At 73.8% G+C, this 57,671-nt stretch carries 46 protein-coding genes (1 of these 46 running past the window's edge); 23 read left to right on the top strand and 23 right to left on the bottom strand.

Translation table 11 applies throughout. The features are described 5' to 3' along the window. A protein-coding gene (locus LP52_RS22485; RefSeq protein WP_193790030.1) for a glutamine synthetase family protein crosses the window boundary here: on the top strand, positions 1-850 show its 3' portion. 512 nt of this gene lie to the left of the window's left edge; the window shows 850 of its 1,362 coding nt (coding positions 513-1,362); its start codon lies beyond the left edge, outside the window; the stop codon is at positions 848-850. Between the two features lie 91 nt (positions 851-941). Here the strand turns inward: LP52_RS22485 and LP52_RS22480 are convergent, their stop codons facing one another. Further along, the gene (locus LP52_RS22480) at positions 942-1,664 is read right to left on the bottom strand and encodes a response regulator (protein WP_238581052.1); all 723 of its coding nucleotides are present in this window, start codon (positions 1,662-1,664) and stop codon (positions 942-944) included. Positions 1,665-2,373: 709 nt separating this feature from the next. Here LP52_RS22480 and panB point away from each other — a divergent pair. Then, the gene (gene panB / locus LP52_RS22475) at positions 2,374-3,216 is read left to right on the top strand and encodes a 3-methyl-2-oxobutanoate hydroxymethyltransferase (RefSeq protein ID WP_040276364.1); all 843 of its coding nucleotides are present in this window, start codon (positions 2,374-2,376) and stop codon (positions 3,214-3,216) included. A 156-nt stretch (positions 3,217-3,372) separates the two neighbouring features. Beyond that, positions 3,373-4,410: an LLM class F420-dependent oxidoreductase gene (locus LP52_RS22470; protein ID WP_040276363.1), complete on the top strand. Its 1,038-nt coding sequence runs from the start codon at positions 3,373-3,375 to the stop codon at positions 4,408-4,410. A gap of 47 nt (positions 4,411-4,457) precedes the next feature. Here the strand turns inward: LP52_RS22470 and npdG are convergent, their stop codons facing one another. The 6 genes from npdG to map form a co-directional block, all read right to left on the bottom strand. Next, on the bottom strand, positions 4,458-5,144 hold the full coding sequence (gene npdG / locus LP52_RS22465; RefSeq protein ID WP_040276362.1) for an NADPH-dependent F420 reductase: 687 nt from the start codon (positions 5,142-5,144) through the stop codon (positions 4,458-4,460). 98 nt (positions 5,145-5,242) lie between these two features. After that, positions 5,243-6,172, bottom strand: coding sequence for a S66 peptidase family protein (locus LP52_RS22460; protein WP_052810155.1), 930 nt, complete (start codon positions 6,170-6,172; stop codon positions 5,243-5,245). Then, complete coding sequence (locus tag LP52_RS22455) at positions 6,169-8,187, bottom strand: dipeptidyl-peptidase 5 (protein WP_040276360.1); 2,019 nt, start codon at positions 8,185-8,187, stop codon at positions 6,169-6,171. Before LP52_RS22455 ends, LP52_RS22460 begins: the two co-directional genes overlap by 4 nt. 105 nt (positions 8,188-8,292) lie before the next feature. Next, a complete protein-coding gene (locus tag LP52_RS22450; RefSeq protein WP_052810158.1) occupies positions 8,293-9,606 on the bottom strand; it encodes a M20/M25/M40 family metallo-hydrolase in 1,314 nt (437 codons plus the stop codon). Positions 9,607-9,757: 151 nt separating this feature from the next. Next, positions 9,758-10,591: a M55 family metallopeptidase gene (locus tag LP52_RS22445; protein ID WP_040276359.1), complete on the bottom strand. Its 834-nt coding sequence runs from the start codon at positions 10,589-10,591 to the stop codon at positions 9,758-9,760. 72 nt (positions 10,592-10,663) lie between these two features. After that, positions 10,664-11,515, bottom strand: coding sequence for a type I methionyl aminopeptidase (map, locus tag LP52_RS22440; protein ID WP_052810154.1), 852 nt, complete (start codon positions 11,513-11,515; stop codon positions 10,664-10,666). A gap of 115 nt (positions 11,516-11,630) precedes the next feature. Here map and LP52_RS22435 point away from each other — a divergent pair, with 115 nt between their 5' ends. Further along, on the top strand, positions 11,631-11,828 hold the full coding sequence (locus tag LP52_RS22435; protein WP_040276358.1) for a hypothetical protein: 198 nt from the start codon (positions 11,631-11,633) through the stop codon (positions 11,826-11,828). Between the two features lie 93 nt (positions 11,829-11,921). On the opposite strand, the gene LP52_RS22430 is transcribed toward LP52_RS22435, so the two are convergent. After that, positions 11,922-12,521, bottom strand: a complete 600-nt coding sequence (locus tag LP52_RS22430) for a hypothetical protein (RefSeq protein ID WP_040276357.1) — start codon at positions 12,519-12,521, stop codon at positions 11,922-11,924. A 133-nt stretch (positions 12,522-12,654) separates the two neighbouring features. Between LP52_RS22430 and LP52_RS22425 the strand changes: the two genes are divergently transcribed. Then, a complete protein-coding gene (locus tag LP52_RS22425) occupies positions 12,655-13,932 on the top strand; it encodes a cytochrome P450 (protein WP_040276356.1) in 1,278 nt (425 codons plus the stop codon). 10 nt (positions 13,933-13,942) lie between these two features. Here the strand turns inward: LP52_RS22425 and LP52_RS22420 are convergent, their stop codons facing one another. The 5 genes from LP52_RS22420 to LP52_RS22400 are packed head-to-tail and all read right to left on the bottom strand — an operon-like array spanning position 13,943 to position 19,930. After that, positions 13,943-14,998, bottom strand: coding sequence for an oligopeptide/dipeptide ABC transporter ATP-binding protein (locus tag LP52_RS22420; RefSeq protein WP_052810153.1), 1,056 nt, complete (start codon positions 14,996-14,998; stop codon positions 13,943-13,945). Then, positions 14,995-16,152, bottom strand: a complete 1,158-nt coding sequence (locus tag LP52_RS22415) for an ABC transporter ATP-binding protein (protein ID WP_084723413.1) — start codon at positions 16,150-16,152, stop codon at positions 14,995-14,997. The genes LP52_RS22420 and LP52_RS22415 overlap by 4 nt, the downstream gene beginning before the upstream one ends. Continuing rightward, the gene (locus tag LP52_RS22410; RefSeq protein ID WP_040276355.1) at positions 16,149-17,039 is read right to left on the bottom strand and encodes an ABC transporter permease; all 891 of its coding nucleotides are present in this window, start codon (positions 17,037-17,039) and stop codon (positions 16,149-16,151) included. The genes LP52_RS22415 and LP52_RS22410 overlap by 4 nt, the downstream gene beginning before the upstream one ends. Then, entirely contained in the window at positions 17,036-18,070 is a 1,035-nt protein-coding gene (locus LP52_RS22405) for an ABC transporter permease (RefSeq protein ID WP_040276354.1), read from the bottom strand. Before LP52_RS22405 ends, LP52_RS22410 begins: the two co-directional genes overlap by 4 nt. 3 nt (positions 18,071-18,073) lie before the next feature. Beyond that, positions 18,074-19,930, bottom strand: coding sequence for an ABC transporter substrate-binding protein (locus LP52_RS22400; RefSeq protein WP_040276353.1), 1,857 nt, complete (start codon positions 19,928-19,930; stop codon positions 18,074-18,076). 302 nt (positions 19,931-20,232) lie between these two features. Here LP52_RS22400 and LP52_RS22395 point away from each other — a divergent pair, with 302 nt between their 5' ends. The 4 genes from LP52_RS22395 to LP52_RS22380 all read left to right on the top strand — a co-directional run bounded on the left by LP52_RS22395 (position 20,233) and on the right by LP52_RS22380 (position 25,990). After that, positions 20,233-20,946 (top strand): metal-dependent hydrolase, encoded by a 714-nt coding sequence (locus LP52_RS22395; RefSeq protein ID WP_084723412.1) that lies wholly within the window; start codon positions 20,233-20,235, stop codon positions 20,944-20,946. 93 nt (positions 20,947-21,039) lie between these two features. Next, on the top strand, positions 21,040-21,702 hold the full coding sequence (locus LP52_RS22390) for an O-methyltransferase (RefSeq protein WP_040276379.1): 663 nt from the start codon (positions 21,040-21,042) through the stop codon (positions 21,700-21,702). Between the two features lie 119 nt (positions 21,703-21,821). Next, entirely contained in the window at positions 21,822-22,973 is a 1,152-nt protein-coding gene (locus LP52_RS22385; RefSeq protein ID WP_040276350.1) for an exonuclease SbcCD subunit D, read from the top strand. Continuing rightward, a complete protein-coding gene (locus tag LP52_RS22380; protein WP_040276349.1) occupies positions 22,973-25,990 on the top strand; it encodes an AAA family ATPase in 3,018 nt (1,005 codons plus the stop codon). Before LP52_RS22385 ends, LP52_RS22380 begins: the two co-directional genes overlap by 1 nt. A 747-nt stretch (positions 25,991-26,737) precedes the next feature. On the opposite strand, the gene LP52_RS22375 is transcribed toward LP52_RS22380, so the two are convergent. Next, entirely contained in the window at positions 26,738-27,604 is an 867-nt protein-coding gene (locus tag LP52_RS22375) for an aldo/keto reductase (protein WP_052810152.1), read from the bottom strand. 127 nt (positions 27,605-27,731) lie between these two features. On the opposite strand from LP52_RS22375, the gene LP52_RS22370 reads away from it, so the two are divergent. After that, positions 27,732-28,427, top strand: a complete 696-nt coding sequence (locus LP52_RS22370; RefSeq protein ID WP_052810151.1) for an AAA family ATPase — start codon at positions 27,732-27,734, stop codon at positions 28,425-28,427. 7 nt (positions 28,428-28,434) lie between these two features. Further along, complete coding sequence (locus LP52_RS22365; protein WP_040276376.1) at positions 28,435-28,836, top strand: hypothetical protein; 402 nt, start codon at positions 28,435-28,437, stop codon at positions 28,834-28,836. A 56-nt stretch (positions 28,837-28,892) separates the two neighbouring features. On the opposite strand, the gene LP52_RS22360 is transcribed toward LP52_RS22365, so the two are convergent. Next, positions 28,893-29,831, bottom strand: coding sequence for a TIGR03621 family F420-dependent LLM class oxidoreductase (locus LP52_RS22360; protein WP_040276348.1), 939 nt, complete (start codon positions 29,829-29,831; stop codon positions 28,893-28,895). A gap of 86 nt (positions 29,832-29,917) precedes the next feature. Next, on the bottom strand, positions 29,918-31,969 hold the full coding sequence (locus LP52_RS22355; RefSeq protein WP_040276347.1) for a cytochrome c oxidase assembly protein: 2,052 nt from the start codon (positions 31,967-31,969) through the stop codon (positions 29,918-29,920). 740 nt (positions 31,970-32,709) lie between these two features. On the opposite strand from LP52_RS22355, the gene LP52_RS22350 reads away from it, so the two are divergent. The 4 genes from LP52_RS22350 (at position 32,710) to LP52_RS22335 (ending at position 37,232) form a co-directional block, all read left to right on the top strand. Then, positions 32,710-34,029 carry an amidohydrolase family protein gene (locus tag LP52_RS22350; RefSeq protein ID WP_040276346.1) on the top strand — a complete coding sequence of 440 codons (1,320 nt, stop codon included), beginning with the start codon at positions 32,710-32,712 and terminating at the stop codon, positions 34,027-34,029. Between the two features lie 125 nt (positions 34,030-34,154). Further along, the gene (gene ald / locus LP52_RS22345) at positions 34,155-35,273 is read left to right on the top strand and encodes an alanine dehydrogenase (RefSeq protein ID WP_040276345.1); all 1,119 of its coding nucleotides are present in this window, start codon (positions 34,155-34,157) and stop codon (positions 35,271-35,273) included. 200 nt (positions 35,274-35,473) lie between these two features. Next, complete coding sequence (locus LP52_RS22340) at positions 35,474-36,619, top strand: enolase C-terminal domain-like protein (protein WP_040276344.1); 1,146 nt, start codon at positions 35,474-35,476, stop codon at positions 36,617-36,619. Positions 36,620-36,776: 157 nt separating this feature from the next. Beyond that, positions 36,777-37,232 (top strand): MaoC family dehydratase, encoded by a 456-nt coding sequence (locus LP52_RS22335; RefSeq protein WP_040276343.1) that lies wholly within the window; start codon positions 36,777-36,779, stop codon positions 37,230-37,232. An 85-nt stretch (positions 37,233-37,317) separates the two neighbouring features. Here the strand turns inward: LP52_RS22335 and LP52_RS22330 are convergent, their stop codons facing one another. From LP52_RS22330 to LP52_RS22315, 4 genes are all read right to left on the bottom strand, one after another. Continuing rightward, entirely contained in the window at positions 37,318-38,946 is a 1,629-nt protein-coding gene (locus LP52_RS22330; protein ID WP_040276342.1) for a glycosyltransferase, read from the bottom strand. Beyond that, a complete protein-coding gene (locus LP52_RS22325; RefSeq protein WP_157036438.1) occupies positions 38,943-41,042 on the bottom strand; it encodes a glycosyltransferase in 2,100 nt (699 codons plus the stop codon). Before LP52_RS22325 ends, LP52_RS22330 begins: the two co-directional genes overlap by 4 nt. Further along, entirely contained in the window at positions 41,039-42,097 is a 1,059-nt protein-coding gene (locus LP52_RS22320) for a class I SAM-dependent methyltransferase (protein WP_338011654.1), read from the bottom strand. Before LP52_RS22320 ends, LP52_RS22325 begins: the two co-directional genes overlap by 4 nt. Positions 42,098-42,409: 312 nt before the next feature. After that, positions 42,410-44,449: an acyltransferase family protein gene (locus tag LP52_RS22315; RefSeq protein ID WP_338011653.1), complete on the bottom strand. Its 2,040-nt coding sequence runs from the start codon at positions 44,447-44,449 to the stop codon at positions 42,410-42,412. A gap of 447 nt (positions 44,450-44,896) precedes the next feature. Between LP52_RS22315 and LP52_RS22310 the strand changes: the two genes are divergently transcribed. The 5 genes from LP52_RS22310 to LP52_RS22290 all read left to right on the top strand — a co-directional run bounded on the left by LP52_RS22310 (position 44,897) and on the right by LP52_RS22290 (position 54,095). After that, positions 44,897-45,445, top strand: coding sequence for a hypothetical protein (locus LP52_RS22310; RefSeq protein WP_040276340.1), 549 nt, complete (start codon positions 44,897-44,899; stop codon positions 45,443-45,445). A 77-nt stretch (positions 45,446-45,522) separates the two neighbouring features. After that, positions 45,523-47,232, top strand: a complete 1,710-nt coding sequence (locus LP52_RS22305) for a DUF2397 domain-containing protein (RefSeq protein ID WP_040276372.1) — start codon at positions 45,523-45,525, stop codon at positions 47,230-47,232. Continuing rightward, positions 47,229-48,545 (top strand): TIGR02678 family protein, encoded by a 1,317-nt coding sequence (locus LP52_RS22300; RefSeq protein WP_052810150.1) that lies wholly within the window; start codon positions 47,229-47,231, stop codon positions 48,543-48,545. Before LP52_RS22305 ends, LP52_RS22300 begins: the two co-directional genes overlap by 4 nt. 224 nt (positions 48,546-48,769) lie before the next feature. Beyond that, on the top strand, positions 48,770-53,266 hold the full coding sequence (locus tag LP52_RS22295) for an SbcC/MukB-like Walker B domain-containing protein (protein ID WP_040276339.1): 4,497 nt from the start codon (positions 48,770-48,772) through the stop codon (positions 53,264-53,266). A gap of 214 nt (positions 53,267-53,480) precedes the next feature. Next, positions 53,481-54,095: a superoxide dismutase gene (locus tag LP52_RS22290; protein WP_040276338.1), complete on the top strand. Its 615-nt coding sequence runs from the start codon at positions 53,481-53,483 to the stop codon at positions 54,093-54,095. 113 nt (positions 54,096-54,208) lie between these two features. On the opposite strand, the gene LP52_RS22285 is transcribed toward LP52_RS22290, so the two are convergent. From LP52_RS22285 to LP52_RS22275, 3 genes are all read right to left on the bottom strand, one after another. Continuing rightward, positions 54,209-54,883, bottom strand: coding sequence for an HAD family hydrolase (locus tag LP52_RS22285; protein ID WP_040276370.1), 675 nt, complete (start codon positions 54,881-54,883; stop codon positions 54,209-54,211). Between the two features lie 76 nt (positions 54,884-54,959). After that, positions 54,960-55,592, bottom strand: coding sequence for a DUF4126 domain-containing protein (locus tag LP52_RS22280; protein ID WP_040276337.1), 633 nt, complete (start codon positions 55,590-55,592; stop codon positions 54,960-54,962). A gap of 172 nt (positions 55,593-55,764) precedes the next feature. Then, positions 55,765-56,019: a DUF2630 family protein gene (locus LP52_RS22275; RefSeq protein WP_040276336.1), complete on the bottom strand. Its 255-nt coding sequence runs from the start codon at positions 56,017-56,019 to the stop codon at positions 55,765-55,767. A 256-nt stretch (positions 56,020-56,275) separates the two neighbouring features. Here LP52_RS22275 and LP52_RS22270 point away from each other — a divergent pair, with 256 nt between their 5' ends. The 3 genes from LP52_RS22270 to LP52_RS22260 all read left to right on the top strand — a co-directional run bounded on the left by LP52_RS22270 (position 56,276) and on the right by LP52_RS22260 (position 57,659). Further along, positions 56,276-56,890: a hypothetical protein gene (locus LP52_RS22270; protein WP_040276335.1), complete on the top strand. Its 615-nt coding sequence runs from the start codon at positions 56,276-56,278 to the stop codon at positions 56,888-56,890. A 227-nt stretch (positions 56,891-57,117) separates the two neighbouring features. Then, complete coding sequence (locus LP52_RS22265) at positions 57,118-57,405, top strand: metal-sensitive transcriptional regulator (protein ID WP_040276334.1); 288 nt, start codon at positions 57,118-57,120, stop codon at positions 57,403-57,405. Between the two features lie 47 nt (positions 57,406-57,452). Continuing rightward, complete coding sequence (locus LP52_RS22260; protein WP_040276333.1) at positions 57,453-57,659, top strand: heavy-metal-associated domain-containing protein; 207 nt, start codon at positions 57,453-57,455, stop codon at positions 57,657-57,659. Positions 57,660-57,671: the final 12 nt, after the last annotated feature.

Here is a 57,671-nt window from a genome sequence, read left to right as displayed (position 1 = left end):
CAACATGCTGGAGGCCATGGGCATCTCGGTGGAGTTCAGCCACCACGAGGGCGGCCCCGGCCAGCAGGAGATCGACCTGCGCTATGCCGACGCGCTGACCACCGCCGACAACATCATGACCTTCCGGCTGGTCATGAAGGAGGTGGCGATGGAGCAGGGCGTCTACGCCACCTTCATGCCCAAGCCCTTCACCGAGCACCCGGGCTCGGGCATGCACACCCACATGTCGCTGTTCGAGGGCGAGCGCAACGCGTTCTACGAGGCGGGCGCCGAATACCAGATGTCCAAGGTCGGCCGCGGCTTCATCGCCGGGCTGCTGCGCCACTCCGCCGAGATCACCGCGGTGTGCAACCAGTGGGTGAACTCCTACAAGCGGCTGTGGGACAACGCCGCCGCCTCGGCCGGCGCCGGCGGCGAGGCCCCGGCCTATGTCTGCTGGGGCCACAACAACCGCTCGGCGCTGGTGCGGGTGCCGATGTACAAGCCCAACAAGAGCAACTCCAGCCGGATCGAGTTCCGCTCGGTCGACACCGCCTGCAACCCCTACCTCGCCTACGCGATGATTCTGGCCGCCGGCCTGAAGGGGATCGAGGAGGGCTACGAGCTGCCGCCCGGCGCCGAGGACGACGTGTGGGCGCTGACCGACTCCGAGCGGCGGGCGCTGGGGATCGCGCCGCTGCCCCAGAGCCTGGACGAGGCGATCCGGGCGATGGAGAGCAGCGAACTGGTCGCCGAGACGCTGGGCGAGCACGTCTTCGACTTCTTCCTGCGCAACAAGAAGGCGGAGTGGGAGTCCTACCGGCGCCAGGTGACCCCCTACGAGCTGGAGCGCTACCTGCCCACGCTCTGAGTCCTCTCCGCGCCCCCGCGCAAGCCGTCACGGGCCCCGCACCCGCCGGGTGCGGGGCCCGCTCGGCGTCCGCGCCGCGACGCTCGGCGGTCTAATCGGCGTCGAGGAACTTCTCGCGCACCGCATAGACCGCGGCCTCGGTGCGGGAGTGCAGTTGCAGCTTCTCCAGGATGTTGCGGACGTGGTTCTTCACCGTGTGCTCGGAGATGAACAGCTCCTCGGCGATCTCCTTGTTGTTGAGGCAGCGCGCCACCCGGCGCAGCACCTCGGTCTCGCGTCCGGTCAGCTGCGGGGCGGGGATGCGGCGGGCGCGTCCGCCGTCCTTCTTGGCCAGGGCCGTGAACTCGCCGATGAGCTTGGTGGCCATCGATGGGGTGATGAAGGACTGCCCGCTGGCGATGGCGCGCACGGCACCGGGCAGTTCGTCGACGGAGATCTCCTTGAGGAGATAGCCGGTGGCCCCGGCCTTGAGCGCCTCGAAGAGGTCGTCCTCCTCGTCGCTCATGGTCAGCATCACGATCTTGGCGCTGGGCACCACGCTCTTGATGCCGGTGCAGGCGTCGATGCCGCTGCTGCCGGGCATCCACACGTCCATCAGCACCACGTCGGGCACCAGGTCTGCGGCGGTGCGCACCGCGTCCTCGCCGTCACCGGACTCGCCCACGACGTCGATGTCCTGCTCGTCGTCGAGCACGGACACCAGTCCGCGCCGGAAGAAGGCGTGATCGTCGACGACGAGCACCTTGATGGGCGGAGCCTGGGTCCGGGTCGGCGCGGCGTAGACCGCGTCCGGGGCTGGGGGGTGCCCACTCACAACGGAATTCCCTTCCTGGCGCGATGTGCCGGGCATCTGCTATTCGCCGGGAGGGCGGCGAAACCCGCAGGGTGTATGACCCCGCGAACAACGGGCGAGATGCATGGTTCCGGAGTCGTTTGTGCGCAACAGTTTATGGCATTACCGCGCGCTTCAACAGTGGCCGCCCGCGTGCCGCGGCTGCGGGATCGGCCGCTTTGCCGGGCTTCCGTGGAACCGGAGGACAATATACCCAGACGCGTACGCATGTCGGTCATATTCTGGCGATTCACCCACTATTCGTCTCCCCCGGTCCGACCGGAGGCGCTCCGCGCCATGCTCATTCATTCGTCTCCTACAAGATCGCCATGCAAGACGCTTCATGTCGAGATAAATGTGCGGCGCCCCGCAGAAATCATTCCACTCCCCATACCGCTCTCGGACACCGGCGGCCTTGTTCCCCGCCGGAGGCGCACCGCCCCAATGCCCGCGCCTCTCCCCCGCTGCGGACCCGCCGCGCCGCCCGGTACCGCCCGGTACCGCCCGGTACCGCCCCGACGCCCGCGTCGGCCGGGATGATCGGGGCCCCTCGCGAGGTTGAGACAGGGTGAAAGCCGCGGATCCCGCTATGGGATGATGAACCAACCGGCGGCGCCCAGTACCGCCGAGTCCGTCCGACACCGTCCGGAGACGCCCCAGCGGCGCTTCGAGACATCCGGAGGAGAGCACCATGAGCACAACAGCTTCGACCCCCGCGCTCTACGGCGGCGCATCCGGCCGCAGGGTGAGCGTCCGCGACATCCTGCAGGCCAAGGAGCGCCAGGAGCGCTGGCCCATGCTCACCGCCTACGACGCGCTGACCGCACGCGTCTTCGACGAGGCCGGGATCCCCGTCCTGCTGGTGGGCGACTCGGCGGCGATGGTCGTCTACGGCTACGACTCCACCCTGCCCGTGACCGTCGAGGACCTGCTTCCCCTGACCGCCGCCGTCTCGCGGGCCACCAAGCGCGCGCTCGTCGTGGCCGACCTGCCCTTCGGCTCCTACCAGGGCTCGCCCGAGCAGGCGCTGGACGCGGCCGCGCGCTTCATGAAGGAGGGCCACGCCCAGGCCGTGAAGCTGGAGGGCGGCCAGCGCGTCGCCCACCACGTCGAGACGCTCGTCGCCGCGGGCATCCCCGTCATGGGCCACATCGGCCTCACCCCCCAGTCGGTCAACACGCTCGGCGGCTACCGGGTGCAGGGCCGCGGCGAGGAGGCCGGCGCCGCGCTGCTCGCCGACGCCAAGGAGCTGGAGCGCGCCGGCGCGTTCTCCGTCGTCATGGAGTGCGTGCCCACCGAACTGGCCCAGCGCGTCACCGAGCAGTTGGCCATCCCCACCATCGGCATCGGCGCCGGCCCGCGCACCGACGCCCAGGTGCTGGTCTGGCAGGACATGGCCGGACTCAGCCCGCAGGTGGCCAAGTTCGTCAAGGCCTACGCCGACCTCAACGACACCCTCTCCACAGCCGCCCGGGCCTTCGCCGACGAGGTCGTACAGGGCTCCTTCCCCGACACCGAGCACTCCTACAACTGAGCGCGCCCGCGCGCCGGGGTCCGCCCCGGCGCGCACCGCCTCACCCCGCCCCCCGCGGCGGCGCGCCCGGTGAACCGCCGGGACCACGGCAAGTTACTCGGTAGTAGAGTTGCGGCATCCGTGCGCGCCGCGCCGCGCGAGTCAGAGGGAGGCACCATGCGCATCTCCATGCCGCTGCAGTACGCCGGCGAGGCGAAGCCGGCCGTGGACCGGGTCGTCGAGCTGGAGAAGGTCGGGCTCGACACCGTGTGGGTGGCCGAGGCCTACGGCTACGACAGCCCCACACTGATGGGCTACATCGCCGCACGCACCGAGCGTGTGAACATCGGGTCGGCGATCCTGCCCGTCTACACCCGCACACCCACCCTCATCGCGCAGACCGCCGCCGGACTGGACTACCTCTCCGACGGCCGCGCCGTGCTCGGGCTGGGCGCCAGCGGCCCCCAGGTCATCGAGGGCTGGCACGGCGTGCCCTACACCAAGCCGCTGGGCCGCACCCGCGACGTCATCGAGATCTGCCGCAAGGTCTGGGCGCGCGAGGAGCGCGTCACCCACGACGGGCGCGTCTACACCCTGCCGCTGCCGCCCGAAGAGGGCACCGGCCTGGGCAAGCCGCTGAAGATCATCAACCACCCGGTGCGCAGCAGCATGCCCGTCTTCGTCGCCTCGCTCGGCGAGAAGAACGTGGCGATGACCGCCGAGATCGCCGACGGCTGGCTGCCCCACCTGTTCATCCCCGAGAAGGCCGACACCGTCTGGGGCGAGTCGCTGGCCCGCGGCAAGGCCAAGCGCGATCCGTCCCTGGGCGAGCTGCAGATCTCCGCGGGCGGCCTGCTGGCCATCGGCGAAGGCGAGGAGACCCGCAAACTCGCCGACTTCACGCGCCCGATGATCGCCCTCTACGTCGGCGGCATGGGCTCCAAGGGCAAGAACTTCTACAACGACGTGGCCAAGCGCTACGGCTTCGAGGAGGCCGCCGAGCGCATCCAGGACCTCTACCTGGAGGGCAAGAAGGAGGAGGCCGCCGCGGCGGTGCCCGACGAGTTCGTCGAGCTGACCAACCTGGTCGGGCCCGAGTCCTACGTCCGCGAGCGCGTGGCCGCCTTCCGCGAGGCCGGTGTCACCGACCTCAACGTCACGCCGGTGGGCGACGACCCCGTCACGCTGATCGAGAAGCTGCGTTCGATGCTTTAGCCGCGCTCGGCGGGCGGCCGGTCCGCGGACCGGCCGCCCGCGCCGGATCAGACGTCGGTGATGCGCAGCCCCGCGTGGGCCTTGTAGCGGCGGTTGACCGCGATGATGTTGGCGGTCAGCGCTTCGACCTGGTGGGCGTTGCGCAGCCGGCCCCCGTAGATCCCGCGCACGCCCGGAATCCGGGCGGCCAGCGCGCGCACGGTGTCGGTGGCGTCGCGGTCGTCGCCCAGCACCAGCACGTCCAGGTCGACCCGTTCGATCTCGGGATCCAGCAGCGCCACCGCCGAGACGTGGTGGAACGCCGCGACCACGCGGCTGTCGGGCAGCAGCGCCTCGGCCTGCTGGGCGGCGCTGCCCTCCGGCACCTCCAGCGCGTAGGGGCCCTTGCTGTCGAAGCCCAGCGGGTTCACGCAGTCGACCACGAGCTTGCCCGCCAGGTCTGCGGCCAGCGACTCCAGCAGCGCGCGGTGCCCGTCCCAGGGCACTGCCACGATGACGACGTCGCAGCCGCGTGCGGCCTCGGCGTTGTCGGCGCCGCTGACCGGCAGGCCCTCGCCCAGCTCGTCGGCGGCGCCCTGGGCGCGCTCCTGGTTGCGCGAGCCGATGACGACCCGGTGCCCGGCCATGGCCAGCCGCAGCGCGAGGCCGCGGCCTTGGTCGCCCGTGCCGCCCAGCACCGCGACGGAAAGGCCGGAGACGTCGGGAAAGTCGTATGGGGATCTCTGCTCTGCCATGCTCCGATCCTGTCAGGTCCCCGCCGCTTTCCCGAACCGGATTCGGTGTCGGGCGAGTCACCCCGATGCGGTGGACCGGGCGCCGGTGCGGCGGCCCCTCAGGCCAGGGCGGGCCGGTCCAGGGTCAGGGTGCGCGCGTCGGCGTCCAGCGTGGCCGCCGCGCCCAGCGGCACGGTGATCTGGGCACGACGGTGGCCGAACCCGAATTCGCCCACCACCGGCACGCCCAGCGGCTCCAGGCGCTCCAGCAGCAGCGTGCGCACGGCCGCGGCGTCGGGCGTGCACTGCTCCCACGAGCCGAGCACCAGCCCGGCGGCGCCGTCCAGCCAGCCGCTGCGCAGCAACTGGGTGAGCATCCTGTCGATCCGCGAGACGTCCTCGGCCACGTCCTCCAGCAGCACGATGCGGCCGCGGGCCGAGGCGCGGCTGTGCGGCGCGGCCAGGCTGTCGTTGAGCACGCTCAGGTTGCCGCCGGCGGTCACACCGCGCGCCGTGCCCCCGACCAGGGTCTCGGCGCCGGGCGCGCTCAGCACGGTGGCCGCCTCCGGTGCGAACAGTGTGGTGCGCAGATGCTCGGCGGCAGCGGCGTCCTCGGCGAAGGACTCCAGGGCCACCACCGGCCCGTGCAGGCTGGAGGCCCCCAGCTCCACCGCGAGGGCCTCGTGCAGCGCGGTCACGTCGCTGAAGCCCACGAGCGCCTTGACCGGCGCGCGCCTCAGTTCGTCGAAGTCCAGCCGGTCCAGGACCCGGTGGGCGCCGTCACCGCCCCGTGCGCAGAACACCGCGGCGGTGCGCGGGTCCAGCCACGCCCGTTGCAGGTCGGCCGCGCGCTCGGTGTCGGTGCCGGCCAGGTAGGGCAGCCGGGGATGGCGGCCGCGCAGGTGCTCGCCTTCGACCACCTCCAGCCCCCACCCGCGCAGCACGGCCAGTCCGGTCTCCAGCACGTCGGCGGGCACGGGGCTGCAGGGGGCGACCACCGAGACGGCGTCGCCGGGGTGCAGCCGCCGCCCGCGCACCCCTTCCCTCACGGGCGCAGCTCCAGCTGCGGCGCGTCGGTCGCGAACCCCAGCACCTGGGCATACAGCGACAGTTCGGCGTGCAGCGCCGCTCTGATGGTCTCCTCGCGGCGGAACCCGTGCTGCTCGCCGTCGAAGGCCAGGTAGGCGTGCGGAACCGCGTGCACGCGCTGCAGGAACCGCTCGCCCTGGGCGGGCGGGCAGATGGCGTCCTCCCGGCCCTGCATCAGCACGAAGGGCGCGTCGATGTCGCCGGCGCGGTTGACGGGCGAGCGGTCGGCGTAGCGACGAGCGGTCTCGGGCCAGGGGCCCACGAGGCTCTCCAGGTACTGCGACTCGAAGTCGTGGGTCTCGCCGGTGCGCCACCCTGCGAGGTCGACGATGGGGTAGAGGATCGCGGCGCAGGCGAACACGTCGGTGAAGGCCAGCGCCGCCGCGGCGGTCCACCCGCCGGCGCTGCCGCCGCGGACGGCGATGCGGTCCGGGTCGGCGAGCCCTTCGCCGGCCAAGGCGCGGGCGGCGGCCACGCAGTCCTCCACGTCGACCACGCCCCAGTTCTCCCGCAGCCGCTCGCGGTAGGCGCGCCCGAAGCCGGTGGATCCGCCGTAGTTGACCTCCACGACGCCGATCCCGCGACTGGTGAAGTAGGCGATCTCCAGATCGTGGATCATCGGCGTACGGCCTGTGGGCCCGCCGTGCGCCCACACCGCGTACGGCGGGCGCTCCCCCGGCGCGGGCCCGTGCCGGGGGTTGCGCGGCGGGTAGAGGTTGGCGTGCACCTCGCGTCCGCCGGGGCCGGTGAACACGCGCGCCCACGGAACGGGCATGTAGTCGGCGAAGGCGTCGGTCCCGCTCCCGGAGGTGTCTGCGGCGCCGTGGCGGTCGGGGGCGCTGAGCGAGCGCCAGGAGCCGCTGGGCCCCACGGCCACGATTTCGGGGGCGATCCCGGGCGCGGCGGCCAGGCCGACCAGGGTGTCACCGCCGGTGCCGCCCACGGCCAGCCGGCCGAACCACTCGGTGTGGGGGGTGTCGGCGTCGGCGACGGCGCCGGTTGCGGGGTCGATCCGGCCGAGTCCGGTGGTGGAGCGGCCGTGCACGGCGGCGACCGGCCCGTGGCGGGGTACGGCGAGCCAGGTGTAGCCGAGCTGCCACAGGGCTCCGCCGAATTCCTCCTCGGCGGCGGCCACCGGCTGCGGTTCGCTCCAGGCGCCGCCCTCGGCGACCAACCGGTAGGGGTTCCACCAGCCGGAGGGGTCGGCGACGCAGTAGAGGGTGTCGGCGTCGGCCCATTCGGCCTGGACGACGGAGACCCCGGGGCCGCCCGCGACGGTGCTCGGCGCGCCGGAGACCCGCCCGCCCGGTCCCAGGTCCGCCACGTGCAGCAGGGTGCTGTCCCAGGGCATGTCGGGGTGGTCCCAGCCGATCCAGGACAGCCGGCGCCCGTCCGGCGAGACGCGCGGGCAGGCCAGGAAGCGATGGCCGGCGGCGACCTCGCGCACGGCGTCGGGGTCCTCGGCCGCCGAGCCGTCCAGCGGCACCGCGACGATCGCGCGGCGCAGGTCGGTGGGTGCGGGGCCGGTGTGGCGCTCGCACACGCACCAGACCTCGCGGCCTTCGGGCGAGAGGACGGGCTCGACGTAACGCAGCGCGGCGGGGGTCTCGGGTTCCGGAGTCAGCGGCTGCGGTTCTCGGCCCTGCCGCCACAGGTACAGGCGCTGGTCGCCGAACTCGGTGAAGACCACGGCCGTGCCTTCGGGCGAGGGCACCAGCGCATACGGCCTGCCGCCGTACTCGTGGACGCGGCTGCGCGCGTTCCACGGCGCGGGAAGCATCTCCCGGGGGCGGGCCGAGGGGTCGTCCAGCCGAGTGCGGCACAGCGTGACGCGGCCGGCTTCAGCGGGGCGCGGCTCGGCCCACCACACCTCCTCGCCCAGGGCCGCCGGCCAGTTCGGCGCGCCGTCGTGGGCGGCGACGTCCTCGGCGCCGATCGGTGATGGCCAGGATCCGCAGGTGGGGCCGTGGTTCAAGGCCGATCGCCCTTCCTCGTCGTCTCGTTTGCAGTCGGCTGCCGTGCGGGGGTGCCGGCGCGGGAGCGCAGGGGCGCGGGCCGGGGGGCCGCGGGGAGGGCGGGCTCAGTCCTCTCCGCGCAGGAAGCGGTCCAGCACCCGCACCCCGAAGCGCAGCCCGTCCACCGGCACGCGCTCGTCCACGCCGTGGAACAGCGCGCCGTGGTCGAGCTCGGGCGGCAGGCGCAGCGGCGAGAACCCGTAGCCGCGGATGCCCAGGTCGGCGAACTGCTTCGCGTCGGTTCCGCCGGTCAGGCACACCGGCACCACGTGCGCGCCGGGGTCGAACTCCTGGAGCGCCTCGCGCATCGCGGCGAACACGGGCGCATCCACCGGCGACTGCAGCGGCCGGGAGCGGTGCTGGTACCGCCACTGCACACGGTCGCCGGTGAGCGCGTCCAGCGTGGCGGCGAACTCCTCCTCGGCGCCCGGAAGCACGCGGCCGTCGATCCCGGCCTCGGCCCGGTCCGGGATCACGTTGACCTTGTAGCCGGCCTCCAGCACGGTGGGCGCGCTGCTGCAGCGGACGGTGGGCCGGACGAGCTCGGCGGCATCGCCCAGGCTGTCGACCAGAGCGTCGGTGTCGCGCGCGGGGTCGAAGCCGGGGTCGGCGGTGGAGGCACCGACGCCCGTTGCGGCGGCGACGCCGTCGAGGGCGGCGCGGGTGACCGGGGTGAGCCGCACCGGCCACTCGTGGGCGCCGATGCGGGCCGCAGCCGCGGCCACCGCGCTGACGGCGTTGTCGCGGTTGGTCTTGGAGCCGTGCCCGGCGGTGCCTTCGGCGCGCAGCCGCAGCCAGGCGGTGCCCCGCTCGCCTGCGCCGACGGGATACAGGCGCACCGGGGTGCCGTCGGCGGCGGTGGCGTGCACGGTGTGGCCGCCGGATTCGCCGACGGCCTCGGTGCAGCCCTCGAACAGGCCGGGATGCTCGCGGGCCAGCCACTCGGCGCCGTAGGCGGCGCTGTCCTCCTCGTCGGCGGTGAAGGCGAGCACGAGGTCGCGACGGGGCCGCCGGCCGGTGCGCGCCCAATGCCGCACCAGCGCCAGCACCATGGCGTCGGTGCCCTTCATGTCGACGGCGCCGCGGCCCCACACGAGGCCGCCGTCGACCTCCCCGCTGAACGGCGGCCGGCTCCACCGCGCGGGATCGGCGGGCACCACGTCGAGGTGGCCGTGGACGAGCAGGGCCGGCGCGGAGGGATCCGCACCGGCGACGCGGGCGACGACGTTGGCGCGGCCCGGAGCCGACTCCAGCACCTGCGGCTGCAGGCCCGCCTCGGCCAGGCGCTCGGCCGCGTACTCGGCGGCGGGCCGCTCCCACCCGTCGCCGCCGCCGCGGTTGGTGGTGTCCAGGCGGATCAGCTCGGAGGTGAACCGCACCGCCTCCTCGTCGAGCCGGTCGAGGTCCTCCCCTCCCCCGGGACCCGCCGTCGGCCGCTGTGCTGTGCGGACGCGCTCCACCTCGTGCGTGCCTCCCCGTCTGTGCCCGCTGCCCCGGCGGCGGCCGCCGCCGGTCCCCGATCCCGCCCGCTCAGCCGTAGTCGGCCTCGACCGCGTTGGAGACGAGCGTGGTGACAGCCTTGAAGCAGCGGATCATAGCAAAGGCGCTCTGGCAGGTGTAGCGAACGCGCCGGGGCGAAACGTGCTCCACGCCGGGCACCACGGCGGCGGCACCGGCCAGGTGGGCGGCGTCGACCTCGACCTCCACGGTGAGCGGACCGCGGTGCTCGGGCTCGGTCCCGCCCGCCTCGGCCGCGGCCGCCTCCGCGGCCTCGGCGATGTCGCCGTGGGTGGCGCCGGGCGGGCGGCATTCGGCGGCGTAGCGCGAGATGTAGCGCTTGACCGCGACGGTGTGGGCGTCGGGGGCGAAAGCGGCCGCGTCGACGCACGCCCTGTCGTCACCGGTGATCAGCAGCACGGGCACGCCGTACTCGGCGGCGACGTAGGAGTTCAGGCGCCCTTCGTCGGCGGGCTCGCCGTTCAGCCACACCCCGGTGATGGAGTTGGGCAGGTAGGTGTGGGCGAGCACCCCTTCGGCGCCGGCCCCGCTGTGGTAGCCGAGGAAGGCCACGCCGTCGACGTCGCCGTGCTGGATGCCCTCGACCATCGACAGGTCCTTGTGCCTGCCGGTGATCATGGAGGCGCGCTCGTCCAGGCGCTCCAGCAGCAGGTTGCGCATCGTCGCGTGCGCCTCGTTGACCAGCACCTCGCGCGCGCCGCCGGCGAAGAACCCCGACACCGCGGCGTTGACGTCGGAGGTGAACATGGACCGGCAGCGCTGCCACTGCTCGGTGCCGGGAGTGACGTCGGCGGGCCAGGTGACTCCGGTGGCCCCCTCCATGTCGGCCGAGATCAGGATCCGCACCGCGTCCGCTCCCTTCGCCTGCCGCCGCCTGCTGTGCCGCCGGGCCCCGGGCCCGGGCGGGGCGCTCCTGCCCTAGGGCAGAGTGAGGATCTCGACGCCCTCGTCGGTGATGAGCAGCGAGTGCTCGAACTGGGCGGTGCGCTTGCGGTCGGCGGTGACCGCCGTCCAGCCGTCGTCCCAGACCTCGTAGTCGACGGTGCCCAACGTGATCATCGGCTCGATGGTGAAGGTCATGCCGGGTTCCATGACCGTGGTGGCGCGGGGGTCGTCGTAGTGCGGCACCACCAGGCCGGAGTGGAACTCCGGTCCGACGCCGTGCCCGGTGAAGTCGCGGACCACGCCGTAGCCGAAGCGCTTGGCGTAGGACTCGATGACCCGGCCGACCGCGCTGAGCTGGCGGCCGGGGCGGCACGCCTTGATGGCGCGCATGGTGGCCTCATGGGTGCGCTCGACGAGCAGGCGGGACTCCTCGTCGACGTCGCCGGCCAGGAAGGTGGCGTTGGTGTCGCCGTGCACGCCGTGGATGAAGGCGGTGATGTCGATGTTGACGATGTCGCCGTCGGAGATGACGGTGTCGTCGGGGATCCCGTGGCAGATGACCTCGTTGAGCGAGGAGCACAGCGACTTGGGATAGCCCTTGTAGCCCAGGGTGCTGGGGTAGGCGCCGTGGTCGCAGAGGAACTCGTGGCCGACGCGGTCGAGCTCGTCGGTGGTCACGCCCGGCGCCACGTGCTTGCCCACCTCGCGCAGCGCCTGGGCGGCGATGCGCCCGGCGTCGCGCATGGCCTCGACGGTCTCGGGGGTCTGCACGTCGCCGAGCACGCCCTCGACCGGGCGCTTCTTGCCGACGTACTCCGGACGCGCGATGGCGGAGGGGACCGAACGGGGCGGCGAGATGCGCCCGGGAACCAGCGGAGTAGTCATGTCTTCCGATTCTAGTTCTTAGGGGACCCGCACCGATCCGCGTCGGGACGCCGACACGCGGGTAAGAGGCGAGGAGCAGGCAAGCGAAAACCGGACGAATCAGCAGGAGCCGACCATGAGCGACCGGGACCAGGCCACCCCGGGCGAGGACCGCCAGTGGTGGTATTGCCTCCGACACAGCAGGCCTGAGCAGGGGCCCGGGTGCCCGGGCAAGTACCGGCTCGGCCCCTACCCCGACGAGGCCACGGCCGCCGCCGCGCTGAACATCGCCGCCGAGCGCAACGAAGCGTGGGATGAGCAGGAAGGCGACTGACCCCGAGACTGCGGACGACCGGCGCCCGGTTTCCGCGGCGCCGCCGAGACCGGCGCCGCGGCCCCTCGGGCCGTGTGGGGCGGCGCTTGGGCCTCAGTCGAGGATCCGGGGCCCGCTGACGACGTCGAGGAACCGCGAGAGCCGTTCGCGCAGCCCCGGCTTGCGCTCGGCGCCGGGCTGCCCGGCGGCGGTACTGACCAGGTGCTGCAGCCCTTCGAAGGTCAGCGGCTCGCGTTCGGGGCGCAGACTGATCGATTCGTGGGCGAGCGAGGAGAGCTCGCGGTCGCCCTGGTCCAGCGAGAGGATCGTCGCGCCGGTACGGCGGGCGTCGTCGATGCGCTCCAGCAGCGGAACCGGCGCCTCCTCGTCGGAGTTCACCACGAACAGGGTCTGCCCGCGCCGTGCTTCGGCCAGCCGGTCCAGACCGATGCGCAAGTGGGCCGGTGCGTCCGGCGGCGGCTGCCAGCGCACCAGGCTGGGCGCGAGCTGGGGCAGGCCGCTGTAGCGGGCCTCGTCGTCGAGATGGGCGGCCAGATGCCAGGGCTCTTCGTCGGGAGTGCCGATGAGCATGAGGCCGCCGGGGTCGCGGGTGCGGCGGAGCGCTTTGGCGAAGTCCTCGGTGCGGTCCAGCCACGGCGTCGAGGCCAGGAGCTCGCGCAGGAGCGCTACGTGTTGGGCGTCCACGCTCCCCATGGTGCCTCATCGCGGCGCGGCGTGCGGCGGATTCGCCGCAGAAGCCCCTCGCTCCGCGTCACCGCCGCCTTCCGGGGTAGTCGCCGGGGCGGGGCGGGTGTGTTGCGGAACGGCTCCCGCCGGAGGGAGGAGCATGGCGCCCAGGCTCGGAAGCGCACCGGTGGACCGCACCCCGGCCCTGCTGCGCGACCCCTACCGATTCATCTCGCGCCGCTGCCGGCGCCGCGGCACCGAGGCGTTCACCACGCGCCTGCTGCTGGAGCCGACCGTGTGCGTCACCGGTCCCGAGGCCGCGGCGGTCTTCCAGGACCCCCGGCACTTCACACGCCAGGACGCGGCGCCCGGCCGGATCGTCGAGACCCTCTTCGGCCGCGGCGGGGTCCAGGGACTCGACGGTGCGGCACACCGGCGCAGAAAACACCTGTTCGTGTCGCTGATGTCGCAGCAGCGGGTGGCCGAACTGGCCGCGCTGACCGAGCGGGAGCTCGACCGCGCCGCCCAGGACTGGCGGGGGCGCGAGCGCGTCGTGCTCTACGACGAGTTCCGCGCCGTACTGACGCGCGCCGTGTGCACCTGGGCGGGGGTACCGCTGCCCCGGGCCGACGCGGCCCGGCGCACCGACCAGATCACCGCGCTCTTCGACGACGCCGGCCGCGTGGGGCCGCGCCACTGGCGGTCCCGGCGGAGTCGGCGCTCGGCCGACCGGTGGGCCGCCGATGTCGTCGGCCGCATCCGCGCGGGCCGCATCGCACCGCCCGCCGAGACCGCCGCCTACGTCGTCGCGTGGCACCGCGACCACAACGGCGAACTGCTTGACGAGCGCGTCGCCGGGGTCGAACTGCTCAACGTGGTGCGGCCGGTCGTGGCGGTGTCGGTCTACCTCGCCTTCGCGGCCCACGCCTTGCACCGCCACCCGCACTGGATCCGCGGTCTCGCCGACCAGGGACCCGATGGCGGCGACGGCGCCGCCGACCCGGCGGAGCTGTTCGCCCAGGAGGTGCGCCGACTCTACCCGTTCTTCCCGATGGCGGCGGCCCGCGCACGCCACGACATGGTGCTGTGCGGCCGGCGTGTCCGCCGCGGACAGCGGGTGCTGCTCGACCTGTACGGGATCAACCACGACCCCCGCCTGTGGGAGGCGCCCGAGGAGTTCCGCCCCGAGCGCTTCCGCGAGCACCGGCCCGGCCCCTACGACTTCGTCCCTCAGGGCGCGGGCTACCCGGACATCCACCACCGCTGCCCCGGCGAGCCCATCACGGTGGCCCTCATCGCGGCCGTCGCCCGGCGCCTGGCCGGGATGCGCTACGCGGTGCCGCAGCAGGACACGACCGTGGACATGCGGCGGCTGCCGGCGCTGCCGCGCAGCGGCTGCGTCATCCGCGTCCCGCCTGAACGGCCGGCGGCGCGGTAGTCCGGACCGCTCACCCCGGCCCCGCCCACTCGGCGGGCTCGGGCTCCGGAGCGTGGGCCCAGTGGCAGGCGACCTGGGCGACCCCGGGGGATCCGCCGAGCATGCCCGGGTCCTCGGAACGGCAGCGATCGGCGACCCCCGCCGCCTGCGCCGCGCCCGAGGCCAGCACGGGGCACCGCACGTGGAAGCGGCACCCGGCGGGGATGCGCGTGGGATCGGGGGGCTCGCCCGCGAGGATCTGCTGCTCGCCGGCGCTGGACTCGGGCAGCACCGACAGCAGCGCGCGCGTGTAGGGGTGGCGGGGCGCGGCGAGCACCTCCTCCACGGTGCCGGTCTCCACCACGCGGCCCAGATACATCACGGCGGCGCGGTCGGCGATGTTCCAGGCCAGCCCGAGGTCGTGGGTGACCACCAGCGCCGCCAGGCCGTAGTCGTCGCGCAGCCGCAGCAGCAACTGCAGGATCTCCCCGCGGACCGAGGCGTCCAGCGAGGCCACGGGCTCGTCGGCGACGATGACCTCGGGTTGCAGGATCAGCGCGCCGGCGATGGCCACACGCTGGCGCTGCCCGCCGGAGAGCTCGTGGGGATAGCGCAGGAAGAACCGCTCGGGCGGACGCAGCCCTGCGCGCGAGAGCGCCTCGGCGACGTGGTCCCGCTCGTCGGCGGTGCTGCCGGTGTGGATGCGCCGCCCTTCGGCGACCGCGTCGTAGACGGTGTGGCGGGGGTTGAGCGCGCCGGTGGGGTCCTGCAGCACCAGTTGCACACGCCTGCGGAACGCCTTGAGGTCCCGCGGCCGGTACACCAGCCCCCGGCCGTGGAAGGAGACCGCGCCGGCAGTGGGCCGCACCAGGCCCAGCAGGGCGCGGGCCAGGGTGGATTTGCCGCACCCGGACTCCCCCACCAGCGCGACGATCTCGCCGGCGCCGATCTCCAGGTCGACGCCGTCCACAGCACGCGCAGCGGCGCGGCCGGAACGGCCGCTGAAGGCGATCTGCAGGCCGGCGGTGCTGAGCACCGGGGCTCCACCCGCTGCGCTGCCGCGGGCGGGATCGGCGGGAGCGCTCATGACCACTCCTGGGGGTGCGGCCGCGCTTGAGCGGGCGCGGCGCCGTCGGGGTCCGGTTCGGCGGTGTGCCCGCGATCGGCGCCGCCTCCCTCGTCGGCGGGCGGCACGCCGGCCGCGCGCTCCTGTTCGGGGGTGAGCACGCGCACGCAGGCGGCGCTGCGGTCCGCACCGGCGGGCCACAGCAGGGGGTCGACCCGGGAGCAGCGCTCCTGGGCTTCGGGACAGCGGGGGTGGAACGCGCATCCGGAGGGGAGCTCCGCGGGGTCGGGCGGGTCGCCGGGCAGGCCGCGCGGTGCGCGCCGCGAGGCCGGGTCGCCGACGCGGGGGAAGGCCGCGCTCAGCGCCGCGCCGTAGGGATGGCGCGCCGCGGCGAAGACCTCCTCGGCCGGGCCCTCCTCCACGATGCGCCCGGCGTACATGACGGCGAGCCGGTCGCAGGTCTCGGCCAGCACCGACAGGTCGTGGCTGATCATCAGCATGCTGATGTCGAGGCCGGCGACCAGTTCGTCGATGAGCCGCAGGATCTGCGCCTGGATCATCACGTCCAGGGCGGTGGTGGGCTCGTCGGCGACGATCAGCTGCGGGCGGCACGCCAGGGCCATGGCGATCATGGCGCGCTGGCGCTGGCCGCCCGAGAGCTCGTGCGGGTAGGAGCGGGCCCGCCAGGCGGGCAGGCCCACCTGTTCCAGCAGTTCGGCGGCCTGCCCGCGCGCCTGCGCGGGGTCGGCGCGGCCGTGCACCAGGAGGGGTTCGGCGATCTGGCCGCCGACGCGCTGTACGGGGTTGAGCGCGTGCATCGCGCCCTGGAAGACGATCGAGGCCCCCGACCAGCGCACGGCGCGCAGTCGGCCCCACCGCATGGCCAGCACGTCCTCGCCGTCGAGCAGGACGCTCCCGCTGGTGCGCGCCGAGCGGGGCAGCAGCCGCAGCAGCGCGAGCGCGACGGTGGACTTGCCGCAGCCCGACTCCCCGGCGACGCCGAGCTTGCGCCCGGGCTCAAGGCCGAAGGAGACGCCGCGCACGGCGGGGATCTCGCCGCCGGCGGTGCGGTAGGAGACGGACAGGTCGTCGACCTCCAGGTAGCGGCCGCCCGCGTCGGCGGTTGCCGGTGCGGGCCGCTCGCCGGTCGCGCCGGCCGGGGTGCTCTGCTTCATGGGCGCTCCCGCTGCCGGGGGTTGAGCACGCCCTCCAGGGCGCGCCCGCACATGGTGAAGGACAGCGCGACCACGGCGATGGCCACGCCGGGCGGGATCATGTACCACCAGATCCCGGAGCTGACGGCGCCCGCGTTGCGCGCCTCCTCGATGATGCCGCCCCAGGAGATCGTGCCGGCGTCGCCCAGCCCGAGGAAGGCCAGCGTCGCCTCCATCAGGATGGCCTCGGCCACCAGCAGCGTGGTCTGGGCCAGCACGACCGGCATGACGTTGGGCAGCACGTGCCGCAGCATCACGTGGGCGTGGCCGCCGCCCAGCGCACGCGCCCGCTCGATGAAGGGCCGGGCCTCCACCGCCAGCGTCTGGGCGCGCACGACGCGCGCGGTCGTGGGCCAGGCGGTGACGCCGATGGCGATGATGATGGTCAGGGTGCTGCGGCTCATCACCGCAGCCAGCGCGACGGCCATGACCAGGGCGGGCAGCACCGCGAACCAGTCGGTGACCCGCATGAGCACGTTGCCCGGCCATCCGCCGTAGTGGCCGGCGACCACGCCGATGAGCGTGCCCAGCGCCACCGACGCGAACGCCGCGAGGAAGCCCACTGTGAGCGAGATGCGGGCGCCCCACACCACCAGGTCCAGCACGGAGCGGCCGAAGGCGTCGGTGCCCAGCGGGTGGTCGAGGCCGGGCGGCTGGAACCTGCCGCCTTCGGCGCCGGTGTGGCTCAGCGCGGCGTCGTCGACGAACAGCGGGGCGGTGAGCGCGGCCAGTCCGATCAGCGCGAGCACGGCCAGGCCGGCCATGCCGCCGCGGTTGCCCGCGAAGGCGCGGGCGTAGCCGGCCAGTGCCCGCCGGCGGCGCGTCCAGACCAGCGCGGCGCGGCTCATGTCCGCACCCGGGGGTCGAGCAGCGGGTAGACCAGGTCGGCCAGCAGGTTCATGATGATCACCGAGCCGGCGAAGACGACGAACAGCGCTTGGACGATGGGCAGGTCGGGCACGCGCAGCCCGGAGTAGAACAGCGAGCCCAGCCCCGGCCAGGCGAACACCGTCTCGATGAGGATGACGCCGGAGACCACGCGGCCCAGGTTGAGGAAGATGAGGGTGACGGTGGGCAGCAGGGCGTTGGGCACGGCGTGGCGGCGCAGCACCACGGCGTCGCGCAGACCCTTGGCGCGGGCGGTGGTCAGGTAGTCGGCGCCCATCTCGTCGAGTACCGAGGAGCGCATGATCATCATGTACTGGGCGTAGACGACGGCGACCATGGTGGCCACGGGCAGCACCATGTGGTGGGCCACGTCCAGCGCCACGGCGAAGGTGCCTTCCACGCCGGGTGAGGACATGCCGCTGGTGGGGAACAGTCCGGCGCCCGAGGCCAGCAGCACGATCAGCAGCAGGCCCAGCCAGAAAGAGGGCACCGACCACAGGGTCAGCGCGATACCGGTGTCGACGCGGTCCATCAGCGAACCGCGCCGCCAGCCCGAACGGGTGCCCAGCACCAGCCCCAGGACCGCGGCGATGACGGTGCCCGTGCCGGCCAGCAGCAGGGTGGGGCCCAGCCGCTCGGCGATCAGCTCGGAGACCGGCACCCGGTACTGGTACGACATGCCGAAGTCCAGGGTCATCATGCCCAGGCAGTAGTCCACGAACTGCTGCGGCAGCGGCTGGTCGAGGCCGAAGTCGCGGCGCATGGCCTCCAGTTGGTCGACGCTGACCGAGCGCCCCTGGGTGAGCGCGGCCACCGGGTCGCCGGGCAGTACACGGAAGAGGAAGAAGCTGGTGACCATGACGGCCAGCAGCGACACCACTGCGGTCAGGACGCGCCCGCCCAGGTAGCGCACTGCCGGGTGCAGGCCGGGGCGGCCGCGGCGGGCGGTGGGGCCCGCCGCGGGCCGGCCGGCGCCTGAGGGGGTGTCCACGGGCTACTCGCGGTCCTCGGCGCTGGCCGCGCGGCGGCGCATGGCGTAGACGCCCCCGCCGACGGCGACCAGCACTACGGCGCCCAGCCCCGCCAGCGCCCACACGGGCACGTCCGCGCCGGCTTGGGAATCGGCGGCGGGAACGGCCGAGCTCCACGACCAGTGGCCGTCCTGGCCCCAGATGTTGCCGCCGGGGTCGGGCTGGACCTGGATGGAGGCGATCTGATCGGAGCGGTAGGCCTCCAGGGTGTCGGCGTAGGTCAGCACGTTGACCACGGCCTCCTCGTACAGGATGCGCTGCATCCGTTCGACCGTCTCGGCGCGCGCCTGCGGGTCGTCGTAGGTCGCCAACTGCCGTTCGTAGAGGCGGTCGTAGTCCTCGTTGCAGAAGTAGGAGTCGCTGCGCATGGTGCCGGGCTCGCTCGGCAGCGCGTCGCAGGTGTGGATGCCCAGCACGTAGTCGGGGTCGGGGTTGACCGTCCAGCCGGTGAAGATGAGGTCGTACTCGCCGGCGTGCAGGGCGTCGCTGAGCACGCCGGGATCGACGGTGCGGTTGTCGATCTCGATGCCGATGTCGCCCAGCCGCTCGGCCATCAGCTTGCCCATGGCGACGTAGTCGGGCCTGTCGTTGTGGACGTGCATGCGCAGCTTCAGCCGGTCGCCGTCGGGCGAGACGCGCACGCCGTCGTCGCCCCGCTCGTAGCCCGCCTCGTCGAGCATCCTGTTGGCGGCGCCGGGGTCGAAGTCCAGGCGCTGGGACTCCCGGGGCGTCCAGTGGTAGGTGTCGTAGCGGGCGGGGATGTAGCCGTCGGCGGCCTGGGCGTAGCCGCCGTAGACGTTCTCGACGATCTCGTCCTTGTCGAGGGCGCGCATGATGGCGCGGCGCAGTACCCGGTCCTTGAGGGCGGGGTGGCCGTCGCCGAACTCCTCGCCGTCCCGGGTGGCGGCACCCGGGTTGACGGTGAAGCCCTGGAACCGCTTGCCGTCGCCGGTGTTGACCGTGACGCCCTCGGTGTCCTTCAGGGCGTCGGCCTGGGCGGGGGTGAGCCCACTGACGAAGGAGATCTCGCCGGCGCGCAGGGCCTCGACCTGAGCGTCCTGCTCGGGCATGTAGCGGAACACCAGCCGGTCGAACTCGGGCGGGTCGCGCCAGTAGTCCTCGTTGGCCTCCAGGGTGATCGACTGGTTGGGCTCGTGGCCGGTGATGACGAAGGGGCCGCTGCCGACGATCGGGAAGTCCTCGTCGTTGTTGAAGGAGCCGAGGTCGCCGATGTCCTTCCAGATGTGCTCGGGCACGATCGGGATGTCCAGGGCCAGCATGGTGGCCTGCGGCTGCTTCAGTTCGATGCGCACTGTGGAGTCGTCGACGGCCTCGACGTCCTCGAAGTTGGCGACGAAGGTGCCGTTGGCGGTGGCGGCGCTCTCGTCCTCCGTCATCGTGGTGTAGGTCCAGGCGACGTCCTCGGCGGTCACGGATTCGCCGTCGCTCCAGGTCGCGTCGTCACGGATGGTGTAGGTCCAGGTCAGCCCGTCGTCGGAGGTCTTCCAGGACTCGGCCAGGCCGGGGATGGTCTCGTTGGTCTCGGGGTCGTAGTTGGTGAGGTAGTCGTAGGCCAGCCGGTGGATGCTGGTGCTGATGAGCCGCTGGGCCAGGAACGGGCTGAGCGAGTCGACCGGCTGCGAGGCGGCGACGGTGAGGGTGTCGGCGCCGTCCGCGGTCTCGGCGGCGGCCGGCGCGGCGGCCGACAGGGCGGGGGCGGCGATGAGCGCTGCTGCGGTGACGGCGGCGGCGGTGCCCGATGCCGTGCGGTTCTTCGGCGCGCCGGCGGCGGGCCGGGCGGGATCCTGCGGTCGGACCATGTGCTGCTCAACCCCTCGGGTTCGCGGTGCGGGGGAAGACGGGGTGTACAGGGATCGTGACGCACGGAGCAGTTGGTTGTTTACCAGGCTGTACAGAATTGCGTCAACGATTTACACCACGCGTGTCACACTCCGTTCACGATCGCCGCTTCGCCGGCCGGAGGGCCCGTCGCGCAGCAGCGCTGAAACCCCGCCCGCGACACCGGCGCACCGCGGAGAGCACCCCTGTACGGCCGGTTTCCGTCGCTCCGAAACCGCCGCTGATTCGCCTGAAAAACCGCAGACCGTTACTGTTTCCGCTCATGATGGGGCACGCGCACGCACTGAGCGGCATAGTCGGATGGATGGCGGTCGTTCCTTTCCTGGACGGCCAGGAGTACTTCGGAATCCACTTCGACCTGGGGCCCGGCGAGATCGTCGCCGGCTCGCTGGTATGCGCGGGATCGGCCCTCATCCCCGACCTGGACGCCAAGAGCTCCACCATCACCAACACCTACGGGATCTTCACCCGCGGCCTGAGCGCCCTGTTCAACTGGATGTTCGACGGTCACCGCAACGGCACCCACTCGCTGCTGTTCGCGGGGCTGATGGGCGCGCTGACCCAGGCGCTGGCGCTGTGGTCGCCGATGGCGGTGCAGATCTTCGTGTTCCTGCTTTTGGGCATCGCCTTCAACGGGCTGGGGCTGGGCAGCGACAAGAACAGCGTCGCCTCGGCCGTCATCAACGCGATGGCCACCGGCGCCGTGACGCTCGCGCTGTTCACCGCGGGCGTCGACTACACCTGGATCGGGTTGGCGGTGGCGTTCGGGTGCCTGCTGCACTTCGGCGGCGACATGGCCACCGAGCTGGGCGTGCCGCTGATGTGGCCGGTCTCCAAGTACCGCGTCGGCCAGAACATCGGCTTCACCACCGACGGCAAGGTCGAGCGCAATCTCGTGACGCCCGCCCTGACGATCTCCATCGTGCTGCTGACGCTGTACCTGTTCCCGTGGCCGGAACTGCTGCCCGAGGTGTGAGCGGGGCGGGTGAGGGGCCTGCCGCCGCGGAGACGGAGCGGCGCCGCCCGCGCCGCCGGGACAGCCGGGCCGGGCGCGGCTAGAGTGGCGGACGTGACACGCGCTTCGGAATCCCTTCCCCCGGAACTGCACGACTACCTGGTGGCCCACGGCGCCCCGGTCGACCCGGTCCTGGCCGACCTCGCCGCGGAGACCGCCCGGCTCTACCCCGATCTGACGACCATGCAGATCGGACCGGAGCAGGGTACGTTCATGACGCTGCTCGCACGCATCGGCGGCGCCCGCGACGTCGTGGAGGTCGGCACGTTCACCGGCTACTCGGCCATCTGCATGGCGCGCGGCATCCCCGAGGACGGCACCCTTCTGGCCCTGGACGTCAGCGAGGAGTGGACCGCCCTCGCCCGGCGCTACTGGGAGCGGGCCGGGATCGCGCACAAGGTCCGGCTGCGCCTGGGGCCGGCGCTGGACACGCTGCGGGAGCTGCCCGAGGACCGCCGCTTCGACCTGGCCTTCATCGACGCCGACAAGGAGGGCTACATCGGCTACTGGGAGGAGCTGGTGCCGCGCATGCGCCCCGGCGGCGTGCTGCTGGTGGACAACACCCTCTCTCACGGGCGCGTGGTCGACCCGGCCGAGACGTCCGCCCCGGTGCAGGGCATCCGTGATTTCAACGACCACGCCCTGGCCGACGAGCGCGTCGAGCTGGTGCTGCTGCCGGTGGGCGACGGGCTGACCATGGCGCGCAAGCGCGACTGAGTCCTCGCCGTCCGGGCCGCCGGCGGCCCGGACCGGTCCCCTGCGGGCGCTTCCGCTGCGTCCACGGCTTCGCGGGACTCACTGCGCCACGGGTCCCGCCTGAAGTACTCTGCCGGAACATGCGCCTCTTGCACACCTCCGACTGGCATCTGGGACGCTCCTTCCACCGCGAGAACCTCCTCGACGCCCAGGCCTCCTTCGTCGACCACCTGGTGGACACCGTCCGCGCCGAGCGCATCGACGTCGTCGCGGTCTCCGGCGACCTCTACGACCGCGCCCTGCCCCCGGTCGAGGCCGTGCGGCTGTTCGACGAGGCGCTGCGCCGCATCCGCGACACCGGCGCGCGAGCAGTCCTGATCAGCGGCAACCACGACTCCATGGTCCGGCTGAGCTACGCCACCGACCTCATCGACGCCGCGGGCGTGCACGTGCGCTCCTCGCTGGACTCCGTGGGCGAGCCGGTGCTGATCGACGACGAGCACGGGTCCGTCGCCTTCTACGGCATCCCCTACCTGGAGCCCGAGATCGCCCGGCCGCACTGGGGGCTGGAGCGGCGCGGCCACGCGGCCGTCCTCGGCCACGCGATGGACCTGGTGCGCGCCGACCTGGCCGGGCGCCCCGCCGGCACCCGCTCGGCGGTGCTCTCCCACGCCTTCGTCAGCGGCGGCGAGCCCTCCGACAGCGAACGCGACATCTCCGTGGGCGGCGCCTCCCACGTGCCGGCGTCGGTGTTCGACGGCGTCGACTACACCGCACTGGGCCACCTGCACGGCCGCCAGACCATGGCCGAGACGGTGCGCTACTCCGGTTCTCCGCTCGCCTACTCCTTCTCCGAGGAGCACCAGGTCAAGGGGTACTGGATCCTGGACATCGGCCCCTCGGGCGTGGCCGCCGCCGAGTTCGCCCCGGCCCCGGTGCCGCGGCCGGTGGCCCGCATCAGGGGCCGCATCGACGACCTGCTCACCGGCGAGCGCTGGGAGGCCTACACCGGCCACTGGCTCCAGGTCACCCTCACCGACCCGCTGCGCCCGGCCTTTCCCATGGACCGGCTGCGTGAGCGGTTCCCGCACACCCTGGTGCTCGACTTCGCACCGGAGGACCGCCAGGACGGGGACGGCGGCACCTGGCGGCAGCGCACCGCCGACCGGTCGGAGTCCGAACTGGTGCTGGACTTCGTCGACTGGGCGCGGGGCGCGCCGCCCACCGAGGACGAGCGCGAACTGGTGGCGTCGGCGTTCGAGGACATCCGCCGCCAGGAGGCCGACCGCTGATGCGCCTGCACAAGCTCACCGTCCGCGCCTTCGGCCCCTTCGCCGGAACCGAGACCGTCGACTTCGACCGCCTCGGCGACGGCGGCCTCTTCCTGATCCACGGCCCCACCGGCGCCGGCAAGACCTCGGTGCTGGACGCCGTGTGCTTCGCCCTCTACGGCCACGTTCCGGGCGCGCGCGAAGCCGCGCGATCGCTGCGCAGCAACCACGCCGGTACCGCCACCGCACCCGAGGTCGCCCTGGAGCTGACCGTGGGCGGGCGGCGGCTGCACCTCCTGCGCCGACCCGCCTGGCAGCGGCCCAAGAAGCGGGGCACCGGCACCACCGAGGAGAAGGCCAAGGTGGTCGTCCAGGAGCTGCAGGAGGGGACGTGGCAGCCGATCACCAACCGGCCCGACGAGGCCGGCCAGTTCGTCAAGGACCGGATCGGACTGTCGCTGGCCCAGTTCTGCCAGGTGGTGCTGCTGCCCCAAGGCGACTTCGCGCGGTTCCTGCGCGCCGACGCCAAGCAGCGGCGGAGTGATCTGGAGCGCATCTTCGCCGCCGGGGTGTTCACCCAGGTCGAGGAGTGGCTGGCCGACCGCGCGCGCACCCTGGGCCAGGCGGCCGGGCAGGCCGAGGCCGCCGTCGCACAGACCGCCGACCTGGTCGCCGAGGTGGGTCGCAGCGCCCGCCCCGAGGGCGACGTGGAGGAGTTGGCGCCGTGGGCGGCCGAGCTTGCTTCACTCGCCGCGGGCACGGCCGACGACACCGCGCAGGCGGCCGCCGCTGCGCGGCGCGAGCGCGACAGCGCACGCGGGGCGCTGGAGGAGGCCCGCGAGCTGGAGCGGCGCCGTCGAACCCGCGCCGACGCGCTGCGCCGCGAAGGCGAGCTGGCCGAGCAGGCGCCCGAGCGCGCGAAGCTGCACGCCGAGTTGGAGGCCGCCGAGCGGGCGGCCGGGGTGATGCCGCTGCTGCGTACCGAGGAGTTCCGGCGCACCCAGCTGGAGAAGGCCGAGCTGGCGGCGACCGAGCGGCTGGGGCTGGTGCGCCGGCTTGCGCCTACGGGCGGGGACGGGGCCGACCGCTACGGCGACGACAGCGGCGACCGCGGCTCGGTCCACTATCGCGAGGCCCTGTCGGCGGCCGAGCGGGAGCGCCGCGACGAGATCGCCAAGCTGGAGCATCTGCGCGGCGACGCCGAGCGCCTGCGCACGGTGCGCGCCGAGATCGCAGCGGCCGACGCCGAGACCGAGGAGGCGCGGCGCCGACTCCAATCGTGCCTGCAGGAGGCCGCCGACCTGCCCGGCCGACGCGACCGGGTGGTCGCCGAGCTGGAGGATGCGCGCTCCAGGACCGGCTCGCGCGTGAGCGCTGAGGAGGTGCTCGAACTCGCCCGCGCCCGGCACGGATCGGCGCAGGCACAGCAGCGGCTCACCGAAGAGCTGGCACAGGCGCAGGAGCGGCGGCGCACCCGGGTCGACGCAGCGCAGGCGGCCCGCGACAGGTTGCAGCAGGTCCGCCGCGCGCGTATCGAGGGCATGGCCGCCGAACTGGCCGACCGGCTGGAGGAGGGCGAGGCGTGCCCGGTGTGCGGGTCGGTCGAGCACCCGGCCCCGGCGGTGGGGGCGCCCGACCGTCCCTCTCCGCAGGACGAGGAGTCGGCCACAGCGGCCGCCGAGGCGGCCGCCGAGGAGCGCAGCGCCGCCGAGAACGCTGTCGCCAAACTCCAGGAGCAGCTGACCGCCGCCCAGGAGGCCACCGGCGGGTTCAGCGAGGCCGCCGCCGCCGAGCTGGTCGACGAGCGGCGCGCCGAACTGGAGCGCGTCGACGCCGCCGCGGCCGAGACCGACCGGCTCGCCGCCCGGCTGAAGGAGATCGAAGGGGCGCTGGAGAAGGCGCGCACCGACGAGGCCGAACTCGACCGGCGCATCGCCGAGCTGGAGGAGGGCCGCGCGCGCCTCGCCGCCGACGCCGAGCGGCTCACGCGCACCCTCGATGCGGCGCGGGGCGGCGACTCCGATCTGGCCGCGCGGATCGGCCGGCTCGGCGAGGAGGCCGACCTGTTGGCGGAGGCGGTGCAGGCGCTCGACGACCGCGCGGCCGCGGCCGAGGAGCTGCGCGCCGCCGAGCGCGAGGCGCGCGCCGCCTGGAACGGGGCCGGGTTCACCGGCGCCCACCAGGTGCGCGCCGCTGAGCGGAGCGACGACGAGCGCCACCGGCTGCGCGAGCGGATCCGCGCCCACGACGACGAGGTGGCCAAGGTGCGCGCGGTTCTGGACGACGCCGAACTCGCCGCGGCAGGCGCCCGCCCGGCGCCGGACGTGGCGGGGCTGGCCGCGGCGGCCGAGGCCGCCGAGGGCACGGCCGAGCACGCGGTGCGCTGGCGCGACCACTTCGCCGACCGCGCGCAGCGGCTCGCCGAACTGCGCGCCCGGCTGGAGCACGGGTTGGCGGAGTCGCGCCCGGCCCGCCGCAAGCACAGCGTCGCCGACGGCCTCGCCCGTCTGGCCGCCGGCACCTCCGGCGACAACCGCGAGAACGTGCGGCTGTCGGCCTATGTGCTGGCCGCCCGCCTGGAGCAGGTGGTGGCCGCGGCCAACGACCGGCTGGCGACCATGGCCGGCGGCCGCTACGAGCTGCGCCACACCGTCGACAAGGCGGCCGGCGACCGCTCCCGCTCGGGCGGGGGCCTGGGCCTGCGGGTCCTGGACGCCTGGACCGGCCAGGAGCGCGACCCCGCCACCCTTTCAGGCGGCGAAACCTTCGTCGCCTCGCTCGCGCTGGCCCTGGGCCTGGGCGACGTCGCCGCCCAGGAGGCGGGCGGCGGCGACATCGACACCCTCTTCATCGACGAGGGTTTCGGCACTCTGGACGAGGAGACGCTGGAGGAGGTGCTGGAGGTCCTCGACTCCCTCCGCGACGGCGGCCGAGCCGTAGGCGTGGTCAGCCACGTGGCCGACCTGCGCACCCGCATCACCACCCGCCTCCGGATTCTCAAGACCCCGACGGGTTCCCGCTTGCAGCAGACGGGGTGAGGAGCCGGCGCGTCGAGGTTCGCGTGCGGCTAGGCAAGAGCGGGTGCTCCCCCTGCCGGCCGGGGTGGAACAGAGGCTCCCGAACGCCGCCGTGAAGCCGCCGATGCGCTGTCGGCGACGACTCGGGAACTGGGTCCCGATTGAGATGCCCTTTGCTGTCCTGTACGACGCCAACGTCTTGTATCCGAGCACGCCGAGGGATCTGCTTATCAGGCTGGCTCGGTCAGGCTTGTCCAAGCCAAGTGGACCCAGCGGATCCTGGACGAGACCTTCAGCAACTTCAAGCTGAACCGCCCCGAGTTGTCTGGAGAAGCCCTCGACCGCACACGGGAATTGATGATCTCTGCCGTTCGGGACCGCCTCGTCACGGGCTATGAACCCTTGATCGAATCCCTGGACCTGCCAGACCCGGACGATCGGCATGTACTGGCGGCAGCGATTCGCGCCCGCGCCCGCGCCCGCGCCCAAGTCATCGTCACGGAGAACTTGTCAGACTTCCCCGCCTCGGTCCTGTCACACTGGGACGTCGAGGCCGAGAGCGCGGACGACTTCATCCTCGACCAGATCCATCTGGATCGGAAGGTGGTCTGGGCATGCGCCCACCAGATCGCCGACTCATGGCGCAAACCGCCGGGAACAGTCGCTGACGTGCTCGCCAACCTTCAACGCCACGGCCTCCACGGATCGGTAGCAGAGCTGCAATCCGACTGGCGCGGCCGGTTCGGCCCCGTCCTACCCGCCTGTTCGTCACAGGATCTCCAGCGGGGTGGGGCCGGTCGGGGGCGGGAAGGCGCGGTCGAGGGCGGCGAGTTCCTCCTCGGTGAGGTGGATGCCGGTCGCCTCGGCGTTCTGGCGGGCGTGGTCGGGGTCGGCCGCCTTGGGGATGGCGACGACGTCCCCGTCGCGGATCGTCCAGGCCAGGGCCACCTGGCCGGGCCGGACGCCCCGGGCCCGGGCGATGTCGCACACGGTCGGGTCCTCCAGGATCCTGCGGCGGGCGCTGCCGCCGTGGCCCAGCGGCGAGTAGGCCATCACCGGCAGTCCGGGCGCGCTGTCGCGGCACCACGGGAGCAGGTCGTGTTCGATTCCACGCGAGGCCAGGTGATACAGGACCTGGTTGGTAACGCAGGCCTTGCCCGAGGGGACGCGCCACAGCTTCTCCATCGCCGCGGTGTCGAGGTTGGACACACCCCAGTAGCGGATCTTGCCCTGGTCGCGCAGCTCCCCCATCACCGCCGCGGTCTCCGACAGCGGAACCGACCCCTGCCAGTGCAGCAGGTAGAGGTCGATGGTGTCGGTGCCCAATCGGGACAGACTGCGCTCGCACGCGTCCCTGGCCCTTCGCCGCCCCGCGTTGTGCGGGTATACCTTGGAGACGATGACGACGTCGTCGCGGCGGCCGGCGATCGCCTCGCCGACCACACGTTCGGCGCCGCCCTCGCCGTACATCTCCGCGGTGTCGATCAGGGTCATCCCCGCGTCGATGCCCGCACGCAGCGCCCGCACCTCTTCGGCGCCGCGGTCAGCGCGCTCGCCCATATGCCATGTGCCCTGGCCGACCGCCGGGACCCGGATCGAGGGTCCCAGCGCGACCGTCCCGTCGCCACGTCCCATTCGCCGCACTCCCTGCACTCGATTCCACCGGCTCCGCCGCTGCGCCTGCGTCCCGCGGCCGAACCGGACCGGCCGTTCCAACGCCGACCCTTAACCATCGCTTATCCGAGAGGCGCATAACCCCTCCATGTTCCCCTCGACGGCTCCGGCCGCTACCTCCACCCCCGCACACGTCATGCGCGCGGGGTCCGCAACGCGGGTACTGCGGTATCCGTCCGACGCGCTGCTGCTGGTGGGAGGCATCCCGGGTGCGGGCAAGAGCACGCTGCTCAACCGGCTGTTCGCGCTCCAGGGCACGGAGACCCGACCGGTCCCCACTCCCGACGGTGCGTTGGTCGTCGACTCCCAGCAGGCGCGCAACCGGCTCGCCCGCCGACTGCGCGCACTGCCCTACCCCGTTCGGCGCTGGGTGACGCACGTGGTGCACTACCTGGTGGTACTGCGCGCGCTGCGCACCGGGGGCGGCCCGGTGGTGGTGCACGTGACGGCCACACGGCGCGCGGCGCTCGGGCTGCTGGGGCGGTACTGCCGCCGACGCGGCGTCGGGGTCCACCTGCTGCTGATCGACGCCGATCCGCAGGCCGCGATGCAGGGCCAGATCGAGCGGGGCCGGGCTCTGGACCCGCGCAGCCACCGCCAGCACGTGCGGCGGTGGCACCGGGTGCTGGCCGACTGCGCGTCGGGGGCGGAGGCGGTGGTTCCGGGGGCGCGCTCGTGCGTGCTGATAGACCGCGCGGCGGCCGCCGCACTGACCGAGATCCGGTTCACACCGGCCGCCCACGCGCCACATGACGGCGGGGGCGCACCCGGCGCGATGCCATAATGTGCGGGTGAACTCGCTGGTCGACATCGTTGTGTTCGGGATCGCCGGCGCCGTCGTGCTGGCGGCTGTGGTCGGGTTGCTGCTGGTCGCCGGGCGCTCGCTGCCCAAGGGCGCGCTCGGTGCCGTGTGCGTGGCTCTGCTACTGGCGGTCCCGGCGATGGCCGCGAGCCGGACGCTGAGCGGAGGCGTCGGCGCGGGCGGGGCGTTCCTCGTCGCCTCGGCGGCTGTGGTGATCGTCTACGCAGCCGGTGTGGCGCTGCTGCCGATCGTGACGCGCCAGGCCGCAGCCGGGCGCGGTGTCGCCGTGCCGAGCGGACTGCGGATCACGCCCGCGACGGCGGGCGGCGGCCTGCTGGTGTGCGCCGTACTGGGGGCCGCCGGCACCGGGATCGCACTGCTTATCGGCTGACCCGCCTGTCCCGGCGGCCGCGGGCCGCCGGCGCAATCGCGCCCCCACCCTCCGGCCTACTGCACCGTTGCGGCCGAACGCTCGCGCGCGGCGGTCTCGCCGACCTGGTCCCGCACTACGGGGATCACCTCGCTCAGCGCCTCGCGGTAAGGGCCGTGCGTGGTGATGTAGGAGAACCCGAACTCCCTGCGGTCGGCGGTCAGCTCCGCGGCGATCTCCGCGGGCGTACCGATGAGCACGTAGGGCACGTCCAGCACCTTGCGGGCGGTGTCCAGGCCGGTGCCGGCGTGGTCCCGGGCCAGCTCGGCCGCGCTCTTCTCGGCGTCGTCGGTGACGATCACCGCCTGCACCAGCAGGTTGAACTCCAGGGCGTCGGCCCGCTGGCCCGCCTGGGCGCGGACGAAGTCCACCCGGCGCCGCGTCTCCTCCAGGTCGGCGACACGGAAGCTGCCCATCCGGGCGCCCTTGATCTGGCTGAGGCCCGAGAAGCCGACGATGTCGGCGTGGCGCGCCGCCAGTTCGAGGCCGCGGTCGCCGTGCGCGCCGATCAGCAGCGGAGGGCGCGGGACCTGATGCGGCAGCGGCTCCTGGCCGTCCTCGGCGAAGAGCCGGTCGAGCTCGCCGATGCTGTTCTCCAGCCGCTCCATCCGCTCGGCGTGGGGCCGCCAGGGAATGCCCGCCGCTTCGAACTCCGACTTCATGTGCCCGGCTCCCAGACCCAGCTCCAGCCGACCGCCGGAGACCCGGTCCACTGTGGCGGCCTCGCGCGCCAGCAGTGCCGGGTTCCAGAACTCGTTGTTGAGCACCAGCGTGCCCAGCCGGATGCGCGAGGTGGCAGCGGCGGCCGCGGCCAGCAGCGCGAACGGCGATGCGGCGCCCAGATGGTCGGGGACCTGGACGGAGTCGTAGCCCGCTTCCTCGGCGGACCGGCACACCTGCATCCAGCGGTCGATCTCGTCGTGGCGGCCGGAGAAGCCGAACCGGAATTTCCTCATGGAATCGAGCCAATCGGAATCGCGCTTGCGGCGCCACCCCGTGCCGGTCCTCCGCCGGAATTTCCGCTCAGGGCGGAGGCACCGCCTCAGCTCCGGCCTTGTGAGCGGCGCTCCAGCTCGGCCAGGTAGGCGTTGTAGGCGTCCATGTCGGCGTCGTCGGAGCCGTCGCGCCGGCTGTGGCGCTCCCTGCGGCGCTCGGTGCGCTCGTCGTCGACCCACCACTGCCGGACCATGGCCAGCGTCACCAGTGCCGTGGGGACCTCTCCCACCGCCCAGGCGATGCCGCCGCCGGTGTACTGGTCGGCGCTCTGGCCATCCAGCCAGGGCACCTCGAACTGCCCGTAGTAGCCCATCGCCAGCGGCTCCGCCTGCATCATGATCGCGATCCCGAAGAACGCGTGCACGCCCATCGCCGCCAGCAGGAGCACCAGGCGCAGCAGGTAGGGCAGCTTGCGCGGCCCCGGGTCCAGCCCGACGATGATCCAGTAGTAGAGGAATCCCGTGACCAGGAAGTGCACGTTCATGAGCAGGTGCCCGGTGTGGTCGTTCATCAGCGCCGGGAACAGCGGGGTGAAGTACAGCGCGTAGGGGCTGAGGACGAACAGCGGGGCCGCCACCGCCGGGTGGGTGACCGCCTTGGAGAACCTGCTGTTGACGAAGGCGGTAAGCCACTCGCGCGGGCCGCGGTCGCCGCGGCGGCGTGCGGGGTGCAGCGCGCGCAGCGCGAGGGTGACCGGTGCGCCCAGCACCAGCAGGATCGGCACGAGCATGGACAGCACCATGTGCTGCACCATGTGCATGCTGAACACCACCATGGAGTAGGTGGCGATCCCGCTGAGCAGCATGGCGGCCAGTACCGCCAGACCCGCCGCCCACGAAACCGTACGGCCCCAGGGCCAGCGGTCGCCGCGGCGCCGCAGGCGCACCACGCCCGCGGCGTAGCCCCCGCCCAGCACCGCGACCACCAGGGCGAAGAACAGGTCGGGCCGCCACAGCGTGAGCAGGGTCTGCACGCTGACCGGCGGGGGCACGGGGAAGCCCAGGATCGCCTGTGCGGTGGTCACCTCGCCCTCCTGGGGCGGAGGCGCCGTGCGGCTCAGCGCCGCGGCGATACCCATCGTGGCCGACATGACGGCGATCTCCACGCCCGCCAGGCGGGCGAACAACCGCCGCCCGCCGGTCTCGGCGATGCGCGGGATCGTACTGCGGCGATGCGCCCAGCCGATGGCGCCCAGCACGAGGAACAGCGCCGCCTTGGCGAGCACGATCATGCCGTAGGAGGTGGTGAAAAGGTCCGCCACCGAGTACATGCGGCTCGCGGCGCTGGCGACGCCGCCCACGCCCACGCCGATGTAGGCCCACAGCGCCATCCGGCTGAACCGCTCGGCGGCGACGGGGGCGTCCTGGGCTCTGGCGCGCAGCCCGTGGAACGTCACCGCGGCCAGGCCGCCCACCCACAACGAGACCGCCACGACGTGCAGGGCCAGGCCGGTGACGGCCAGTTCGTGACTGCCCGCCGAAGCGGAGTGGCCGGTCAGCGCGGGCGGCAGCAGCCCCGCGCCGGTCAGGGCGAGCGGCGCGAACGCGCCGGCGGCGGTCTCGGCGGTGCGGCACAGCAGCGCGACCGCGCACGCCAGCAGGATCGTCGCGAGCATCCCGATGCCCTGGGACACCGATACGGCGTAGCTGGTGAGCTGGTCGCCGATCACTTCACCGGGCGGCAGCCCGGATACGTCGGAGAGCTGGAACACGAGGGTGGCGCCCGCGGCCGCGGCCCACACCAGCGCCGGCCAGGCGGCGGCGCGCAGGTATCCCAGTGCCTGCGGCCCCAGGGCCCCCTTGCGCAGTGGCAGCAGGAACAGGGCGAGGACGATCGGACCCGCGGTCAGCGCGGCGGCGACGTCGCGCACAGTCGTGGCCACGGGAAGGCCCCAGCGCGTGAGGGGGCCCGCGTCGGGCAGGCCGGGGATGACCCGGGCGGTGACCGCGCCTCCGGCCACCAGGGTGACGACGAGGGCGATCAGGCACGAGGCGACGGCGGCGACGGCGATGGTGGCGGCGGTGTCGGCGCCGGGAGCGCGCGCGGACGCGCCCTCCTCGTGCGGGAGGTCGCTTCCGCGGACTCCGGGGGAACTCACGGGGGCCGCTCCGTGGGTCAGGGGTGTCTGGTCACTGGCGGTTGCGGCGGCGGACCACCGCAGCGGCGGCGGCCGCGCCGACCAGGACTCCGGCCGCGCCCCACATCCAGGGGGCGATCCAACCGGTCATCTCGGCAATGAGTAGAACACCGACGTCCACGCGAACACCACCACGAACCAGAATAAATCTACTACAGCCTGTCGGAGACGCCGCCCGCATCCGGCTCCCGTGACCGGGGCCGACGAGGACCGGCGGCGGACCCGATCCGCCGGCGGCAGGAGCGAGCCCGCCGTCTTCTCCTGACACCCGAGTGTTCCCCCAGGAACGGGCGCACACCACCTGCGCCGCGCGCAGGGCACACGGATCGGCGGAGGGCACCGTGCGGGAGGAGGCCGCGCGCGCCGACCGACGGGACCGGACCCCCGCGCGGCACCGGGCGCCTCTGCTGTGCTCTCCCCTTCCGGCGCCTCCCCGCCCCGGAGAACGCCCCGGCGAAAACCCGCCGGAAAAGCACACCGATCCCCTCGAAACGGCACACCCGCGCATGCACGTCCCTTCTTTTCATTCACGGCGCGTTCGTGCAGTCGGGCCACTGTGCGGCGGCGTTCGCGATACGGTCGGTCAATCGATCCGCACCGGCGGCGGCCGGGGCCGCGCCGATTGCGGATATCCGATCGCGGGTGCGGACGATTCCTGCGCTGTCGCGAATACCGCCATCGAGCAACGGAGGGGATTCGACATGCCCCGGTTCGACACCGTCATCCGCTCGCGGCAGGTCGCCACACCGGCCGGGGTCGAACCGGCGTCGGTCGGCATCAGCGCGGGAAGCATCGTCTCCGTCGGCGACTACCGGGCGCCCGGCACCGCCCAGCACGACGTCGACCTGGGCGACACCGCGCTGCTGCCCGGCGGGGTCGACGTCGACGCGGCCGTCCAGGCGCCCGGGCAGGATCTGCGCGAGGGGTATGCGGCGACAGCGACCGCCGCCGTGCGGGCCGGCGTCACCACCCTGGTGGTATCGAGCCCGGCCCGTCCCGCCCTCACCGGCGAGGCGGGGCTGCACGCCCACCTGGCCGCGGCCGCCGAGAGCCGCGCCCGGGTCGCGTTCCTCGGCGCCGTCACCGCCGCCAGCACCCCCGCCGACCTGGCGGAGCTGCGCGCGGCCGGGGCGGTGGGCTTCCACTGCTCCCTCTCCGACGGCGCCGGCCCCGACTCCTCCCGCCTCGACGACGCCCGGCTGCGCAAGGCGATGATGGAACTGGCCGCGCTGGAGGCCCCGCTGGTGGTCCACGCCGAGGACGCCTGCGAGCTGTCGGAGCCGCAGGGCTCGGGCCTGTCGGCGCTGCTGGAGGCGCGGCCTGCGCGGGCGGAGCGGCGCGGGGTGGAACGGCTCGTCGCCGCGGCCCGCATGGCCGGCACCCGCGTGCTCGTGTCGCCGTTCACCGCCGCCGAGTGCGCGGCGGTGCTGGCGGCCGCCCGCGCGATGGGCGCGGACATCAGCGCCCAGACGTGCCCGCACTACCTGTGCCTGCCCGCTGAGCAGGTGCCCGACGACTCCCCCGCACACACCTGCCGTCCGCCGCTGCGCAGCGGCCCCAACCGCAACGCGCTGTGGAGCGCGCTGCTGGCCCCCTGCGACCCCGTGATCACGCAGGTCGGTTCGGGTCACAGGCCGGGCACCGGTGTCTCCGCGATCTCCTGGACGCTGTCGGCGCTGTGGACCGCCGCCCGACGGCGCGGCTGCGACCTCGCCGACCTGGCGCGCTGGACCGCCCGAGCACCGTCCGAGCTGCTGGGCATGGACCGCAGGGGCCGCATCGCCCCCGGCTGCGACGCCGACCTGGTGGCCTTCGACCCCGCGGCCGAGCAAGCGGTGCCGGCGACCGATCCCGGCCCCTACGCCGGGCGCACGCTGGCGGGCCGAGTGACGGGCACCTGGATCGAGGGCAGCGGTGCCTACGGGTGCGCGCTGCCCTCCGCCGCGCGAAACCGTTCCGCGGTCGACGGCGGTGACCCGCTGCACGCGGCACCGGATCCCGCGGCGGTCCCGCCGCGCTGACCTGCCCGCCCGGGGGTTACATGCTGTAAACATGCCGCGGAAACGAAAGCCATAGTGGAGATGGCGGCGCGGCACCGGGAACGCGAGAGTGAAGACGTATCAATGACGATGCGAGGAGGAGTCCCGTGCGCGTCGGCGTGCCCAGCGAAGTGAAGAACCACGAGTACCGGGTGGCCATCACCCCCGCGGGTGTCCACGAACTGGTCACCCGCGGCCATTCGGTCGCCGTCCAGAGCGGGGCGGGCCGCGGGTCCTCCATCTCCGACGAGGAGTTCGCCGCGGCCGGTGCCCGCGTCCTCGACTCCGCCGACGAGGTGTGGGCCGAGGGCGACCTCATCCTGAAGGTCAAGGAGCCGGTGGCCGAGGAGTACCACCGCATGCGCTCCGGCCAGACGCTGTTCACCTACCTGCACTTGGCGGCCTCGCGCGAGTGCACCGAGGCGCTGCTGGAGCACGGCGTCACCGGCATCGCCTATGAGACCGTGCAGCTGACCGACGGCTCGCTGCCGCTGCTGGCCCCGATGTCGGAGGTCGCGGGCCGACTCGCCCCGCAGGTGGGGGCCTACACCCTGCAGCGGCCCAGCGGCGGCCGCGGCCGGCTGATGGGCGGAGTGCCGGGTGTGAGCCCGGCGCGGGTGACCGTCATCGGCGCCGGCGTCGCCGGCCTCAACGCCACCCGCATCGCCGCGGGCATGGGCGCCGACGTCACTCTGCTCGACCTCAACGTGGCCAAACTGCGCCACGCCGACGACGTCTACCAGGGCCGGGTGCGCACCGTCGTCTCCAACGCATTCGAGCTGGAGAGCGCTGTGCTGGAGGCGGACCTGGTGATCGGCGCGGTGCTGATTCCGGGCGCCAAGGCGCCCAAGCTGATCTCCAACGAACTGGTCTCCCGGATGCGTTCGGGCTCGGTGCTGGTCGACATCGCCATCGACCAGGGCGGCTGCTTCGCCGACTCCCGCCCCACCACCCACGACGACCCCAGCTTCGCCGTGCACGACAGCGTCTTCTACTGCGTCGCCAACATGCCCGGCGCGGTGCCCAACACCTCCACGCACGCGCTCACCAAGGAGACGCTGCGCTATGTGCTGGAGCTGGCCGGCAAGGGGTGGCGGGGCGCACTGGCCGAGGACCCGGCGCTGGCCCACGGGCTGAACACGCACGGCGGCGTCGTCACCAACGATGCGGTCGCCGAGGCCCACGGCCTGAAGTCGCGCACCGTCGCCGAGGTACTGGACTCCTAGGCAGGAGGCCGGGCCGCCGGGCCGGCCCGGCGGCCCTGACGCACTCGGGCCGCGGCTTCCGCTGCGGTGCGGGGCAGGCGTGCAGGCCCCGCACCGCTGGCAGCCTCGGCGGTGAGCGGATACGTTCGGTGGGGGCGGCCCATCGAGGCAGAACAGCCGCCTTCCTGCACCGATCCCTTCCGCATCGAGACGGAGCCCGCGTGTCACCCACCGAACCGGCAACGCTTGCCCGCGTCACGGGCATCGACGCCACCCTGGTCAGGTTGCCGCTGGTCCATCCCCGCTCCCGCGGCGCGGCCGAGGCCCGGCCGCAGTTCGCCCGCCACGCCCTGGTGCGGGTCCGCGACGAGTCCGGCAACTCCGGGTGGGGCGAGGTGCCCCTGATCGACGACGAGCGCTGGCGCATGCTGGTCGACGACCATGCGCCGGCCCTGCTGCGCCACAGCTGGCAGCGGCCCACCGAGGCCGCCGAGGCCTGGGCGGACCTGCCCCGGGTCTCCCCGGTGGCCGCCGGGCTGGACGCCGCCTGCTGGGATCTGTGGAGCCGCCAGCGCGGGACGCCGCTCTCCCACGCCCTGGGCGGCAACCGCACCGCCTTCACCGCCGGCGCCACGGTGGCCCGCCAGCCCTCCGAAGAGTCGCTGGTGCGCGAGGTCAACCGGCAGGTGGGCAGCGGCTTCCGGCGGGTGCGGCTGGAGGTGGGCCCCGGCTGGGACACCGACGTGGTCCACACCGTCCAGGAGACCTTCCCCTACCTGGTGCTGCAGGTCGACGGCGGCGGGCGCTACACAGAGGACCCCGCCGATCTGCGGGCGCTGCACGCGCTGGACTCCTACGGGCTGGTCGCCATCGAGGAGCCGTTCGCCCGCGGCGACCTGGACGCCCACGCGCGGCTGCGGCGCGCACTGCGCACGCCCGTCGCGCTGAGTACCTCGATCGACTCGCTGGAGACCCTGGACCGCGCCATCGCAGCCGAGGCCGCGGGAGCGCTGAGCCTGCGGATGAGCCTGCTGGGCGGACTGACCCCGGCGCGCCGCGCCCACGACCGCGCCGTCGACGCCGGATGGGACGTGTGGTGCGGCTGGGACGCCGAGTCCGGCGTGGGCCGGGCGGCCATCGCCGCACTGGCTTCGCTTCCGGGCGTCTCCCTGCCGAGCGAGATGCCCCCGGCGGGCGGGCACATCACCCGCGAAACGGTGCGCCCGCCGGTGCGCGCGCACGAGGGCATCACCGCCATCCCGCTGACCGTCCCCGGCCTGGGCTACGAGGTCGACACCCGGCAGGTGCGCAGCATGGCCCTCGACTCGGTGACGCTGGGGCACGAAGCGGCCGACTCCCACGCCTGACGGCCCTCCTCCGGCACCGGGCCGGAACGGGCCGCCGCCGTCCGCGCCGACCGCTCCACGGCCGCGAATCCCGACGCCCGCCCCACTGCCATACCGAACGGTCGGTTCGCTAGAGTCTGGGGAGTCGTCCGTCCGGGCCAAAGGAGTGCACACGAACATGCGGACCTTCACCGACCTCGCCGAGCTCGTCGCCGCCAAGGGCGAACACCTGGGCTACAGCGACTGGTTGACCGTCACCCAGGAGTCCATCGACACCTTCGCCGACGCCACCGGCGACCACCAGTGGATCCACGTCGACCGGGAGAAGGCCGCCGCGGGCCCCTTCGGCGGGACCATCGCCCACGGGTTCCTCACCCTGTCGCTGCTGTCGGCGTTCAGCCCGCAGGTGTGGCGGCTGGAGCGGCAGCCCTCCATGGCGATCAACTACGGCCTCAACCGGGTGCGCTTCCTGCAGCCGGTGCACTCGGGCGCGCGCGTGCGCGACGGCATTCAGCTCACCGACGCCCGCGAGGCCAAGAACGGGACCCTGCTGACCTTCCAGCACACCGTCGAGATCGAGGGCGAGGAGCGCGACGCCCTCGCCGCCGAGGGCCTCTCGCTGATCGTGCCCTGAACACACCGGCCCGCGCGAGGCGGGCGCCCGCACGCGGCGGTGCCTCCGCCGCCGCGTGCGCCCCGGGCGCGGGCCCGCGGCGGCCTCAGCGAGCCAGCCGCTCGGCCAGCCGCCGCGGCAGCCCGCGGCTGAGCCAGCGCAGCCGCCGCTCCAAGCGGTCGGCGCGTGCGCGCTGGGCCTCGGCCGCCTCTTCGGCGGCGCGCAGCCGCCTCCCCCAGTCGTGGGGCGGTTCCTCCTCCTCGCCGAGGATGCCCGCCCCGCCGATCCAGTGCAGCCCGTAGAGCCGGTCGACCGCCGCGTCCAGTCCCTCCTGCCCGGCGCCCAGCCGCCGCGCACGCGCGAACGCCGCGGTGCGCTCCAGCCGCAACGCCTGCGGCCCGTGCGCGGCCACGCCCGGCGCCGTGAGGCGCACCAGGCCGGCCGCATGCTTGTCGGCCACCCGGGTGATGCGCTCCACGGCGCGGTGCGTCGGCCGGCACCCGGCGGGCATGTGCAGCCGGAAGGGCACCGCCGCGTCGCGTTCGGGCGCCTCCTCGACGAAGGAGACGCGGCTGTCACCGCGGAACGTCTCGCGGATCAGCCGCAGGTCCAGCAGTTCCTCCTCCAGCGGAAGGCGCCGCTCCTCGCCCAGCTCCGACCAGGGTCCGACCAAAAAGGCGCGGATGTCGGGGGCGCTGCCGGACAGCAGCGGCGCCAGCGTGGTCTCGGCCTCCTCCAGCGACGCCGCGGAGACGTCGACGACCACGTCGGCATAGGGCACCGCCCACTGCCGCGGCCCCTGCTTGCGCCGGTTCTCGAAGTCGGGGACGCGCGCCGCCACGAACGGGTGGCGGTACCGGGTGCCGGCCTCGCGCCGTGTCTGCATCTGGGTGCGGCCCAGGTGCCAGCTGCTGGTTTCGAGGTCGGGGACGAACACGGCACCGGTCTGGGCCACCCGGTAGGCGAACTCGGAGTCGCCTCCCAGCACCAGCTCGCCCGCCAGCCCGCCGGCCTCGTCGAACAGGCCGCGGTGCAGGGAGCCCGAGGCGCCGATGAACACCCGGTAGGCCTTGTGGTCGGCCGTGGTCAGTCCGTCTGTGCTGTCGATGATCCGTTCGATCCAGTGCTTCTCGGCGCTGCCGGGGTCGAACAGCTCGGCGGCACGGCCCTGCGAGACGGCGGTGTGCACGCTTTCGGGATCCGGTTCGCCCGGTGTGAAGGGCACGAACAGCTTGTGGCCGAGCACGGCCAGGTAATCGGCGAGGTGGTGCCAGCGCATCTGCGACTCCACATGCTCGCGATGGGCCAGCATGTCGGCGTCCAGCCGCAGCACCACATCGCCCTCGCCGGCCGCGACTCCGCAGTTGACCGCATGCGCCGAGCCCCAGCCGCCCTCTCCGGAGGTGATCAACCGGGTGTTCTCCGGACACACCTCGGGCAGGCGCAGCGGCGGCGCGCTGCCGTCGTCGACGACGACGGTCTCCATCAGGCGGGAGGGATAGCTTTGCGCGGCCAGCGCGGCCAGCACCAGGTCGAGCTTGTCCTGATGGCCGTGGGCGGGGATGACCACGCTGACGCTCAGGGCCGGCTCCCATCCGCCCAGCGGGGGGACCTCCAGCGCCGTGTAGTCGTTGCGGCGGATCCAGGGGCGGGGCGTCGCGGCGGCCGCGGGGCTGTGCCCGGCGCCGTCCGGCTTCGTGCGGCCGCCTGCGGCGCCGTCGTCGACGATCGTCACACCGTCTCGCTTTCTCTGTCGCCTCTGCCCCCGGTGTCGCCTTCTGCGCCGCCGCCCCCGTCGGTCGGCTCGTGCTCGGCCAGCCCCGCGGGCCGGCGCCCCGGCCACTGCCGCAGCGAGTCGCGGAGGAAGGAGCCGTCGTGCTCGACCCACGTGTGCCCCGAAGAGCGGCGCCGGACCAGGTAGTTGTGCGCGTGCGTGCGGTAGACCCGACCGCCGGCGGCGCCGACCGCCAGCAGCAGCTGGGTGTCCACGGCGCGCGGCAGCGGACGGAACCCGCCGCACTCCTCCAGTACTACCCGGTCGGTCAGCAGACTGCCGCCCGACACGAAGGGCGCGGCCCGTTCGGATTCGCCCGGACGCCAGACGGTGCGGTCGATCTCCTCCAGGTAGACGAACTCCGGACCGCAGCCCACCACGTCGGCAGAGGCGTAGGAGCGGGCCAGCAGCAGGTCCGCGAGGTGGTGAGGGCCGTAGAAGTCGTCGTCGTCCCATTTGGCGAGGAGCTCGCCCCGGGCCCGTGCGGCGGCCCGGTTGAGCAGCGATCCGAACACCTCGCCCCGGTCGGCCTCGCACACGGTGATCTCCCGCCCGCCGGCGGCGAAGCGCTCGACGGCGCCGGCGACACCGGGAGCCTCGGTGCCGAACCCGTGCAGCGCCAGCACCGCCTCCAGCTCGACCCCGCGCTGGCGGCCGATCTGCTCCAGCGCGAATCCCACCAGCTCGGGGCGGCGGGTGCACAACAGCACCGACACCCGCGGTTCGGGCGCGGGAGCCGCCCCCGATCGCTCGCCCAGCGCCCGCCAGCGCGCGGACACCGAATGCGCGCGCAGGGCGCAGCGGCGCAGCGCGATGCTGTGGCGCTCGCGGACGAGCCGGTCGGCGAGGTCCTCGGCGGTTGTCGAGGCCAGCAGGGCGAGGAGTTCGGAACCCAGCGGCGCCGCCCATCCGGGCGCTTCCTCCTCGGTGCAGAGCGGGACGCCGGCCGCCGCCAGGCCCGCGACGGCGCGCATGGCCGCCAGCGGACCGCTGTGGCCCGACCAGTCGACGCTGACGGCGCGCAATCCGCGCAGGCGGGCAGGCTCGGCCTCGGTGACCGCGCCGGAGGCGGGAAGGCGCGCCACCACCTCGCGGCCCACGGTGACGGCAAGGCGGCCCTCGCGCGACACGAGCCGTCCCACGCGCCGTCCCGCGTCGCTGACGAAGCCGACCGGGTTGACGACGGCCTCGTCGACCGGCGGCAGCTGCTCGGTTCCGCCCTCGCCCAGGCCCGCGCGCCGGATGCGGCGCGGACCCTGCGGACCGCTGATGGCCGACCACGTCAACTCGTCGGATGCGAGCCGGTCCAGCACCGGGACCTCGTCGTCCGCCCATTCAGGGCGCACGGGGCCGACGGTCCGCAGCGCCACGTCGGCCAGCGGCGTGTTCCTGTAGCGCGGTACCGGCCCCTCGGGCGGTGCGGCGATCGCCTGGGCACGGCCGGGCAGCCACGACGGCGCGTCCGTGCCGCTCAGCGCGGCCGCCGGGGTCGGCGGCGTGCCGCTGCGGCGTCCGAGGGCGCCGGCGGCGATCGCGTGCAGCGCCCCGCCGGGGTCGACGGGTTCCAAGAAGTAGAGTTCGCAGGCCCAGCCGCCGCCGTCGCCGCCGAGCCGGCGTACCCGCGCCTCCTGCAGTTCGCGCCACTGGCCCAGTCCGGGCGCCGCGGGCAGCGGCGGCTCGTGGCGGCCGGAGGATCCGGGCAGCACCGCTACGACCTGGTGGGTGCGGGGCAGCCGACCGCCCAGGGTGACGGCGCGCCGCAGGTCGGCCAGAGTGGCGGCGACGACGGCGACCAGACCGGCCGCCTCGCCGGAGTCGGGACCGTCCCGCTGCCGGGCGGGCTGCGCGGCGCCGGAGGACGCGCCCGCGGAAGGGTTCAGCAGCGGCCCGCCGTGCGCGGCGATGCGTTCCAGGTCGACGCGGCGGTCGCCGGTCCGCAGTGCCGGGGCGCCGAGCGCGTCCCCGGTACCGTCCCCGATGTGGCCGATCAGCGCCGGAGCGTCTCCGCGCAGGCGCAGCGCCCGGTCCAGCACCGCCTCGACCGGTTCCGCGCTCATAGCGCCTTCCTGGTGAAGACGCGGGCGCCCTTCTCCGTCTGCTCCTCGTGTGCACTGAGCTCGGGGAAGACCTGCAGCCAGCGATCGCTGATCGCCCGCTCGTCGGGGCGGCCCGCGTCGTCCAGGACGAAGACCGCGTCGGGGGCGCAGCGGGGCATCAGAACGGGCAGCGCGGGATAGCGCGCCTGGCTGGCGGTGCCCTCGGGCGGGCCGTCGACGAAGACCAGGCCGATGTCGTGCAGGTCCTCCACGGCCGTGGTGTCGTACCAGGGCCGGCTGTCCTCGACGGCGTCCTCGCCGGGGCCGGAGTCGGGGCTCCAGTCGGTCAGGGGCGCGTAGCGGATCTCGACCAGGTCTTCGAGCCCGTGGTCGCGCACCAGCCGGCGCGACTGCTCGGCATAGTGCTCGCTGTGCTCCAGCGCGACCAGGCGCCCCCGGCCGACGCGGCGCAGCGCATAGCCCAGCCATACGCTGGACGCGCCGCTGCCGCACTCGACCACCAGTTCCGGCCTGTGCGTGTCGACGGCGCGCACCAGGACCCGCATGACATCGGGCGAGGCGGCCCATCCGCGCAGCGAGGGCATGAAGGGGGCCACGCCGAGGTGGTCGCGCAGCTCGGCCCAGGCCACCTGCTGCTCGTAGTCGTTGCGGCCCTGCACGGTGACGGCCTTGGACAGCTCCTTGGACATGGACGGCAGGACCCGGGCGCGCATCCGCTTGAGCTCGTTGCGGGTGCTGTCCAGCGACTTGACCATCTCCAGGCGGTCGGTGCCGACGGCCTCGACCACCGTGCGCCCCTGGGCGTCGATGCGCCCGTCCAGATCCTTCATGCGCCGGTCCAGGCTGCCCACCCGGCGGGTCAGCCGCACCACCAGCAGCGCGTTGGCCACCGCGGCGGCTCCGACGGCTCCCACCGCCGCCAGCAGCAGGGCGCTCTCCCAGGCGATCGCCCCCAGTCCCGCCAGTACCGCGAGCCCGGCCAGACCGGCCGCTCCGACCAGTGCGGCAGCCGCCAGGTACTTCCAGCGGGAACGCAGGGAGCGCAGCAACGGCATTGAGGACCTCCAGGATCGTAGGCCCGCCGACCTCGGGACGGGCGGGGGTCTCCCGTGCCGACGGTCGCGCAGCGGCGGACGCTGCGGCGAAGCGGGTCGAGGGCCGCCGGAGCCGGGGGTCACCCGCGCTTCCCAACGGAAACGGGGCGGGGCGCAAGTGACACTAACGCAACGCGTGGGATCGGCGCATCGGATGCGCGCGGCGGCGCATCATTCGAAGGCCGGAGTTCCCGTTCTGTCCATCGGAGGGCAACCTCGGTTTCTCCCGCCCGGGTAGGGCGACGCGGTCCGCACGCGCCCGGCTTCCCCGCGTCACCAGCCGGCCGCCTCCCGCACGCGCTCTTCGAGCATCGGGGCCAGCGTGCGGCTGTAGGTGGCCGTCAGGTGCGAGTGGTCCCAGTACACCAGCACGTTTCCGATGACCGCGGGGCACCGGCCGTCGGGGCAGACGTACTCCGTCAGGTCGATCAGCTCCACGTTGGCCGGGACGTCGCTGCGGCCCTGGGCGGGGTCGGTCGCCGCGTGGCTCCACGACTCCGGCGACGCGCACCCGTCGCGCCCGTTGGCCTCGACGCACTCGGCCCCTTCGAAATCGATCCGGGGCACGTCGCGGATGCCGATGACGTCGACCCCCATGGCGTCCAGCTGCCTCCAGCGCTCCAGGAAGCCCGGCTGCACCCTCTCGCCCGCGTGGGTGGCGCGCGTAGAGGAGGTGAGCACGACGTCGGGGCGCAGCCGGTCCAGCTCGGTCATTGCCCCCGCGCGCCATTGCACGCACTCGGGGAAGGGCTCGCCGTCACGGGTGGGCGGGTCGGTGCTGAACTGGCAGCCGCTCTTGGTCAGCGAGACGACCCGCCATCCGTTGGCCTGGGCCGCCTCCCACAGGGCGGCGAACCAGTGCGCCGAGCGGGAGGCGCCGACCAGAGCGACGGTGTGCTCGGCCGACTCGGGCCCGTACTCGCAGACGACGGCCTCGGTCTCCTCCAGGCTCGCGTGGCAGCCGTCCTGGTAGGCCAGGTTCTGGTCGGCCTTGGCGTCGGCGGGTGCGGGCAGCACCGGCGCCCGGGGCGTGGTCTCGGCCACGCGCGGATCGTCCAGCACCGCGGCACCCGGGTATCGGGCCTGGCCCGACGCCGCTTCCGCCCGCTGCAGGCGTTCCCGGCTCTCGTGGGCGAGCTGGACCGACCACACCGACGAGGCCGCCACCACGGGCACGAGCGCCGCGGCCGCCGCGCTCAGCGACCACAGCCGACCGCGCGGTGCGCGTTGCAGCCGCACCATGCCGTCCTGCACCAGCGCCTTGGTCGCCGCGGCAAGCAGCACTGACAGCGCCAGCACCAGGCACCCGCCCAGCGGGCCGGCCACCTCGCGGCCGGTGACCTGCAGGTAGAAGACCAGCACCGGCCAGTGCCAGAGGTACAGCGCATAGGCCAGGTCGCCCAGGCGTGTCACCGGACCCCACGACAGCAGGCGGTCGGCGCCCCATGAGCGGTCGGAACCGCCGCCCAGGATCACCAGCGCCGCCGCGAGCGTGGGCCACAGCGCGATGTAGCCGGGGAACAGCGTCGATACGTCCATCAGCGCCCCGCACAGCACGAGCGCCGACAGCCCGATCCAGCCCAGCACGGCGCGGACGCGCCCCGACAGTGCCAGCGCCGGCGGCAGCAGCGCCAGCAGCCCGCCCAGGGCCGGCTCCCACAGGCGTGCTCCGGTGTCGAAGTAGGCCCAGGGCTGGTCGGCTGCGGTGATGTAGACCGAGTAGGCCAGCGAGCCGGCGAACACCGATGCAAGCGCGACCGGGAGGGCCCGGCGCACGCCCACGCCCAGCCGCGCCGCGACCAGGGCCGCAGCGGCCACCAGCGGCGGCCACAGCAGGTAGGCCTGCCCCTGGATGGACAGCGACCAGAAGTGCTGGAGCGGGCTGGCGGCGCTGTTCTGGGCCATGTAGTCGACCGCGTTCAGGGCCAGGTGCCAGTTCTCGAAGTACAGCGCCGAGGCGAACACCTGGTCGGCGGTGGCCTGGAGCTGCGATCCCGGCAGGAGGAAGGGCGCGGCAGCCAAGACCGCCGCGAGCACCACCGCCGCCGCGGGCACGAGTCGGCGCACCAGGCGCGCGAGGAAGGCGGGAAAGCCGACGGTGCCGTCGCGCTCCAGCCCGCGCACCAGCGACCCGGTGATCAGGAAGCCGGTGAGCAGCAGGAACACGTCCACGCCGCCGGATACCCGGCCGAACCAGATGTGGTAGGCGGCCACGAGCACGACGGCCACCGCACGCAACCCCTGGATCTCCGGACGGTAGCGGTTCCCTGCGGCCCGGGACGCGCCGCCCGAGGCGTGCGCGGGCGCGCTCACGGCGGGGGCTGGGGAAGCAGCGGCCGGGCCACGGGCCGAGGACGACGCGGACATGGGTGGCGGTGACCTCCTGGAGTAACGGCAACGCAGCGAGCCGGAGCACGATCCGGGCTAATGGGCGCGGAACGCCGAACCCCGCCCTTGATGCGAGCATTCACCGATTCCCGAAGGCCGCTGTCGAATGCTACGGCGCACCGCATCGCCCCGGTGCCCCCGGGGCACGAGCGGACGGCACGACCGCGGCGGCGGGGGCTTCCGCAAGGACAGGTTCCGCATTCCGGCGTGCCGCACGGGAGGACGGGGACCGACCGGTGAGTAAACTTCCGGACAAATGCCGTCGGTGCTTCCGCTCCCGTGTCCCGATCGCCGGGGTTCGGCGGTGACGATGTGCCGCGTGTCCCGTGGTGTCCGCCCCACCGCCGCTCCCGTCTCTATCCAGGGGTGCAAATGCGTGTCTTCGTGCTGAACACCGGCCGCTGCGGTTCGGTCACCTTCGCCAACGCCTGCGGGGAGCTGACCGACTTCGCGGTCGGCCACGAGAGCCGGGCCCACCTCGCGGGCGATGACCGCTTGGACTTTCCCGAGCGGCACATCGAGGTCGACAACCGCCTCTCCTGGTTCCTGGGCGAGCTGGACGAGCGCTACGGCGACGAGCCCCTCTACGTGCACCTGCGCCGCGACCCCGAGCAGGTGGCGCGCAGCTTCGCCCGGCGCTGGGACAGCGGCGATCCGGCGGGGGTCATCACGGCCTTCGCCGGCGCACTGGTCAAACGGCGAACCCCCTGGCCCCAGGAGCAGCGGTTGGAGGTGTGCCGCTACTACGTACGCACCGTCACCGCCAACATCGAGACCTTTCTGGCCGACAAGCCACGGCAGATGACGGTGTGGCTGGACGAGGCCGACGAGTGGTTCCCGCTCTTCTGGGAGCGGCTCGGCGGCAAGGGCGACTTCGACGCCGCGCTCAAGCACTTCGAGGTGCGCCACAACGCGAGCTGACAGGCCCGCGCCGCGCCGATCCGATGGCCGCGGACCGTGCGCGTACGTCGCGCGGACGCACTAGGTTGGTGCACGCCATGCGCAACGACGACGCCGACGAGCCCATGCGGGCCACCGGAGACAGCGGCACCCCCGAGCCGAGCCGAGCGGCGGCGCCGGTCGATACCGCGCCCGCCGGTACGGCCGACGCGGCCGAGCACCCGGCCGACGACGGCGCCGACCGGCTCCGGCTCTACGGCTACCTCACCGCGCCCGAGCGCCGCACCTACCTGGCGATCATGCGGCTGTTCACCTCCACCCTGATGGCCGACCTGGGCGCCGGGGAGGTCGCCGCCGCCCTGGCCGGCGCCGAGCGCCGCGGCGAGATCGACACCGGAGAATCGCGCCTGGAGGTGGTCGTCGACCGCCTGGAGCAGCTGGCCCGCTGGGGCAACCTCGTGCCGGGGCGGCGCGAGCCCGCGGCGACCATCGCCGAGTTCACCCGCAGCCGGGTGCGCTACCAGGCGGCCAAACTGGCCGTACGGGTGCAGCGCGACGCCGAGGACGTGCTCGACGTCGCCGAGGGCGCCCGCGAGGTCTCCCGCGAACTGCTGCCGGCCATCGAGCGCGGGCTGGCCGACATCGAGCGCACACTCGGCGAACTCGACGACGCCGAGCAGGGCCGCGGCCCGCAGGCGGCCTCCGCCCGCGGCCTGCGCGAGCGCCTGGCCCAGCAGGTGACCACCCTGTTCCTGCAGCACGAGGAGTTCGCCGCGGCAGTGCGCGACTTCTACGCCTATCTCGGCTCGGTCATCGCCCGCTACGACCTGGCGCCCGAGGAGACGGCCGGGTTCAAGCACATGCTGCTGGAGTACGTGGAACTGATCGCCCAGGACGTGCTGCGCCACTCCGAGCCGGTGGTGCTGCGGCTGGGCGCCCTCAACCGGCGGCGCGACGAGCTGCTGCGGCGACTGGAGACAGGACCCGGCGGCGACCTGGCCGTGCGCCCGGCCCGCAGCGGCCAGACCGAGCTGATGGAGCGCGCCCCCGGTCGGCGCGCGGCCGACTGGCAACAGCTGACGGGGTGGTTCGTGGGCCGCCCCGGCCGCCCTTCCGAGGTCGACGCGCTGCGTGAGGCCACCAGCCGCGCCATCACCGCCCTGTTCGCCAACGTCAAGCGGGTGACCGGCGCCGGAGGGGTGGACCCCGGGCGCCGCCGCGACCTGCTGCGGTTGGCGGGCTGGTTCGACTCCGCCTCGCCGGAGGCCGCCCACGACCTCTACGCCGCCGCCTTCGGCCTGTTCTCCTCGCGCCACCTCGCGCTGGCCGCCGACGACGACTCCCCCGATCCCTCCCGCACGTGGCCGCAGGGCCGGCGCATCGACGTCGAGGTCAACGTGCGCAGTCGCAGCGAACGCGCCCCCGGCGGGCCGGCGCCGCGCATCAGCGACGACCCGCTGGGACGCGCCGCGCTGCTGGAAGAGGAGGAGCACCGCCGCGGTCGGCGCAGCGCCGCGGTGGGCGAGCTGGCGGCGGCCCGCGAAGATCTGGCGGGGGCGCGGCTGTCCAGCGACGCGCTTGAGGTGCTGTGCGAGCTGCTGACCCTGGCCGGCGCGACCCGCGACGGGCCCGCTGATCAGGGCAGCGCCTCCGATTCGGTCACCGGCCTGACCGTGGTGCTGGAGCCGCGGCCGCAGGGCCGGGTGGCGCGCATCGGCTCCGAGCTGGGTGCACTGGAGTTGCACGGCGTGGACGTGCGCCTGCACGTCGAGGACCCGCTGGTGCCGGGCGCGGAGGAGGCGCGATGAATCGCCGCGACCCGCTCTCCGCCGGCGACACCGCCGCGTTCGAGGGCCTGGACGACATCGAGGCCGCCCAGGTGCGCCGGTGCGCGCGTGTGCTGCTGCGGCGCCCGCTGCTGCGTGCCGAGGGGCCCGACGGCGAGGCCCTGTCGGCGGTGCGGCGCTACGCCGACCGGCTGCAGACGCTGTTCGCGGGCTACCTGGGCTACCGGCTGGTGGTGGAGCCGGGCTTCGCCCGCCTGTACAAGACCGGACGCGTGCCCGACGGCGTACGCGGCGCCCACAAGCCCAACGGGGCGCCGTTCACCCCCCGGACCTACGCCTACCTGGCTCTGGTGCTCGCGGTGCTCACCGGCGGGCAGGGCCAACTGCTGCTGTCGTCGCTGGTCGCCGAGGTGCGCACACTGGGCGCCGAGGCGGGCCTGGAGTTGGGCTCGGGCATCGTCGACCGGCGTGCGCTGGCCGCCGCCCTGCGCCACCTGATCGACTCGGGGGTACTCACCGAGACCGACGGCAGTGTGTCGCCGTGGGCCGAGGACGCCGAGCGCGAGGCGCTGCTGACGGTCGACGCCGAACTGCTGGGCCACCTCGTCGCGGCGCCGCTGGGGCGCGTGGAGTCGCCGGAGGAGCTGGCGGGCGATCCCGCCACCGCGCCCGCCGCACGGGTGCAGGCGGGCGCCGGCGCCGATGAGCGCCATCGGGTGCGCCGGCGGATCGTGGAGGACCCGGTGGTGGCGCACTCCTCGCTCTCGGCCGCCGAGCGCGACCGGCTGCGCGCCGACCTGGGCGCCGAGGCGCAGCTGCTGGAGGACCTGACCGGACTCCGCCTGGAGGTGCGCGCGGAGGGCGTGCTCGCCGTGGACCCGGAGGGCTACCTCACCGACCTGCACTTCCCGGGCACCGGGACGGTGGCCCGCATCGCGCTGCTGGCCTCGGCCGAGCTGCTCGCCGACGCCCCGGAGGAGGACGGCGCCCACGACGGCGAGGACGGCTGGGTGCCCGTCACCGCCGAGCGGCTCTCCTCGGCCGTGGCGGGGCTGGCCGAGCGCTACCCGCGCGCCTGGTCGCGTGAGGCGGTGCGCGACACCGGCCGACTGGCGCGGTCGGTGGTGCGGACCCTGGAGCAGTCCGGCCTGGCCCGCACCGGCACGGAGGGCACGGTGGAGATCTCTACCGCGGCGGCGCGCTACCGTCCGGTGCCCGACGGCCCCGAAGGCGGCGAGAGCGGCGAGGGCGCCGAGTCGGAGGAGACCGAGTCCGGGGGCGCCCGCACCGGCGCCCAGCCGACCGCGGGCCAGGACGCCCTCTTCGGCGTCTGAACCCGGCGCCCGGCCGGCCCCGGCGCGGTGCGCTGTGCCGAGGCTCCCCGCCGCGTCGGCGCCGTCTTCTACCCTGCTCCGCAGGGGTCGGCCTCATCCGCCCCGAGGGGACAGGACGCTTTTGGAGGTACACGATCAACGCCAGCGAGCCCGATCAGCAGGCGGTCGCCGCCGCCGCGCCGAGCGCGGACCCCGGAGCCGGCGACGCGCCCCCGCAGGGCGCCGTGCGCCCGCGCGAGCGGTGGCGGCTGCACCGCGGCGGCGTGGTCAACATGTGGCAGTACCGCGACGAGGAGTTCGACCTCTCCGGCGGCCGCGTCATCTTCAAGGGCACCAACGGCTCGGGCAAGTCGCGCACACTGGAGCTGCTGCTGCCGCTGTGCCTGGACGGCGACCTGCGCAACATGGGCTGCAAGGGCTTCGACACCGTCAGCATGAGCCGGTTGATGCTCGACGACTACTCCGAGGGCGGGATGCGGCTGGGCTATGCCTGGATCGAGCTGCGCAGCGCGGCCGCCGACGGCACGGAGGAGTTCGTCACATGCGGCGTGGGCGTCAAGGCCAGCGCCTCCAGCCGCCAGGTCAGCGACTCCTGGCGGTTCATCACCCCGCAGCGGATCAACAAGGACGTCGCGCTGACCGAGCAGGACCGCCCCATCAGCCAGGCCCGGCTGCGCGAGCGCCTCGGCGAGGACGCCGTCTTCAGCGGCCAGGAGGCCTTCCAGCAGCGGGTCGCCGCCGCCGTCTACGGCATCAGCGGCGGCAGCCGCTATACCGACCTGCTGCACCTGCAGCGCACCCTGCGCAACCCCGACATCGGCCTGAAAGTACTCCAGGGCCAGCTGGAGCAGCTCCTCTCCGACGCGCTGCCGCCGGTCGACCCCGACGTCATCGCCCGCACCGCCGCCGGCCTGGACAACCTGGAGGGCGTGCGGCGCAACGTCGCCCGGCTGCGCCGGGCCGACACGGCCCTGGGCGAGTTCCTCGAGGGCTACCGCGGCTACGCCCTGGGCGTGCTTGCCGACCGCGCCGGCAAGCTGGAGGCGGCCGAGGCCGAGGCGGATCGGGCCGGGAGCCGGCGCGCCAAGCGCGAGGCCGAACGCGCCGCCGCCGAGGAGGCGCTGCGCGGAGCCGAGGCCGAGCGCGACGCCGTCACCGAGCGCGCCGACGCGGTGCAGACCGAACTGGAGGCGCTGAAGGCCTCGCCCGCCTACAGCGCGCTGGGCGACCTGGAGGACAAGGAGGCCACCGTGGCCTCCCAGCGCCGCCACGTGAGTGCCGCGCTGGAGAACGCCGCGGGGCTGCGCGCGGCCGAGGAGCAGTCGGTCGCGGCGATCGAGCGGGCGGCCGCGCTGGTCGCGCGCCTCGGCGCCTCCGCGGCCTCCGGCGCCGCCGAGGCGCGCGAAGAGCTGGCGGGCGTAGGGCTCGCAGAGGCGCTGGGGCGGTTGCCCGAGCCGCCTCCCGAGCCGCAGCGCACCCGGACGTCTGAGCACGTGCTGCTCTCCGCCGAGCCCGGCGCACGCCCCGAGGAGGTCAGCCGTCCCGCGGCGCCCGAGATCCCCGCGGCCGGATTGGAGGAGGCCGCCGCCCGAGCCGCAGAGCAGGTCGAGGAGGCGGGCCGTGCCGCCGCCGAGCGCGGCCCCGAGCTGTCGGCGCTGCGCTCGCGAGCCGAGCACCTCGACGAGGAGGACCGGCGCGTCCAGCGGCTGGGCGAGCACGCCGCGCGCACCGCCGAGGACGCCGACGCCGCCGCCCGCCGAGTGCGCGAGGCCGAGGAGCGGCTGCGTGATCTGGGCCGGGCCTGGGCCGAGGCCGTCGAGCGCTGGCACGCCGAGGCGCTGCCCGCCGACGACCGCCCCGAGTCCGGCGAGCTGCCTGCGGTGCCCGACGGCGACGAGGTGGGCGCCGGCCCCGAGGCCTACCGCGACACCCACCGCACCGTGCGTACGGCGCTGCAGCCGCGCGTGCGCGCCGCCCAGCACGCGGTGCTGCAGGCCGAGCAGCGCCTGGCCGACACCGAGGGCGAGCACGAGCGCATCACCGCCGAGCTGGACGAGCTGCGCGCCTCGGCGGAGGTGGAGCCGCCGGCCCCGGCGCTGACGACCGCCGAGCGCTCGCCCGCGCACGGTGCGCCCTTCCACCGGCTGGTCGACTTCGCCGAGGGGCTGCCCGCCGCGGCGCAGGCCGGTCTGGAGGCGGCGCTGCAGGCCTGCGGCCTGCTCAACGCATGGGTGCGCGCCGACGGCTGGGTGGGCGGACTCGCGGGCGACGACACCTGGGCCCTGCCGGGTCCGCCGTGCGCGGGCCCCTCACTGGCCGACGCCCTGCGCCCCGCCGCCGGTGAGACGGCCGTGGACGCCGAAGCGGTCGAGGCGCTGCTGGGGTCGATCCCGCTGCTGGCCCCCGCTGCGCGGGAGGCTGCGGTCGGCGCTGCGCTCGCGCCGCTGGTCGAGCCTGCAGCCGGCCTCGGCGAGGCGGACCGTGCCCGGTTGGCCGCCGCCCGGCACAGCGGCCTCGCCGACGTGCTCCTGGCGCCCGACGGCAGCCTCACCACCGCCGACGGCACCGCGCTCGCCCCCGCCGTCTCCGGGCAGCCGTCACCGGCAGACCTGCTGCGGCCCCGCGCGGACGGCGGCAGCGACAGCGGCATCGCGCAGGAGGACGTCGCGCGGGCGCTGCGCTCCCATGCGCTCCCCCAGGCCGAGGCGGGCGGGTCCGGCGCGTTGGCGGTGGGACCCGACGGGCGCTGGCGCGCCGGTGCGCTGTGCGGGCTGCACCGCAAGCCCGCCGCCGAACACATCGGCGCCGGCGCCCGCGCAGAGGCCCGGCACCGCCGCGCCGCCGAGCTGGAGGAGCAGATCGCCCGCACCCGCGCCGACGCCGAGGCGCTGCGCGAGGAGCTGGCCGCGGCCCAGCGGCGCGAGTCCGCCTGGCACGCCTGCTTGGAGGCCTTCCCCGACATCGGCGAGGTGCTGCGCGGCCATATCGAGACCCAGTCGCGCCGCTCGGCCGCCGCCCGCGCCGCCGCCGACGCCGAGGAGGCCGAGGCCGAGCACGCACGCGCACGCGCGCGGCTGAGCGCCGAGCAGACCGACCACAAACGCGCCTGCAGCGAGCTCGGCGTAGCGTCGGGCGCGGCCGAGCTGCGCGAGCTGTGCGAACGGGCGCGCCGCGCCGCCGAGGCGCTGGAGGGCGTCGGCACACTGCTGCGCCGCGACTACGCCGAGGCGCTGCGGTCGCTGGCCGCCGCTCAGGACGACCACGCCGGCACCGTCGAGAGCCGCCGCAGGGCCGAGGACGGCGCCGCCGAGACCCATCGCGCCTACACCGAGGCCCATGCGGTACTGGCGACCCTGCGCTCGGGTCTGGGCAGCGACGCCGAGGAGGTCGGCGCGAAGATCGGCGCGCTGCAAGAGGAGCGAACCGAATTGCGCAATCGCGCGCCCAAGGCCCAAAGCGAGGTCGAGGCGGCCATCAAGGCCCTCGCCGACGCGGAAGGGCGCCTGGACGCGGTGGACGAGCAGGTGCGTTCGGCCCGCGCCGCGGTCGCCGACGCCGAGGACGCGCTCACCGACGCCGCCGGGGTCGGCGGCGTGTGGGAGGCCGCCACAGGGCAGGTCGAACCGCCCTTCGAGCGTGCCGAGCTGCGTTCGGCGCTGGCCGAGGCCGTCGCCGAGCGCGCCGACACAGACGCCGGCGCCTCCGGTGCCGAGGCCGCAGGCGCCAAGCGCTCCGGGGCCAAGCGCCGCTCGGGCCCGGCCGGGGATCCCGCGGCGCTGGAGCGCGACCTCATCGGGCGCCTGCAGACACTGCAGTCTGCGCTTGCCGGCACGCACGACGTGCAGGCCGACCGGCATCGGGGCATTCTCACCGTCACCGTCAGCGAGGAGGCCGGAACCGCGCCGGTCGCCGCCACCGCCCGCGCCACCGCCGCCCGGCTCGCCCAGGCCGAGGACAACCTCACCGAGCGTGAGGAGAGCGTCTTCGAGGAGTACCTGCTCGGCGACATCGCCGAGGAGCTGCACCGCCAGATCGGTGCCGCCGAGGCGCTGACCCGGCGGATGAACACCGTGCTGGAGGCCGCCCACTCCAGCCAGGGCGTGCGGGTGGAGCTGTCCTGGGAACCGTCGCCGCAGCTGGACCCGGCCGAGCGCGCGGCGTTCGCGCTGGCCAAGAAGCCGCTGGCGCAGCGCGCCGCCGAGGAGAACGACCGGCTGCGCCGGGCGCTGATGGACCGCATCCGCGCCACACGCGCCCAGGGCGGCGGCAGCGGCTACGCCGAACTGCTCTCGGGGGCGCTGGACTACCGCCGGTGGTACACCTACCGGGTGCGCATCCACGACACCGGCCCCGACGGGCAGCCGCGCGACCGCCGCATCCGCCAGCTCTCCTCGGGCGAGACCCGGCTGGTGTCCTATGTCACCCTGTTCGCCGCCAGTGCCGCGTTCTACGACGCGCTGCAGAGCGACGCCGACGGCCCGCTTCGCATGGTGCTGCTGGACGAGGCCTTCGAGCGGCTGGACGACCCCACGATCGCCCGGCTGCTGGAGTTGCTGGTGGACCTGGACATGGACTGGGCGATCACCTGGCCGTCGGGCTACGGGGTCTCCCCCAGGATCGACCGCATGCACATCTACGACATCCTCAAGCGCAAGGGCGCCTGGGGTGTGGCCTGCGCCCGTACGACCTGGAACGGAGCCGGATTCGAGCGCGCCGGCTAGGCCGGTTCCGGCACCGGCCCGCGCAGTCGCCGGGCGTCGCGGGGATAGGAATCGCACGCTTTGGGTAGCGCCGCCGGGGAAGCTCCGGATTATTCCCGGATCGGCCTGTCATAAGGGCTATACAGGCGGCCCGGGGCCGCTGCTGATAGCTTCATTACCGGCGATCAAAGTCGTCCCGCAAACATTGGAATCGCGTCAGAGAGGTGCGTAGATCATGCCTGCGCCTTACGAGCTCCCCGAGTTGCCTTACGACTACTCGGCGTTGGAGCCGTGGATCTCCGGTCAGATCATGGAGCTGCACCACGACAAGCACCACGCCACCTACGTCTCGGGTGCCAACACCGCGCTCGACAAGCTGGCCGAGGCTCGCGAGAAGAACGACCTGAGCACGGTCAACCTGCTCGAGAAGAACCTGGCGTTCAACCTGGCGGGGCACGTCAACCACTCCGTCTTCTGGCCGAACATGTCGCCCGACGGCGGCGACAAGCCCGAGGGTGAGCTCGCTGCCGCCATCGACGACCAGTTCGGGGGCTTCGACGCGTTCCGCGCCCACTTCACCGCTGTGGCCACGGGCGTCCAGGGCTCGGGCTGGGCGATCCTGGCCTGGGACATCCTCGGCCAGCGGCTGATCATCGAGCAGCTCTACGACCACCAGGGCAACCTGGCCGCGGGCTCCTACCCGCTGCTGATGCTGGACATGTGGGAGCACGCCTTCTACCTGCAGTACAAGAACGTCAAGGCGGACTACGTCAAGGCGTTCTGGAACGTCGTGAACTGGGCGGACGTGCAGCGCCGCTTCGACGACGCGCGCAAGGTGCAGCTGGCCTGAGGCCGGCGCGGCCTTCCGGCGCTACCGCCGGTCAGCGAGGGGCGGCACCGCCGGTGCCGCCCCTCGCCGTATGTCGCACCCCGTGCGACGGCCCGCCGGGCGGCGGGGATCGCTCAGGCGCACAGGGCGGCCACGGCCTGTGCAGGGGTGGCGACGACGGGGTGGCCGGTGGCCTCCAGCCGCTCGCGGCTCATCAGTCCCGAAGCCACCAGGACCGCCTGAGCGCCGGCCTCGGTGGCGGCGCGGCCGTCGTCGTCGATGTCGCCGACGAGCGCCACGGCGGCGGGATCGACGTCGAGTTCGTCGAGGTGGGCGGCCAAGTGGCGGGCCTTGGAACCGTCGGGCGTGTCGAAGCGCCGCCCGTCCACGCGGGTGAAGTGGTCGCCGAGGGCGCGATCGGAGATCAGGCTGACGAGTTGGTCGTGGGCGGCCATCGACAGCAGCGACTGCGACCCGCCGTAGGCGTGCCAGTCGAGCAGCACGTCGGGGACGCCCTCGGCGAGTCCGCAGGAGGGCAGCATCGCGGTGTAGTGGTCGTCGTAGAGTCGGTTCAGCCGCGCCCACTCCTGCTCGGTCAGGCGGCGGCCCAGCAGGTCCTCGTAGCAGCCCAGCAGGGGCCTGCGGAAGAAGGTGCGCCAGAAGTCCAGCTCGACCGGCTCCCGGCCGAACTCGGCGCAGACGCGGTTGAGGGCGGCCATGTTGGCGTGGTTGTCGTCGAGCAGCGTGCCGTTCCAGTCCCAGACGATGTGCTTGACGCCGTTGAGGCGAGCGAACCCGTTGTCTTCCACGCTGAGCACTCTAAGCCACGGCCGCCACCGCTCCGGGCTCCGCCCGCACGTGCGGGACGCCTCGTCGCGGCCGGCGTCAGGGCACGCCCGGCGCGGCGGCGGACTCGCGGCCGCGGCGGCGCCTGCGCCGCCGCCGGGCCCACAGGCCCACCGCCGCCAGCAGCACCACGGCGACCGCGCCCAGGACCGGGACGACGACGGCCGCCACCGAGGTCAGCGCACTGGCGACGTCCTCGGCGGCGCTGACCACCGGGCCGCCGGCGCCGAAGGTGACCGCGTTGAGGACCGGGCGTGCGCTCGCCTTGAGCAGATGGAAGACCAGCGCGATCAGCACCCCCGAGGCGATCTGCCACCAGGCCGCGCCCGTGTCGCCGCCCGACGCGCCGTCGGCGAGGGCGGCGAGCTCGGCGGCGGAGGCGGAGGAGGCGCCGGCGCCGGCGCCGAACGTGATGCCGCCCGAGGTGGGGCGGACGAGGGTCTGCACGACGTCGTTGAGGCTGTCGACGGCCGGGATCTTGTCGGCGGCCAACTCCAGTACGAGCAGCACGCCGAGGACGCCGAGCACGGCGGGGTGCTCCAGCCACTGCCATCCCTCGCCCAGCGGCAGCAGATCGGTGTAGCGCGCGAGGAGCCCGACGGTCAGCAGGGGTATGTAGGCGTTGAGACCGGCGGCCGAGGCGAGCCCGGTCCCGGTCAGTAGCTCCAGCATCGAGGGGCGGCCCGATCCGTCTCAACTGCTCTGGTCCACCGGCGCCGGCGAAAGGCCCCACGGTGCGCGCGGCCGCCGGCACGGGTGTGCGGTCGCAAGGTGAGACGCCGCGGCGCGGCCGCGGGTTCCGCCTCGCCGGAAGCGAAGCCTCAGGCCCGCCCGCGCCGCCGGGTCACTGGCGGTAGTTCTCGACCTCGTCGACGGACCGCGGGTGGACCATGTCGGGGTCGTCGCCGAACTCCTCGCGTGCGCGGCGCTGGCGCAGCAGGTCCCAGCACTGGTCGAGTTCGCTCTCCAGCAGGCGCATCCGCCGGCGCTCCTCGGGCGTCAGCCGGTGCTCGCTCTGTTCGCGCAGATCGCGCTCCTCGGTCACCAGAGCGTCGATGCGGCCGAGAATGCTGCTCTCCTGGCTTCGGGAGTCGTTCATACTCCCCATGGTCGGCGGCGCAGCGCGGGCTTGGCAAGCCCGCGTCGGCGGCTTTGCGCTGCGGATTCGCCCGATGCGCTCGCGCGCAGCGCCCAGGAGGAGCCCGGGCGGCGCACGAAGCGGCTGCCCGCAGGCGATCGGCGCGCCCCGAAGGTCTAAACGCGCCTTTTCAGGGGGATTGCACGGGCGGGAGGACGCGCCGGGCCCTCCCCCTCGCGCCGTACCGCCGATACGCCCGGCGCCCTTGGGAGACGCGATGAGAGTCTACGCCGACCGCCCCCTGCGCTTCCTGCTGCAAGCCGCCGCCGACCTGCTGACCGCCGGATGGATCGCGGCGTGGGTGTGGGCGGGGATGGCGCTGCACGACATGCTTGCGGAACTGTCCGCACCCGGCGAGCTGATCGAGTCGGCCGGCGACGGCGTCGCCGCGAACATGGCCGACGCCGCCGATCAGGTCGCACGCGTGCCGGTGGCCGGCGAGAGCCTGGCCGCGCCCTTCAGCAGCGTCGGCGATGCGGGTGCGTCGCTGAGCGAGGCCGGGCAGGGATTCCAGGAGACCATGGCCACCGTGGCGCTGGCGCTGTCCCTGATGACCGCGGTGGTGCCCGTGCTGTTCGCTCTGGTCGCCTGGCTGCCCACGCGCGGGCTGTGGATCCGCCGGGCCTCCGCCACCGCCGCGCTGCGGTCCATGCCCGGCGACCGGGGCACGTCGCTGCTGGCGCTGCGCGCGCTGACCTCCGCGCGCCCGCGTCGGCTGGTGAAGGCGGCGCCCGACCCGGCGGGTGCCTGGCGCTCGGGCGACGCGGCGGCGATCGCCGCGCTGGCCGAGGTGGAGCTGCGCCGGATGGGGCTGCGGTCGCGCCGCACCTGAGCCCGACCGTGTGCCCTGCGCCGCGCCCGGTCCATCCGATACACCCCGTGGGTACCGGTTCGCGGCGATGCGCCCGCCGCGGAGGCGATACTGGGGTCGTCGCGCGGCCGGTATGGTGCCGGGGCGACGCACCCCGGCGCGGGAATTCCGTACGCACACAGGGCGCTGCTATACCCGAAGGGGGTATATTGATGGCTGCAGAGCGGGACACCCAGGAGAGCACTCAGATGGCCACTTACGGCTACCACGACAACAAGAAGAGCCACCTGGACCGGCTCAGCCGGATCGAGGGGCAGGTGCGTGGACTGCAGCGGATGGTCGAGAGCGACTCCTACTGCATCGACGTGCTCACGCAGACGGCCGCGGTGAACAAGGCGCTGCGCTCCTTCGCGCTGTCGATGCTCGACGAGCACCTCAAGCACTGCGTCGGCCACGCCGTCGCCACCGGCGGCGAGGAGGCCGACGAGAAGGTGCGCGAGGCCTCCGAGGCCATCGCCCGGCTGGTGCGCTCCTGACCCGCCTTGCGCGAAGGAACGTGCGTCCGGAAGGAAAGGGGTCGGCCATGGCCGCCACCACCATCACCGTCAAGGGCATGACCTGCGAGCACTGCGTGAAGGCGGTGACCGAGGAGGTCTCGGCGCTGCCGGGCGTGACCTCTGTCGACGTCGACCTGGGCAGCGGCCGGGTCGACGTCGAGAGCCGAGACCCGCTCAGCGGCGAGCAGCTCGACGCCGCGATCGACGAGGCCGGCTACGAGATCGTCCGCTGAGCGCCGCCGCCC

This window comes from Streptomonospora alba (assembly GCF_000826685.1).
GTDB lineage: Bacteria > Actinomycetota > Actinomycetes > Streptosporangiales > Streptosporangiaceae > Streptomonospora > Streptomonospora alba.
Note: the sequence above shows the minus strand (reverse complement) of the source record. Positions and strands in the feature narration are given on the sequence as shown.

Coding starts and splice junctions, on each gene's coding strand:
- LP52_RS22415 (WP_084723413.1), bottom strand. CDS start 16,152: ATGAAGCAGAGCACCCCGGCCGGCGCGACCGGCGAGCGGCCCGCACCG.
- LP52_RS22320 (WP_338011654.1), bottom strand. CDS start 42,097: ATGCCGTTGCTGCGCTCCCTGCGTTCCCGCTGGAAGTACCTGGCGGCT.
- LP52_RS22310 (WP_040276340.1), top strand. CDS start 44,897: ATGCGTGTCTTCGTGCTGAACACCGGCCGCTGCGGTTCGGTCACCTTC.
- LP52_RS22380 (WP_040276349.1), top strand. CDS start 22,973: ATGCGCCTGCACAAGCTCACCGTCCGCGCCTTCGGCCCCTTCGCCGGA.
- LP52_RS22270 (WP_040276335.1), top strand. CDS start 56,276: ATGAGAGTCTACGCCGACCGCCCCCTGCGCTTCCTGCTGCAAGCCGCC.
- LP52_RS22280 (WP_040276337.1), bottom strand. CDS start 55,592: ATGCTGGAGCTACTGACCGGGACCGGGCTCGCCTCGGCCGCCGGTCTC.
- LP52_RS22410 (WP_040276355.1), bottom strand. CDS start 17,039: ATGAGCCGCGCCGCGCTGGTCTGGACGCGCCGCCGGCGGGCACTGGCC.
- LP52_RS22385 (WP_040276350.1), top strand. CDS start 21,822: ATGCGCCTCTTGCACACCTCCGACTGGCATCTGGGACGCTCCTTCCAC.
- LP52_RS22420 (WP_052810153.1), bottom strand. CDS start 14,998: ATGAGCGCTCCCGCCGATCCCGCCCGCGGCAGCGCAGCGGGTGGAGCC.
- LP52_RS22430 (WP_040276357.1), bottom strand. CDS start 12,521: ATGGGGAGCGTGGACGCCCAACACGTAGCGCTCCTGCGCGAGCTCCTG.
- LP52_RS22350 (WP_040276346.1), top strand. CDS start 32,710: ATGCCCCGGTTCGACACCGTCATCCGCTCGCGGCAGGTCGCCACACCG.
- LP52_RS22375 (WP_052810152.1), bottom strand. CDS start 27,604: ATGGGACGTGGCGACGGGACGGTCGCGCTGGGACCCTCGATCCGGGTC.
- LP52_RS22435 (WP_040276358.1), top strand. CDS start 11,631: ATGAGCGACCGGGACCAGGCCACCCCGGGCGAGGACCGCCAGTGGTGG.
- map (WP_052810154.1), bottom strand. CDS start 11,515: ATGACTACTCCGCTGGTTCCCGGGCGCATCTCGCCGCCCCGTTCGGTC.
- LP52_RS22325 (WP_157036438.1), bottom strand. CDS start 41,042: ATGAGCGCGGAACCGGTCGAGGCGGTGCTGGACCGGGCGCTGCGCCTG.
- LP52_RS22290 (WP_040276338.1), top strand. CDS start 53,481: ATGCCTGCGCCTTACGAGCTCCCCGAGTTGCCTTACGACTACTCGGCG.
- LP52_RS22260 (WP_040276333.1), top strand. CDS start 57,453: ATGGCCGCCACCACCATCACCGTCAAGGGCATGACCTGCGAGCACTGC.
- LP52_RS22400 (WP_040276353.1), bottom strand. CDS start 19,930: ATGGTCCGACCGCAGGATCCCGCCCGGCCCGCCGCCGGCGCGCCGAAG.
- LP52_RS22395 (WP_084723412.1), top strand. CDS start 20,233: ATGATGGGGCACGCGCACGCACTGAGCGGCATAGTCGGATGGATGGCG.
- LP52_RS22335 (WP_040276343.1), top strand. CDS start 36,777: ATGCGGACCTTCACCGACCTCGCCGAGCTCGTCGCCGCCAAGGGCGAA.
- LP52_RS22275 (WP_040276336.1), bottom strand. CDS start 56,019: ATGAACGACTCCCGAAGCCAGGAGAGCAGCATTCTCGGCCGCATCGAC.
- LP52_RS22425 (WP_040276356.1), top strand. CDS start 12,655: ATGGCGCCCAGGCTCGGAAGCGCACCGGTGGACCGCACCCCGGCCCTG.
- LP52_RS22470 (WP_040276363.1), top strand. CDS start 3,373: ATGCGCATCTCCATGCCGCTGCAGTACGCCGGCGAGGCGAAGCCGGCC.
- LP52_RS22360 (WP_040276348.1), bottom strand. CDS start 29,831: ATGAGGAAATTCCGGTTCGGCTTCTCCGGCCGCCACGACGAGATCGAC.
- npdG (WP_040276362.1), bottom strand. CDS start 5,144: ATGGCAGAGCAGAGATCCCCATACGACTTTCCCGACGTCTCCGGCCTT.
- LP52_RS22305 (WP_040276372.1), top strand. CDS start 45,523: ATGCGCAACGACGACGCCGACGAGCCCATGCGGGCCACCGGAGACAGC.
- LP52_RS22370 (WP_052810151.1), top strand. CDS start 27,732: ATGTTCCCCTCGACGGCTCCGGCCGCTACCTCCACCCCCGCACACGTC.
- panB (WP_040276364.1), top strand. CDS start 2,374: ATGAGCACAACAGCTTCGACCCCCGCGCTCTACGGCGGCGCATCCGGC.
- LP52_RS22300 (WP_052810150.1), top strand. CDS start 47,229: ATGAATCGCCGCGACCCGCTCTCCGCCGGCGACACCGCCGCGTTCGAG.
- LP52_RS22265 (WP_040276334.1), top strand. CDS start 57,118: ATGGCCACTTACGGCTACCACGACAACAAGAAGAGCCACCTGGACCGG.